Source organism: Streptomyces sp. M-16 (assembly GCF_052114405.1).
Classification (GTDB): domain Bacteria; phylum Actinomycetota; class Actinomycetes; order Streptomycetales; family Streptomycetaceae; genus Streptomyces.
Genome location: NZ_JBFRER010000011.1, coordinates 1 through 57,671, shown reverse-complemented (window position 1 = coordinate 57,671; position 57,671 = coordinate 1). Strand labels below are relative to the sequence as shown.

Below are 57,671 nucleotides of genomic sequence, written 5' to 3'. Positions count from 1 at the left end.
GACAAGTCACCGAAGCCCTGGCCAAAGAGGGCCAGTTGCTGTCCCCCGGCGCGCCCCTGGTCCGGGTCGCGACCGACCGCGGCGAGCAGGTCGTACGCCTGGTGGCCGGCGGGCGGGTGACGACGCTGGTCGCCAAGACCGGTTCGGTCCTGACGACCGGCGCGGACGTCGCGACCGTGGAACGTGTGAAGAACCCCGCCGAGCCGCTGACCGCGCTGCTCTACGTATCCGGCCCGAGCGGCGCGGCCATCCCCGTGGGTGCCCCGGTCGACCTCACCGTCCAGTCCGTTCCCCAGCCCCGGTACGGGGTGCTGCGCGGCCGCGTCCAGGCGGTAGGCCGGGCGCCCCAGACCGCGGCGCAGATCGGCGGCTTCCTCGGTGACGGCCGGCTCGCCGCACAGTTCACCCGGCAGGGCAATCCCGTCGCCGTGGTCGTGCGGCTCGAACGTTCGTCCGCGGCCGCGTCCGGCTACCGGTGGTCCTCCCAGGACGGCCCCCCGTACCCGGTCGACTCCGCGACGCCGGTCACCGGAGCCGTCCACCTCGCCGCGCAGCGGCCCATCGACTGGCTGCTGCCGTGACCGCCCCGCAGCGGCGGGGGAACGCCGGTCGCCGCTCCTCGCGCCGCCGCCCCGTCTCCGCACCGCGAGGCCGTACGCCCCGGCCCGTACGCACCCCCACCGTGCTCCAGATGGAGGCGGTGGAATGCGGCGCGGCCGCGCTGGCCATGGTGCTCGGCCACTACGGCCGCTTCGTCCCCCTGGAAGAGCTGCGGGTCTCCTGCGGGGTCTCCCGAGACGGCTCCCGCGCGAGCAACCTCCTCAAGGCGGCCCGGGGTTACGGGCTCGCGGCCAAGGGCATGCAGATGGACCTGGCCGCGCTCGCCGGGGTGCGGCCCCCGGCCGTCCTCTTCTGGGAGTTCAACCACTACGTCGTCTACGAGGGCACGGGCCGCCGCTTCGGCCGCCGGGGCGTCCACGTCAACGACCCGGCCAAGGGCCGGCGTTTCGTTCCCATGGAGGAGTTCGACACCGGCTTCACCGGCGTCGTCCTCACCTTCGAACCGGGCCCGGGCTTCCGCCGCACCGGCCGCAAGCCCGGCGTGCTGGCCGCCCTGCCGGGCCGCCTGCGCGGCACCTCGGGCACCCTGCTCGCGGCCGTGCTCTCCAGCCTCCTCCTGGTGGCCGTCGGCGCGGCGGTGCCCGCGCTGAGCCGTACGTACATCGACATGTTCCTGATCGGTGAGCAGACCTCGCTCCTGGGCGTGCTCTTCGCGTCGATGGCGGCCACCCTGCTCCTGACGGCCGTGCTCACCGCCCTCCAGCAGGCCAACCTGCTACGCGGGCGCATCATCTCCTCCACGCTGGGCAGCGCCCGCTTCCTACGGCACCTCCTCAGGCTTCCGGTCGCCTTCTTCTCCCAGCGCGGCCCGGCAGACCTGGTCCGGCGCCTTCAGTCCAACGACGCGGTCGCCGAGACCCTGGCCAGGGACCTCGCCGCCGCAGGTGTGGACGCGGTGGTCGTCGTCCTCTACGCGGTGCTGCTGTGGACTTACGATCCGCAGCTCACCGTCGTCGGCATCGGCGTCGCACTGCTCAATCTCGTGGCCATGCGCATAGTGATCCGCGTACGGGCCACCGGCACCCAGAAGCTGCGCGCCGAGAACGCCCGGCTCACCAACACCTCCTACAGCGGTCTCCAGCTCATCGAGACGATGAAGGCCACCGGCGGCGAGGACGGCTTCTTCCGCCGCTGGGCCGGCCGGCACGCCGTCACCCTCGACGTGCAGCAGCGCCTCGGCATGCCCAGCGCGTGGCTGGCGGTCGTCGCGCCCACGCTGGCGGCGCTCAACAGCGCGCTGATCCTGATGATCGGCGGTCTGCGGGCGGTGGAGGGACACCTCTCGGTCGGCCTGCTCGTCGCCTTCCAGGCACTCGTCACGAGTTTCACCGCGCCGATCACCCGGCTGAACGGCGTGGCCGGACGGATCCAGGACTTCGCGGCCGACCTCGCCCGCCTCAAGGACGTCGAGAACTTCCCCGTAGACCCGCTCTACACCCGACGTGAGCCCCCCGCCGCGACGCGCCGCCTCCACGGCCGTGTGGAGCTGGAGGGCATCACCTTCGGATACAGCCCGCTGGACGCCCCGCTCCTGAAGGGGTTCTCCCTCTCGGTCGGCCCCGGCCGGCAGGTCGCGCTCGTCGGCGGCTCCGGCAGCGGCAAGTCCACCGTCTCCCGGCTGATATCCGGCCTGTACACCCCTTGGGAGGGCACGATCCGCATCGACGGCATGCGCCTGGCGGACATCCCGCGCGGCGCGCTTGCGGCGTCGGTCTCCTTCGTCGACCAGGACGTCTTCCTCTTCGAGGGCACGGTCCGCGACAACGTCGCCCTCTGGGACCCCTCCATCCCGGACGAGGCCGTGATCGCCGCTCTGGAGGACGCGGCCGTGTACGACGTCGTCGCGCGGCGCCCCGGCGGCATCCACAGCCGGGTGGAGCAGGACGGCCGGAACTTCTCCGGCGGCCAGCGCCAGCGACTGGAGATCGCCCGGGCCCTGGTGCGCCGCCCCAGCGTCATGGTCCTGGACGAGGTGACCAGCGCCCTGGACGCGGCGACCGAGCAGACCGTCATGGACAACCTGCGGCGACGCGGCTGCGCGTGCGTGGTCATCGCCCACCGGCTGAGCACGGTGCGCGACAGCGACGAGATCCTCGTCCTCGACCGGGGGAGGGTCGTCGAACGCGGGCGGCACGAACAGCTGCTGGCCGCGCGCGGCCCGTACGCCGAACTGGTCAAGGAGCACTGAGGTGGCATACCCGTACCCGGCCCACGCCCAACCGGTGCCCGTCGTCGCCCCGGACCCGGTCGTGGCGGCCCTGGGCGGACTCGGCGCGGCCGTCGACTGCGCGGGTGTGCGCAGTCTGTCCCTGGAGGGGCCGCTCGTCCTGTGGCTCGTCGTCGAGGGGGACCTGGACCTGTTCGCCGTCGACGCCGCGCAGGCCGGACACTGGCACTTCCTGGGCCGGCTGGAGGCGGGCACCCTTCTGCTGGGCCCGCCCGACGGCCTCGGGCACACGCTGGTGGGCCGCCCCCTGCACGGCTGTCGGCTGCACCGCATCGAGCTCCACGAGCTGCGGAGCACGCCGTACGCCGACCCGTGGTCGTACGACCAGGGCCAGTACGGCGCACCCTACGACGCCGCGCCGGCGAGCCCCCTTGAGTACGCCTTCGCGCTCGGCGTCGGCCGGGGCCTGCGGGTGCTCTACCAGGCACCCCTGGAAAACCGGGCCGGCACCTCCCGGGGCGGGACCGACGACGACGTCCTGTGGATCCCGGTCAGCCCGGGCAGCGTGGGGTACGGCGCCGCGTACGAGGGATACGACGCCACCGGCGTCCTCCTCCTCGATGCGACGCTGTGGCAGGGCATGGTCGAGCAGCAGCACCGGCTGCTGGACGCCCTCGGGGACTGGATCGAGCAGCTCGAACGCGCCCACGAGGACCGCGCGGCAGCCGGGATCCGGGCCGGCGAGGCCGCCCGTACCCGCGCCGACCGCACGCTGCTGGCGTCCATCGGCCGCTCGGGCCGGGGTCCGCGGCGCGGCGCGAGCGACGACGCGACGTTCGCCGTGTGCCGCCTGGTCGCCGCCGCGGCCGGCATCGCACTGTCCGAGGGGCGTGCGACGGGCTCCGCCGCCTCCGGTTCGGGACATGCCGATCCCGTCGAGCACCTCGCGCTCGCCTCGCGGATCCGTACCCGTACGGTCCGGCTGGGCGGCCGGTGGTGGCGGGAGGACAGCGGGCCCCTGGTCGGCCGGCGTGAGGCGGACGGGACCCCGGTGGCCCTGCTGTGGCGGCGCGGCGGCTACGAGGCCGTCGACCCGGCCCGCGGAACGCGGGAGCGCGTGGACAAGGACACCGCGTCCGCCTTCGAAGCACGCGCCGTCATGTTCTACCGTCCGCTGCCCGAGGGGAAACCGAGCCTGCCGCGGCTGCTGCGCTTCAGCCTGCGCGGCACCGGCAGGGAGCTGCGCGGGCTGCTCCTGGGCGGGCTGGTCGCGGTCGGCCTGGGAGCCCTCGTACCCCTCGCCACCGGAAAGGTGCTCGGCGAGTACGTACCCCGCGCCGAGGACGACCTCATCGTGCAGACCGCGCTGGCGCTCATCGCGACCAGCCTCGTCTCGGCCGCGTTCATCCTGCTGCAGAACGTCTCCGTCCTGCGTATGGAGGGCCGTATCGAGGCCAGCCTGCAGCCCGCCGTATGGGACCGCCTGCTGCGGCTGCCGGTGAGCTTCTTCGCCGGCCGCTCCACCGGCGAACTGGCCGGCGCCGCCCTGGGCATCGGCGCCATCCGCAGCGCCCTGTCCGGCATCGGCTCGGTGTGCGTCCAGGCCGGTGCCGTCGCCGCGATGAACCTCGTACTGCTCCTCGCCTTCAGCGTGCCGCTGGCGCTGGCGGCGATCGCCATGCTGCTCGTCATCGCGGCCGTGTTCCTGGGCCTGGGGTTGTGGCAGCTGCGCTACCAGCGACAGCTGATCGAGCTCGGTCACAGGCTCGACAACCAGGCGTTCCAGACCCTGCGCGGGCTGCCCAAGCTACGCGTGGCGATGGCCGAGAGCTTCGCCTACGCCGCCTGGGCGAAGGAGTTCGCGCGCACCCGCGAGCTCCAGCAGCGCATCGGCCGGATCAAGAACGCCGTCACCGTGCTCAACGCGGTCTGTCTGCCGCTGTGCACCCTCGTGATGTTCATGCTGCTGGCCGGGCCGGCACGGGGCAGCATGTCCGCCAGTGATTTCCTCACCTTCAGCACCGCCGTGACGATGATGCTGTCCTCGGTCACCCAGCTGACCGGCGCGCTCCTCTCTGCCGCCGCCGTACAACCGATGTTCGAACAGATCAGGCCGCTCCTCGCCGAGCCCCCCGAGGTCTGCGGATCTTCCACCATGCCCGGTGAGCTGAGCGGCGCCATCGAGGCGAAGAACCTCTCCTACCGCTACACCGCCGACGGCCCCCTGGTCCTCGACGACGTGTCGCTGCACATTCGGCAGGGTGAGTTCGTCGCGATCGTCGGAGCCAGCGGCTGTGGCAAATCCACCCTGCTGCGCCTGCTCATCGGCTTCGACCGGCCGGCCGCCGGCAGCGTCCTGTACGACGGCCAGGACCTGGCGGCCCTCGACCAGGCTGCCGTCCGCCGCCAGTGCGGGGTCGTCCTGCAGCACGCCCAGCCCTTTTCCGGCTCGATCCTCGACTGCATCAGCGGCGCCGAGACGTACTCGCTGGACGAAGCGTGGGAGGCCGCCGGGATGGCGGGCCTGGCGGCGGACATCAAGGCCATGCCGATGGGCATGCACACCATGCTCTCCGACGGCGGCGGCACCGTCTCGGGCGGCCAGCGCCAGCGCCTGATGATCGCCCAGGCCCTCATACGCAAGCCGCGCGTCATCTTCCTGGACGAAGCCACCAGTGCGCTGGACAACGAGGCCCAACGCGTGGTGACCGACTCCACCCGCGCGCTCCGCTGCACCCGCGTGGTCATAGCCCACCGGCTCTCCACGGTCATGGACGCGGACCGGGTGATCGTCATGTCATCCGGCCGCATCGCCCAGCAGGGCCCACCGGCCGAACTCCTCGCGGACCCGGCGGGCCCCTTCCGTGAACTGGTCCGCCGCCAGATGAACTGACCGGGCGGGCGACCCCTGTCGGAGCCGGCCGACTCGGACAACTACTGCGTAGGAATGAACACCGCCGCGTGTGGTTCAGGCCGTGTCCTATGGGGTGAGGCGGACGAGGCGTTTGCAGCACTTGCGGGCGATCCGGACGCCGATCCGCTTGCCGCGAAGCCATTTCCGCAGGCGGGGAACGCCGTAAGCCTTGTCGGCGCAGACGCTGGGGCTTGAAGTGGCGGCCGCGGTCGGGGGCGTGTCCCGTGTGCTGACCGAGCACCATGGGCTTCGGCGCGAGGCTGTCGTGGGTGTTGGCGGCCGAAAGGCCGACGAGGAGGGGCAGTCCTGCCGCGTCCGACAGGACGTGCATGTTGGAGCCCGGTTTGCCCCGGTCCACGGGACTCGGACCTGTGAGTTCGCCCCCTATCTGGCCCGGATCTGGGCGGAGTCAAGGACGGCCCGGGAGAGGTCGAGGAGGCCAGCGTCGCCAAGCCGGTGAAGGATCTCCTCATGGAGCCGGCCCCGCACTCCGGCCCGCGACCAGATCAGGAAGCGGCGGTGGGCCGTCGACTTCGATATCCCGAAGCACGGCGGCAGAGCCGGCCAGGCACGCCCGCCGACCAGAACGTAGATGATCGCCGCGATAGGACACGGTCCAAGTCGGGCCCCGCCGGGTTCGCCGTCGCCGCGTGGCGCTTCAGGCCCCGGACGGCGCGGCGGCCGGCTCCGGTGCCCGGACGCTGCGGACGGCGAGCAGGCCCAGGGAGGAACCCGCGACCAGGAAGGCGGCGACACCGAGCGTCGTGCCGGGGCCGACGGCTGCGGCGACGGCTCCGGCCAGGGCCATGCCCGCCGGATTCATGGCGGTGGACAGCAGCCGGCCGAGGGAGTCGACCCGGGAGATCAACTCCGGAGGGATGCGCCGCTGCACGGTGACGTCCCACAGGGTCGAGCTCAGCCCGAGGGCGCTGTTCATCAGGGCTGTCGCCACGGCTATCACGACGGGGTGCGCGTGGAGCGCGATGAGGGCCAGGGCCAGGCACCCGAGCGCCATGCACATGTTGGCCACGACCAGCGGACGGGAGGTTCTGATCCGCAGCGCGACCAGGGCTCCTGTCAGAGCCCCCACCGCCCCGGCCTGGGCGATCATGCCCCAGGCGCACTCCCCGCCGAGTGAGCGGACGACCACGAGGGCGCCGACCGTGAAGAAGACGCAGCGGCCCAGGTTCCACAGGGCGTGCCCGATGAGGTTCGTCCAGTACCAGCGGTGCCGCCGTACCTCGCGCCAGCCCTCTGCCAGTTCGGTGGTGAAGGGTTCCCTTGCCGCGGTGCCGCCACCGCACTGGGCGTCCTCACCACCGCGCGCCGGCGCTGCACCGTGGCGGTTCAACGAACGGTCACGCCAAAAGAAGCGATGTCTAAGGGCATCCTGGCGCGCACCGATACCGAAGCCTGACCACTGCACCGCGCTGCACCGCTGACCGAATTCGTCAGAAGCGACGGACCGGGTCCGTGATTCCGCTGGGGCACGCAAGCGCCGCGATGTCCCATCCGGCGCGTCCGGCCCCGGCCTGGTAGGCGCTTTCGTAGAAGGAGAGCACGGCGGCACGTGGATCGGCCTCGGCGCGGGCCGCGTCGTAGCGCAGTACGGCCAGGTGGCTGTCGCCGCGCGCGACCCACTGCGCGGATGCCGGGCTGAGCGGCGCTTCGGCCAGGCCGGCGGGCTCGGGGGCGGTGTACGAGTAGAACGCGGGCTCGGCAAAGGTGTCGTCGCCGAACCAGAAGCCGAAGCTGATCACTTCCGAGGAGTACGCCTCCCGGGTGACGGGGTCGGCCTGCCTGGGCTGGTCGACCCGGCGCCCGGAGAACCGGCTGTGGGCGATGTCGAAGGTGTGCCAGAAGTGGTGCACCGGGCTGGCCTTTCCCGAGAAGCCCGCCGCGAACTCCTCCAGCACGGACGCCACCTGGCTCAGCACCCGCCAGTAGCGGTTTGCGGCCACCGGGTCGTAGGACGCGTGCTCGGTGTCCTCGGCGAACGGCCGGTCGGCGTCGGATAGGTCGAAGGGCCTGGGAATAGCGATGTCCACCCGGACGCCCAGCGCGGCCAGAGCGGCCAGGGTCTGGTCGTAGAAGGACGCGACGGACTGGCCCTGAAGCGGAAAGGACCGCTCTTCGCCGTCCAGCGTCATGACGGCGAGCCGGTGGTCGACGAAGTCGAAGTCGACCGTGAAGATCGGATTCCCGTCGACCTGACCCATCGGACGGGTGGTGATGCCGCGCCCAGTGACATGGAACGGGACATTCCACCAGTGGTTGCGCCGGGAGCTTGCGGCCAAGCGGATCTTGCCGACAATCTGCGCGAAGCGGTGCAGCGTCTCCTTCGTGTCCCGCCACTCCGGCAGCGGCGCCGGCGGGAACAGCTCCATTGCCTGCCCCTTCCCGCCCGGCGCTCCTGCGGCGGCCGGGCTGTCTCATCATGACCCCGCAGGGGACATCCCGCACGCCGCCGAGGGAGCCCTGCGTCCGTAACGCTTGCCCCGTTCGGGCTCGATCAGTGCAAGGAGCCAGTTCCCGTCCACCTCGGCCAGATCCTCCAGCGCCGCCCGCAACCTCTCCCCGACCAGTCCAGGCGGCTGACTTAGGGAGGCGCCCGAGCACCGCCGTGGGCCGGCCGACGGCCGTGCTCATCGACCCTCAGGAGCTTGCCGACCTTGGGGGCGCACTGGCTGGTGCTGTGACCGGATAGGTCTGCCGGGTTGGTCAGGATGAGGCTGGGAGAGGGCGCCCGCCCTGGCGGGCGTTGGCATTGTGCCGGCGCAGGCAGCGGCGCAGGGCGGGCGTTGCCTGATGCGGCACCAGCGTGATCATCAACTTGCTCCGGCGCCTTTCTGGAGGGCTGGAGTCCGCACCACGAGAGGGATCTTCGTGAGGATTCGTTCGGTAGTTGCACCACGCATCGCCCGTGCAGCGGGAGCTTTGGGCCTGGGGGGCAACGGTACGCATGGCCGGGGGCAACGCCCACGCCTCATACGACGCCTCCTATGTCCACTCCGGCATGCACGGTAAGGCGGTGTACTGCGTTCAGTACGGCATGCGCCAGGTCGGCCTCGGCACTGCAAGTGACGTTGTGGCCACGAGTGGAATCTGCGGCCCCCGGACCGACAACGCCGTCAGGGAGCTGCAACGCCGCGCGGGCTTGCAGGGTGATGGCGTCCTACGCCGCGACACGGGCGAAATCACCTTTCAGGCGATCGCCCGCGACCAGCCGGCAAACGCGTACGACTGCTGGAAGTACATACCGACAAGAGGCCGATATCTCAGTGGGTACGGCGTCTAGGGTGCTGTGACCGCATGGGTTCGCCGGATCGGTCAGGCTGAGGCCGGCCGCGAGAGGGCGTCCGCCCCGGCGGATGCCGCGGCCACCCTCGGCGCTGCCGTCCGGTCGGTGCTCACGCAGACCCACCCCGACCTGGAGCTGCTGGCTACTGACGACCAGTCCTCCGATGGCTCCACGGACCTGCTCCGCGAGTTCGCCGAGCAGGACGAGCGCGTCCTGCCGGAATCGGCACCCGAGCAGGGCGGTGCGGGCAGGGCCCGCAACCGCGCGATCCAGCGGGCCCGCGGGGACTACATCGCCTTCCTCGACAGCGACGACATGTGGCTTCCGGAGAAGACCGAGAAGCAGCTCGCCTTCGCTGCGCGGGCCACCGCGCCCTTTGACGTTCACCTCGTACTTCAAGATGGACGCCGACTACGACGGCGAGAGCACCGACTGGGTCCCGAACGGGCGGGTGGTCCGTGCGCGGGAGCACGTGGACTCCCGGGCGGTGCTGGTCCGCGACCACATCGGTGCGCTCACTGCCATGTACGACCGCAATGTCCTGGGAACGAGGCTGATGCCCAGTACAACTGGGCCCTGTACCGCGAGCACGAGCACCTGTCGGTCCCGCGGGCGACGCGGGCGCTGGCCGGTGCTGTGTGGCAGTCGCTGCGCAACTCGCGCATCTAGATCCATGTACGGGCCCGGTGAGCCCGGTGCGCGACCGTGTCCGGGGGGCCCGACCGGGACCCGCCCCAGGGCCGTGCCTCGTACTTGGAGGCTGGACCCGGGGCCGGCCCCGGCGGGTCCGCGGTGCACTCCGGACCTGGCCGTGCCGGTTCAGGGAGTGTCGCCCTCCCAAYGGAAGGGGCCGTCCGGGTCGGCTTCGGAAGGGCTGTACAGGGATCGGCCGCCGGGCCCGTACAGCCCGCGGTCGGTGATCAGGAGTACGCCCTCCGCCCACTCCCGCAGGGACAGGCTGGTCACGTCGAGGAGCTGACCGTCCAGGGGGCCACCCGCCAGCCTCACGTACACCCGGCCCGGGGCGGGCCGGACCACGTGGCCCTCGTCGCCGCAGTACACCTGGTCATCAGTCGTGCTCATCCCGCTGCCTGCCCTTTCCCGTCCCGGGTCCACTGCCCGAGCATGAATCCCCGTACTCCACTTCCGGTGGACGGCCGACAGGGGAACGCCAGACCACTTCGGGCCATCATCGCGTACCCGGGCGGGCTGGTGTGTTCGGGCCGCGTACCGGGGAGGTGCAGGGCGCGTCCGGCGCGTGGGGGAGCCTGGACGTGGAGACAGGTCATGGGCGGGCCGAGTGGCCGGCCGCACCGCGCCGACAGCGGCCTGGGGCACCGCCGTCGGGCCCGGAGCTGGGCGGATGGCCGCCGCCCGAGCCGGCACGTGCGGAGGCACGGCAACCGGCAGGACGTCTGCAGCCGCTTGCGGAGATGGGCCCTCGACGGCACCTGGCAGCGGATGCTCGCCGCGCTGATGGCACGGGCCGGGGTGGGTGAAGACCTGGAGCCGGTCGTTCCGGTGGACTTCGACACCACCGATCCGGCCTTCGCGGCCCCTGGAGCCACGGCCGTGTTCACCGGGGCGGTCGTGGAAGACCTCGGCCGCCGGACCGTGGAGGGTCTGGCCTGCGACGCCTACCGTGTCCGCGTCGACCGCGTCCTCAAGGGCAGCGCCTCGGGAGATGCTGGTCCGCCGGAGCGACCCCGCTCTGGTACATCCACACGGGCCGGGTTCGGACTGCACGGCACCGTGCAGGAGTGCCCAAACTGCCACGAACACGCGCTGCTGGTCGAGGGGGCAGGCACCGCGGCGGCCCCCGCGGCCTGCTGATCAGCAACGAACCCAGCCGCAGGGCCGGGGTCGGGCCCGCGCTCCGTCACGTCCTGGACCAGGTGCATCCCCACATCGCCCAACTGCCGCCACCGGGACGGGCAGCCCCGCGGCTCGGGAGGTGCAGTGGGCGCACCGCGCCCGGACGTGTTCCTCGTGAGCGCCGAGGAGGCGTTCGGCACATCACGAAGTCGCGTCACAGGGCCGCTGAGGGCTTGAGGGAGGAAGAACCCCACCACGGGGCCGGGGCTGGGGGAACCGGAGTGGGGCTGCCCCCCTGCGAAACCGCGGAAGATCGCCTCGACTTGCTTTCGCGGCGGCCACGTCCCTCCTCGTTCCGGGAGGTGCATCGGCACGGTGCACCTGATCGGCCGCCCCGCCTTCCCGAAGATGCCGGGCCCGGCCATGGTCAACGGCATGAACATGCGTGCGGATTTGATACGGATGCACGAAGAAAGCCGGCGAACAGCCGTTACGGAATGTATTACTCCGCTTGGGTGGTGGGTTCTGCACGGGTAGCCCTGCGGCAATCCGTCGTGAGCCGCGCCGATGTGGGCGCCCCACGGGTCGAGTGACGCAGCCTCGCGTGCCCCGCTGCGTTCGGCCCGCTCTGCGCCGAAGCGCCGCTCGTGAAGAGGCTCGCGGGACGCGAGGCCCACCGGCTCTGCTCCGACAGGGTGCCCACCGCAATGGACCGTCCGGACGACGGCCGACCGAACCGTCCCTCACGGATGGGCCGTAGCCACGCCAGCCCCGACGTTGCACCCCCTCAACGGGCTCCGGCTGCACGGGTCGGGGCCGCAGGCTCCCTCATCGGAAGGGGCCGCGGTGTTGCGGGTGGTCAGGATGTTGCAGAGGACGCCGCGGCGTAGTGGGAGCGGGCCGACGCCGTGGTGTGGCTCCACTTCCCGCGGCCCGTGGTGATGCTGCGGGTCCTGCGGCGCTCACTGCGCCGGAGCCTGCTCCGGGAGCGCCTGTTCGGAGGGAACCGCGAGCGGTGGCGCGAGTGGCTGCGCGGCCCGTCCGGTGTGGTGGTCCTGGTCCCGGCACGCCGAGCGACGGGCCGAGATCGGCCGGCGCGCCACCGACCCGCGGTTCGCCCCGGTACGCGTCGTCCGCCCGTGCAGCCCGCGCGCGGCAGAGGCCTGGCTGCACGGCCTGACCGGTCCCCGCCCCGATCCCCGTTCCGATCCCGCTCAGGGCAGGACCGAGTCGACGTAGCCGCCGTCGACCCGTACGGCCCCGCCCGTGGCGGCCGAGGCCACAGGCCTGCCCGCCGCAGCCGGGCGACCACGAGCGGGGAGAGCGTGAAGACCAGCTGGTCTCGGTGGCGGCCGGGCCGCCCAGCCGCCCGGAACCCGGGCAGGTCCGGAGCCAGAGTGGGGGGGCCGGTCAGCCCACGAGGTCCGGCGCCCGGAGTACGGCGGACGGAATGCCCCAGGCGTCGACGAGGTCGACGGCGAGCGGACGCACCTTGCGGCAGAGGTCGTTCACCTCGCGGCTGATCGCCTTGGAACGCTGGACGGTCAGCCGCCCGTGCTCCATGAACCAAGCCCGGTCAGCCTCGATCGCCGACAGGGCGAACAGGTCGCACAGCAGGCCCAGGGCGGCTTTCCCGCCCCCCTCGGGCAGGGCGCGCACCTGGTCCACGAAGGCCTCCGCGACCAGCCGCTCGACATGCGCGCGGGCGAGTGCGATGACGTGGTCCTGGACCTGCGAGAACACGGCGCCCGCCGCGCGCTCCTGGTCGATTCCGCGCTTGATCCGCCGGGCCAGCCCGGCGAGCAGGTGCTCCTCACGGAAGCGGAACATCGCCAACTGGTACTCCGGGTCGAGCAGGCCGGCTTCTCGGTCCCAGTCGTCGCCGCCGGGCAGCAGATCGCGTACCCGTTCGAGCAGTTTGTGCGCAGAGGTCCGCTCGATGACCGTTTCGACGGCGAGGCCGGTGACGTAGCGGACCATGCCGAGCTGGTCGAGCCCCTCGAACTCGCCCGCGTGATCGGTGAGCAGCCCCTTGGCCACGAGTTGCAGCAGGACGTGGTTGTCGCCTTCGAAGGTGGTGAAGACGTCGCTGTCGCCCTTCAGTGCGGCGAACCGGTTCACGGCGAGATAGCCGGCGCCGCCGCACGCCTCGCGGCACTCCTGGACGACGCGGGTGGCGTGCCAGGTACTGAGTGCCTTCATGCCCGCCGCCCGTGCCTCCAGCCGGCGTCGCGCCCGCGCGTCGTCCTCGATGCCGGAGAAGACCTCGTGCAGCTGGGTGCGCACGATGTCCTGCGCCGCGTGCAGGGCGTAGGTCCGGGCGATCAGCGGCAGCAAGCGGCGCTGGTGCAGCCCGTAGTCGAGGAGAACCTGCTCCTCGGAGCCCTGACCCACCCCGAACTGCCGGCGCCGCGCCGCGTACTTCGTGGCGACCGTCAGCGCCACTTTGGCGACGCTGGTCCCGGCACCGGCGACACTGACCCGGCCCTGCACCAGGGTGCCGAGCATGGTGAAGAAGCGCCGGTTGGGATCGTCGATCGCGCTCTCGTAGCCGCCCTCCGGCGTGACGTCGGCGAACCTGTTGAGCAGCGCCTCGCGCGGTACCCGTACGCCGTCGAACCAGATGCGGCCGTTGTCCACGCCGTTGAGCCCCATCTTGCGGCCGTCGTCCTCGATCCGGACGCCGGGCGCCGTCCTGCCACCGGTCCGCAGCGGTACGACGAAGGCGTGCACGCCCTGGGACCTGCCGTCCACCTCCAGCTGGGCGAAGACGACCGCCAGTTCGGCATGGCGGGCCGCGTTGCCGATGTAGTCCTTGCGGGCGTCGTCGTCGGGGGTGGTGATGACGAACTCCCCGGTCGCGCTGTCGTACGTCGCGACCGTGCCGAGCGCCTGGACGTTGGAGCCGTGGCCGGTCTCGGTCATCGCGAAGCAGCCCATGAGCTCGCCGGTGATCAGGTCCGGGAGGTGGGCCTCGTGGTGGCGCCGGGTCCCCAGGTGCAGGATCGCGCCGCCGAAGAGGCCGAATTGGACGCCCACCTTCACCAGGACGGAGAGATCGCCGAAGGCCAGGGTCTCGAACGCGGCGATCGATGCCCCGACGTCCCCGCCCCCGCCGTACTCGGCGGGGAAGCCCATGCCGGTCTGGCCGGTCGCGGCCATCTTGACGACGATCTCCCGCACCCGCTCGCGATACGCGTCGATGCCGAGTTCGTCGGCTTCGTCGAGGATGGAGGAGTACGTCGTCAGGTTGCCGCGGACCAGGTCGCGGATCCCGGCGTACTCCCCGTCGAGGACGGCCGTCAGCGAAGGGACATCGATCTCGGGCTGTACGTACGCGGTCGCGGGTGCGGAAGAGTTCTCGAGTGCCATGCCGATTCGCTACCCCGCCGAAGGGTGCTCAACCGGGGGACGAGCGGCGGCCCCGGGAGGGGGCAACGCCGCCGCTCAGGCCGTGGGCGGGGTGAGGTCCACGAGGAGGGACCTCGGGCCGCGGGTGAAGACGCCCTGTTCGGCCGGGTCGTAGCCGCAGGCCGGCCGCAGGTCCGCCATGGCGTCCAGGAGCTGGTTCGTGGCGATCTCGACCTCGGCCCTGGCCAGCAGGGCGCCGCCGCAGAAGTGCCGTCCGAGCGCGAACGCCAGATGGTCCGCGGCCGCGGGGAAGGCTGTGGTCGCCGTCAGGTCGTCCCGGAAGACGTCGAAGCAGTCCGGATCCTTGTAGCGCCCGGGGTCGCGGTTGGCCGCGCCGATCAGGCAGGTGACGGTGGCACCGGCCGGGATGGTGCCACCGCTCAGCGTGACGTCGACGGCGGCCTGACGCATGATCATGTGTGCGGGGCGGGCTGTGGCGCAGCGTCTCCGCGAAGGCCCGGTCGATCAGCGTCCGGTCCTGCCGGACGGCCGAGAGCTGCCGCGGATCGGCGAGCAGGTTCGAGAAGAGTCCTGCGATGGCCTTGTCGGTGGTCTCGGCGCCCGCCGTCAGCATCAGGCTGCAGAACGCCTTGATGTCCCCGTCGCTCGTGCGCACCTCGTCGACCTCGGCGGTGCAGAGCGCCGAGAGCAGGTCGTCACCGAGGCCCGGTACCAGCCGCTGATGCGTTCCTGGCCGGAGCGGTCCGGTCCGAACATGTCGGCGATGACGGTGATGGGGAAGTGGGAGGCGAAGCCGCCCACCAGGTCCACCGAGCCGGCGTCGCGGAAGACGTCGATCTGAACCAGCCCCTGTTGCTCCCCGGGCACCCGGTCCGGAAGTGATCCCGACCGGGCGGAGACCATTGCCACCGGCCTCCGCCCCGGAGATCGTTGCACGGGCTTTCGCCCTCGGCCGCCCGCTCCGTGCTCCGGGTCTCGCGCCCCCGGCACAGCGCCCTCGGCTCAGCCCTGCGCCAGGTCGGCCACGGGCTGCCACTTCTCCCACACCGCGAGACGCTGCTCGTAGTCGGCCTTGGCGATGCCGAGCGGCGCCGAACCGAAGAAGCAGCGCAGCGGCGGCTCGTCGGCATCGACGATCTTCAGCACGGCCGCGGCGGACGCGGTCGGATCGCCCGGCGTACCGACGCGCTTGCGGCGCTGCTCCTGCACCTCCTGGTGGAGGCCGGCGTACGCGGGCAGCGGCTCGGACGTGCTGGACGAGGAACCCGCCCAGTCGGTGGCGAACCCGCCGGGCTCGATCAGCGTGACCTTGATGCCGAACGGCGCCACCTCCTGGGCCAGTGCCTGGCTCATGCCTTCGAGTGCCCACTTCGACGCGTGGTAGATCCCGACCAGCGGGAAGGCGCTGATGCCCCCGATGGAGGAGACCTGGAGGATGTGGCCGCTGCCCTGCTCGCGCAGGAACGGCAGCGCCGCCTGCGTGACCCACAGGGCACCGAACAGGTTGGTCTCCAGTTGCGCGCGCGCCTCGGCCTCGGTGAGTTCCTCGATCATGCCGAAGTGGCCGTAACCGGCGTTGTTGACCACCACGTCGAGGCGCCCGAACCGCTCGTGCGCCTGCCGCACGGCGGCGAAGTCCGCGTCACGGTCCGTCACGTCGAGGCGCAGGGGCAGCAGTCGCTCCCCGTACTTTTCGCGAAGGTCGCCCAGCGTGGAGAGGTCGCGCGCGGTCGCGGCCACCGAATCGCCGCGTTCGAGGGCGGCGATGGCCCACTCCCTGCCGAAGCCGCGTGAGGCACCGGTGATGAACCAGATCTTCTGCGTCATGGTGTGCTCCTCGAGGAAACTCGTCATCCGTATGGTCAGCACGTCGCGGTGTTTCCCCACCAGCCAACACCATCGAGTGGACTCGAAGGCAACTCCGGCACCGGGGGCGAGCCCGTCGTACGGGGCCCCGGCCCCGTCGGCGCAACACCCCGGCGGCGCCTGCTCGGTGGCGGCTCGGCCGGCGCACGGATCCGGTGGGCGCGTACGGGATCCGCGCGGGGCGGGGTTCAGCGGCGCAGGGCCGGCGGGGCTGCTCGGCGACCGCACGGGTACCGGAGGCCGGTGCCGTTCGGCCTTCCGGCGCAATCCTGGGCGCTCCCCCCGCCTCCTCCCGGGAGGCGGGGGTTCCGGCGCCTAGGTTGGTCGGCCGAAGCAGCGTTCGTCGACCATCGGAGTCCTTGCATGAATGCGACCGGCACGCCGAACGCCATGCCCCGGCGTCAGTTCGTGGCGCTTTCCGGTGCCCTGGGTGCGGGCGCCCTGCTGGCCGGGGCGGCCGGCGGCGCGTCCGCTGCGGCGTGTCCGCCGCCCGGCCCCGGCGGTACGCCGGGCTGTCCCTGCCCGACGGAACCACCACTTCCCGGCGGCCCGAGCCCGTGCCCGCCGGCCCAGATGCAGCTCCTCTGCGGCAGTCCCGCGGACACCGACCCGCTGTGGCAGGACGTGCAGTACTGCACGCAGGGGATCGTCCCGCCCAGCGGGCACAAGGCGGACTGCCTCAAGACCGCCCCCCACTACGTGGTGCTGCACGGCGAGCCCGCGTCGACGCACAACTACCTGACCGTCCCGGCCTGCCGGATCACGGGCATCGAGTGCCCGTTCCTGCTGAACCCCAACGTCGCGAACTACTGGCACGAGGCCTGGGAGAACGCCCGCGGGGGCGGTGACGTTCCCGTGCAGTACCGCTACATCGGGCTGGGGATCAACTCGCAGTCCGCCCGGCAGCTCAACCAGCTGCACATCCACATGGCCGGGGTCCGGGACAGCACGCAGCTGCGGCTGCAGGCCCTGGACGCTGCGGGACGGGTCGCGACGCACCCGTCGCAGTGGGGGGACACCCAGTACCAGGCGCCGGTGACGGGAACGGGCGGGGACCGTACCTACCGGCTCCTGCGGCTCCCTGCGTTGACGACGAACCTGTTCGCCCTGCTGAACACGAACGTGGTGCGACCATTCGGACTCCAGATGGCGGGCCAGACGCTGATCGTCGTGCCGAGGATGACCCCGACCGCCTTCGACGGCGCCTTCTACGTCCTCAACAGCGACGCCTCGCTCCCCAGCGGCACCATCACCTGCGACCGCCTCCTCGTGTACTGACGCCGGTCCGCGGGCGCCCGGCGGCCGGGCCGTCACCTGCCTACGACGGCCCGCACGTCGTCCGCCGCCCCGAGGCCCCTCAGGGGCGGCGTCCGGCCCAGGCCACCAGCCGGTCGATGGCCGGGGCCCCGGCGTCCACGGCGACCACCTCGCCGAAGGGGATCCGCCCGCCACGGGTCTCGGCCGGCAGTGCGCGACGTACGACGTCGATCACCCGCTCGATCAGGCCCTGGTCCCACTCCGGTTCCTGTCCGGTCGCCCTGGCCAGGTCCCAGGTGTGCACCGTGAGCTCGTGGGCGTAGACGGCCGCGGCGGCCGCACCCGGCAGGACGCCCATCGGCAGGCGCAGCTGCCGCCCCAGGACGCCCGGATCCGCCCACACCTCCGCGACCTCGCGGGCACCCGGCTCCCAGGCCGCCGCCCATCCGCCGTCGGGGATCTCGTCGGCGAAGGACGGCACGCCGAACGGGTCCTCGCCGCGCCCGATCACCGAGATCCGGCGGACGACGGCGACGAGGTGGCTGGACAGCCGCCGCACGTCGAACTCCTCGCAAGGTGTCGGGTCGTCGTACTGCCCGGGCCGGACGGCGGCCAGCGTACGGCCCGCCAGCTCGACGGCCGCGGCGAGGTCGGCCCGCGGATCGAAGGAAGAAGGGGAGGCGGCGGAGGCGGGCTCGGAGGGGGCTGCGGCGGTACCGGTGGAGTCGGACGGGGTCTCGATGAGCTGCTCGGTGTTGTTCATACGTCCATCCTGGAAGCAAAAGTGGCCATCCTCCGGCCAGTTTTCCGTGGAAAATGCGAAGGCGACGACGAGCCCGACCACGCAGGAGGAAAGAACGCATGAGAGCCGACCGGCTGGTGGCGACCCTGCTCTTCCTCCAGGAGCGCGGCCGCGTCACCGTCCCCGAAGTGGCCGCCGAACTGGAGGTGTCCCAGCGCACCGCGCGCCGCGACCTGGAGGCCCTGGCCACGTCCGGCATCCCCGTCTACTCGCAACGCGGCCGCGGCGGCGGCTGGTCCCTCGTCGGCGGCGCCCGTACCAACCTCACCGGGCTGACGGCCGAGGAGATCCGGGCGCTCTTCCTGATCACCGGCCCCCTGTCGGCCACCCCCGAACTGCGCACCGCCCTGCGCAAGCTGGTCCGGGCCCTGCCGCCGACCCTGAGGCCGCAGGCCGAGGCCGCGACCCGCGCGGGGGTCGTCGACGCCACGGACTGGTCCCGCAACGCCGTCACCGCCGATGCCGCCCACCGTTCCGCGCTCCAGGCCGCCGTCGTGGACGGGATCCGGGTCCGCCTCGGGTACGCGGGCCTCGGCAAACCCGCCGGCGAACGTACCGTCGACCCGCTCGGGCTCGTGGCCAAGGCGGGGGTGGACTACCTGGTCGCCGGTACGGAGAGCGGCCTGCGCACCTTTCGGCTCAGCCGGGTCACCTCCGTCGAGCCGACCGGTGAACCGGTGGTCCGGCCGCCCGGCTTCGACCTCGGCACGGCGTGGCGGGCGCTGGCCGGGGCCTTCCAGGACGGCATGTACGCGGTGACCGCCAGGGCCCGCGTCCGCCCCGACACGCTGCCCCTGCTGCAACGGTTCCTCGGTGGCCGTGTGCGCGTCGGCGGGCCGCTGCCCGACGGCTGGACCGAGGTCTGGGTGGCCGGCCCGGCCGCCAAGGCCCTGGCGGGCCACCTGGCCGGGCTGGGGGCGGGGGTCGAGGTCCTGGAGCCGCCCGAGGTACGGCAGTGGCTGGCCCGGATCGGCGCCGAACTCACGGACACCTACCCGGGGGAGGAACCGCCCGCTCCACCCGGCCCGTAGGGTATATTCGATCTTGTGCTCGCAGCCGGGACTCCCGGTCGCGGGGCTCGCGTTGGTGGTCCAAGGAAAGACACCCCACTTCCCGTGGGGGAATGCAGGTGCAAGGCCTGCCCAGCGCTCGATCAAGGCCCCGGCCTCCTCACAGAGGCCGGGGCTCTTTGCCGTGTCACCGCCTCACAGGACGGTCACCACGCCGCTCGCCGGGGTGGGGCGGACCGCCGGTGGGCCCCCGGCGTCGTAGAGCACCTTCCCGGTGGCGGAGTTCACCGTCGCCGAGAACAGCCGCTCGCGACCGCCGACCGCCGCTCTGACGAAGTGCCGTCCGTCGCAGTCGCGCTCCAGCGCGATGAACCTGATGTCGGCCCCTCCGGACACCTCGATCACATCGTCCGCGCCGAAGGTGCCTTCGGAGTCGGAGTCGGAGTCGGAGTCGGACGCGGGGGACGGCGCGTCCACCTCGTACACGGCCACGACCCGGCCGGACGGATCGACGACGTCGAGCCTCGCGGGGATCGAGGTCCCGCCCAGTGCCACGAGTACGGGCCCCTCGTCGCGGTAGTACAGAGCCAACGTCGCCACGCTCATGTCGGACACAGCCCCACCCCTCGATCGACGAACACCCACCGGACTCTGCCCGCGGCCTGCGCGTTCAACCGGACTTCGAGGATTCCAGGTGGCTCCGGCCCGGCCGTCGGACGGGATGGTACGTCCCGGTCTCGGGCCTGTGGCAGCGCGTTTCGCCGCTCTCCAGGTCGTGGCAGCAGCCGTGGACAGGCAGGCGGTCATGTCCGAGGGGTCCCTCCCGTCGGGGACGGAACCATCCGGGGTGCGGAGTTCGAAGACCTCGCCGGGGAGGGAGCCCACGATGGACGCCGCGTGCAGACGCGGGTCCGTGCAGGCGATGAGCAGGACGTCGGGGCCGGGGGCGCCGGCTCCACCAGCTGCGAACCTGGGCGTCTACCGGAACGCCCCGCGGCCGGCCTCCGTCGATCGCCCCGCCCCCCGGGGGGATCCCCGGGGACCCGGTTGCCCGATGGCTCCTCGACGCCATCCTCAGCGCCCTCACTCTGCAGCAGATCTGCGACCGCGGCCGGCAGGACGAGATCGACTTCCCCACGGCCAAGGGCGGAGGCGCCCGTCACGTCCTCGCCCTGGGGCACGTGCTGGGAAAAGCCACGGGAACCCCCGCCACCATGAAGCGCACGCCCGCGGGCCGGCGGCACACGCCCGGCCGGCCCGGCCGCGCCCACCCGCCCGCAGCCGGCGCCCCGGCCGAACTCCTGGCCCGGTTGGGCGAGGATCGCGCAGGACCCCGGCCCTGTTGGGCACGGCCAGGTTCAGCGCGAAGAAATCCAGCCGGATGCAGAACATCGCCAGGGACACCGCCCACAGGGCGGAACGGGTGCGGAGGACTGCGCGCATGGCGGAAACCTCTCCTTGCACCAGGGACCGCCGCCGCGGCGGCGTACGGGCGGACCCGTACCAGGCCGCCTTCTGCGGACGTCCACGGGCACGCACGTCCCGACCCCCGTAGGAGGGCCCCGGACACCCCGGCTCCTCTGATCGGCTGATGCCCGAGGTGAGCGCTGCGCGTGAGCGCGTGTCCGAGGTCCGTGGGCGTAGGGGTCCGTGGGCCGGGATGCACGCCTGCCCACGCACAGCGGTCACACGGCGCGGCGAGGAAGAGCTGTGTCCGCCGGTCTGCCGGGCGTACGCGCGGGCCCCTCGGCGGAGGTGACCGCCGCGCCCGTGCGTACCTCGCCGTTCAKCGCACCCCGCGTTCCAGCCGCCCTGCCGACCGGCGGTTCGGCCGTGGAGATACGCCGGGCGATCCTGAGGCCGTCCACCATGGGCCGGCTGTCGTAGTCGTCCTCCTCCTCGTCCTCGTCGGCGGAGTGCCGGAGGCCCAGCACGTGGCTCGACCTCCGGGTCGAGCTCGTCAGGCCGACGCGGCCGCCCCCCTCACCGGCGGTCCACACCGCGCCGGTCAGGCCCCGGACGGCGCCGCCGCGACGCGGCAGGACCGCCGCGAGGGCGTACGCACAACGCGGCAGGACCGCGAGACGGCCGCACGGGGAACACCGGCACGATCGATGACGGTGCCCCACCCGGCCCGGGGCGCTGCTCCGCTCGGCCCATGCCGGGCTGCGAACCCCCTTGAGCCTCCCTACCGTGGCCGGATGGCCCTCAGTCCGTCAGCACGCAGGCTCCTCGCCCGGGCGACCGCCCTGGCAGCCGGCGCGAGCGTCGTCCTCATGCCCCCGCTCACCGGCGCCGCGGCGCGGGCCGAGCCCGCTCCGCCGCGCGCCGAGGCCCCGCCGGACCCCGCCCTGCTGCACCGCCCAGGGGTCCAGGTCCGGCCCCGCCCGGGCGCCCCTGCCCTGCCCGACGACCTGTCCGCACTGTCCTGGCTGGTGGCCGACTCCGGAAGCGGGGAGGTGCTCGCCGCCCACAACGCCCACCTGGGACTGCCGCCCGCCAGCACCATGAAGACCCTCTTCGCGCTCACGGCCCTGCCCCGCCTGCCGCGCGGCGGCACCCACACCGTCACCGACGCCGAACTCGCCGACGTGGGCGAGGGCAGCAGCCTCGTCGGGCTCGACGCCGGCCTGACCTACCGGATCTCCGACCTGTGGCGGGGCGTCTTCCTCAGCTCCGGCAACGACGCCGTCCACGTCCTGGCCTCCATGAACGGCGGCTGGACGCAGACGGCCGCCCAGATGCAAGCCCGGGCCCGCGCCTTGGGCGCGACCGACACCCACGTCGTTTCCCCGGACGGCTACGACGCCGAAGGCCAGGTGTCCTCCGCCTACGACCTCGCCGTGTTCGGCCGGGCCGGGCTCGCCGACCCCGACTTCGCCCGCTACGCGGCCCTCACCGACGCGCAGTTCCCCGGGGACACGGACGCCGAGGGGCGGCCGGCCTGGACGTACGGCATCGAGAACACCAACCGGCTGCTGACCGGCGAGGACGGCGTCGGCGTCTACCCGGGCATCGTCGGCGTCAAGAACGGCTACACCTCCGAAGCCGGATACACCCTGGTCACGGCCGCACGACGGGACGGCCGCACCCTCCTCGTCACCGTCATGAACCCCCAGCAGGGCGGCGCCTTCGCGGTGTACGAGGAGACGCGGGCCCTGCTGGACTGGGGCTTCGCCGCCGCCGGCCGGGTGGAGCCGGTCGGCTCGCTCCTACCGCCGCCCCGGCCCCAACGAGCCGGAACGGCCGCCCCGCCCGCCGCCCCGCCGCCCCCGGCGTCCGCCGTCGGCACAGGGACCGCCTACGCCTGGCCGGCCGGCCTCCTCGCCGGCACCGGCGCAGCCGCGGCGGCCTGGCACCACCTCCGGCGCCGACGGTCGCGCCCCGCTCCGCCGTCGCAGACCGCCGGCCCCGGGCCGACGCCCTGACGCTTCCGGGCACACGCCCCACCCGGCCCGCCTGTGGCGGGGATGCTGCTCTTCACCCACGAGCTCCAGAGGCGGCTGACGCAGGCCGGATCCCGCGTGCCGGCGCACGCGGTCCACCCCGGTTACGCCGCCACCAGCCTGCGCGGCCACCCGGCCCCCGTCCGCCGCAGCGCGCACGCCCGGGACGACGCGCGGGCCGATGGCTCTGGGACCTCTCCGAGGAACTCACCAGCGTCCGCTTCACCGCACCGCAGGCGGGCCCCGCACAGGGCTGAGGGCTGTTGCCGGGCGGCAATCCTCTGGAGTGCCCACCTGTGGTTCGGGGCCTGGGGGCACGTCCGGCGTGCACGGACACAAGCCCCGCCCACCCGCGGGGCCTTCGCGCGTCACAGGACGGTCACACAGTAGACGTGGACGGCGACCGCTGGCCACCATGGCACGATGCGCACACTCCACCTCGCCGCCGTCTTCGCCGTGGCCACCCTGCTCACTCTCACCGGGTGCAGCTCCAGCAGCCCCAAAGCCGCCACTGACGTCCAGGTCTCACCCGCGCCCGGCCAGCAAGCCACCTACCTCGCCGCCCTCAACGCCATCGACCCCGAGATAGTCAACGGCAAGGGCGACAAGGCCATCAGCCGCGGCCTCGACCAGTGCACCGCGATGAAGACCGAGAAGAACCCCAACAGGCGCGTCACTCAGATCGAGGAGCGGTTCATCAGCCCGCACCACCCGGGCGGCTTCGGCCCCGCCAAGAGCTCCCTCATCCTCGGCGCCGTACAGAAGAACCTCTGCCCCACCCTCTGACCAACCCCCACGAGCCACTCGGTGCGAGTGGGTGCGGGTGCAGCCGCCCGGGACCAACGGGTGTTGCAGAAGGCTCAGTGCCGGGCATTTCTCCTGTATGGGTGGGTGTTGCGGGCCGAGCCAGTGTGGGTCGAGACGTTCACGGGCTTGCGAATCGACCGGTTCGCGAAGCTTGCGGCAGGCCGTGGTGCCTGCCGCCGGCCGACCGGGTCCTGCTGGTTGCCGTCCACTACCGCACCAACCTCACCATGCGGCAGCTCGCCCCGCTCTTCGGGATCTCCCCGGCCACCGTCTGCCGGGTCATCCCACGCCTGCGTCCGTTGCCGGCCCTGGAGCCCGCCCCGCGGCCGGTCGCCGACGTGGACCGGCTGTGGATCGTGGACGGAACCTTGATCCCGGTCCGCGACCGCACCGTCGGAGCCTCCTCCCGCAATTACCGGTTCTCGGCGAACGTGCGCCGCCAGGTGCGGACCGTGTCCGGCGCGATCCGCAGCCGTAGCGACACCTCCATGATCGAGTGGCCTTCGGCGCACTCCAGCACGATCCGCGACCGCTGAGCCAAAGCCTGAGCCGTCGGACGGCGACGTAACCAGCCCTCCAGCACTGGTCGCTGGGCATCAGTGACCGACAACGGCGGAATCGTCGGACCCGGACGACGCATGCTCGACTGACAACGAGTCTCTGGCTCAGGTCACTGGGCCGCTCCCTTCGGATCCGCACAAGCGGCCCCCGTTCCTTTCTCACACACGACTCCCTGCCTCCCCAGCGCCCCTGTCACCGATCGTGCGCCCGCCTGGCTAGGCGAAGGAGAACCAGTTGACGTTGACGAAGTCGGAGGGCTGGCCGCTGTCGAAGGTCAGGTAGACGTCGTGGGTTCCGGTGGTGCGGCGGATGTCGGCGGGGACGGTGCGCCAGGCCTGCCAGCCGCCGGTGTTGGCGACGGCGAAGCCGCCGACCGGGGTGGCCGTGGGGCTGTCGAGGCGGACCTGGACCAGGCCGCTGACTCCGCCGGCGGCCCCGGAAGCGACGCGGGCGTCGAAGCGGGTGGCGCCGGTGGGGCCGAAGGCGACGGCAGAGAACTTGAGCCAGTCGCCGTTGGACAGATGACCGACGCCGGATCCGCCGCCGCCGTCGGAGCAGGCCTCGACCTGTGCTCCGGACTGGGCGATGAACGTCTCGGCCTGGATGGTGGTGAAGGCGCTGACCCCGCCGCCCGGGGCGGTGGCGGTCGGCGTCGGGGCCGGTGTGCCGCCGCCGGCCAGACCGCCGACCGTGATGGTCCAGCGGCCGGGGGTGCCGGACTGCACCTTGCCCTCGAAGTCGACTCCGGCCGGGTGCACGTCGTCGTACGGGAAGGCGTACCCGAGATGGTCGGGGGTGGTGTCGTGCAGGATGCGGGCGTAATGGTTGGTGCGCGGTCGGGTGTAGAACGCGGCGGGATTCTCGGCGGTCGGCTGGTGGGGGTTGTCCAGCAGGGTGGTGCGGTTGAAGGCGGCGGCGAGCCGTGCGCTGAGATTGCCCATCAGGTCGTTGCCCGTGGTGAAAGGCGTGTCGCTGCAGGAGAAGATCGAAAGGGTGGACGGCTTGGCGAAGCTGCCGACTCCGGGGAAGGCGAGGACGTCGCCGTTCACCCGGCCGGTGACGGTTCCCCAGGTGAACTGGGTGTCGATGCGCAGGTCGGCGGAGCGGTACTTGCTCCACACCTCGTCTACGTAGCCGTCGAAGTAGCCGCGGAACAGGGCGCTGTTGCCGCGGATCGCCAGGTTGGGGCTGAGCACGCGCACGTCGCGGCCGCCCGCGGTGACGATCAGTCGGCTCCAGTCGCTGCCGTCGGCGGCGGACTGGGCCCGCAGGGCGGCGGCGACCCGGGACAGTCCGTCGGCGGGCAGCCCGCGCACGGTCTGGATGCCCTGCCCGGTCTCCAGTTCGAAGGCGATCGGCAGGGAGACCATGTCGACGAATGTGATGTTGGCGTACAACTGGTCGCTGTTGAAGGTGAATTCGCAGAAGTCGTGAGCGACGTTCGCGTTGGGGTCGGTAGGTTGCTCACCGACGGCAGGGCCAGACCGCCGCCGCGGTTCACCAGGAAGGTGAGCTTCGTGCCGACGGAGAAGTAGATGCGGCCGCTGTCCAGGCGCGGCAGAGTCACCCTCCGCGCTCCGGCGCCGGACGCGTTGAGCGGGATGGCACAGTCGACCCCGAGGGGGGTCTGATCGTTGGCCGGAGCCGGCGGGTGGTACAGGCTGGAGCCGTTGGCCTGGATGAAGGCCCAGGTGCCACCGGCCGCGGGGTCACGGCCGAGCACATAAGCGAACACCGTGTTGTTGCCGGTGGTGTTCACCAGGTCCAGGGGGAGCGTGGCAGTGGTGGACGCGTTGGCGCTCGTCTCGAGCCAGGCTGCCGCGGCGGGCACGGCCAGGGCCAGGCCCGCCGTCACGGCGAGGAGTTTTCTACGGGGCATGGTTCGTTGGTGGCGAGCCGTCACGGGTGGGGGTCCGTTCTTCGTGAGGTCGGGCGGGGGAGCGGTCGGACGCAGGGACGGGGGAGAAGGGAGGGCGGCGGGGCTGGTGGGTCAGCCGACCGTCCACTTCTGGTTGGCTGCGCCGGTGCAGGTCCAGGTCTGCAACCGGGTGCCGTCGGCGGAGGAGTTGCCCTTGGCATCCAGGCACTTGCCCGCACCGGTGTTGGTGAGGTCACGGGCGGCGGTGTACGTCCACTTCTGGGCGTTGGTGCCGTTGCAGGTGTAGAGCTGGACGACGGCGCCGTCGGCGGTGGAGCCACCCGCGACGTCCAGGCACTTGCCGAGGGCGCGGACGGTGCCGTCGCCCCCGATGGTCCACTGCTGGGCCGCGCTGCCGGTGCAGTCGTGCAGCTGGATGGGGGTGCGGTCGGCGTCGGAGCCGCCGGCGACGTCGACGCACATGCCGCCGATGCCACGGATCGGGCGTGCGGCGGGTGCGCCGGCGGAGGAGGCGCGGACGTAGTCGACGGTCATCGTCTGCGGGAAGGAGGTGGAGGTGTCCGGGCTGCCGGGCCAGTCCCCACCGACCGCCAGGTTGAGGATGACGAAGAACGGGTGGTCGAAGACCCACTTGTTGCCGCCGGTGTCGGCCGGCGTGAGGGTCTTGTACGTGGTGCCGTCCACCGACCAGGCGACGGAGTTCGGGCTCCAGTCGACGGCGAACACGTGGAAGTCGTCGGCGAAGGCGCGGCCGCCGGGCAGGTTGTACGCGGCGCCGAGACCGCCCGCTCCGGAATAGCCGGGGCCGTGCACCGTACCGTGCACGGTGCTGGGTTCGCGGCCGATGTTCTCCATGATGTCGATCTCGCCGCTGTTGGGCCAGCCCACGCTGCCGAGGTCGTTGCCGAGCATCCAGAAGGCGGGCCAGATGCCCTGGCCGCGCGGGATTTTGATGCGGGCCTCGAAGCGGCCGTACGCCTGGGTGAAGGTTTTGGCGGTGTTCAGCCGGGCCGAGGTGTACTGGCACTGCCCGTACCAGCAGCCGAGGCCGGCGTCGGTGTTCTTCCGCGCGGTGATGACGAGGTTGCCCTGGCCGTCGAGCGCGGCGTTCGAGGTGCTGTTGGTGTAGTACTGCAGCTCGTGGTTGCCGAAGCCCGAACCGCCGCTCTCAAGCGTCCACTTGGCGGCGTCAGGAGCGCGGCCGGCCGCGCCGTCGAACTCGTCGGACCAGGTCTGCGCGACAACTGCGGCACCGGCGGGCGGGGCGACCGGACGGGTGAAGGACATGAGCACCGCCGCGATCAGGGCGGTGGTCACGAAGAGCACCACTCCGCCGAGGGAGCGACGGCGTGCGCGATGAGCAGCAGCCATGGGCATGGTTCCTTGTCTGGGTGGGGGAGGAGGAGGGGGCCAGGCCGGGCGAGCCGTGAAGAGTGACAAGAGGGGTACGAGAGCGCTCTCAAGCGTGACGCAATGTCACCCGAGGCAGTGAGTATTACGGAGGGGTAACCGTCATGGCAACGTCAGACCTCACTCCTCGCACGCCTCTGAACTGCGGTTTTCTCTTGTGGCTTTCGGTTTAACGATCTCTTAAGGCTGGCTTGAGGCAGAGAGGTGTGAATCGGAGCGGCACGTGATCGTCGGGTGGACGGCCGCCGCGGGTGCTCCGTGCCGGTGTCCGGACCGTGTGCTCCCGGCCACGAACCCAGCCCTGGTCGACGGTTCCCCGTTCATGCGTAAGTGGCCGGCGCCGTGCAGCCCCTCGATGGGTGCAGCGGCGTTGGTCCGCGACCCTGGACACCTCGGCGAGCAGCGCCGCCGGCCCCGTACGGGAAGCCGGGCGACAGGTCCTTCCGGGTGTGCGCGCCCGGAAGGACCTGGTGCCGCGCCGACCTCAGGCGTGTGCAGGGTCAGGTGGTGTCCGGCGTCAGGCGGTGTGCAGCGTCAGGCCGTAGCGGCTGAGGATTTCGTTGACCGGCTGGAACCACGTCTGGCCGCCGGACGAGCAGTTGCCCCAGCCGCCCGAGGTGACGCCTTGGGCCTGATCCCCGCTGAGGAACGAGCCGCCGGAGTCGCCTCCCTCGGCGCAGACGCTGGTCTTCGTCATCTGGTAGACCGCGCCCTGGCTGTAGTTGACGGTCTCGTTCTTGGCGAGCACGGTGCCGCAGTGCCAGTGCGTCGTGGACCCCGACCGGCAGACCGAGGCGCCCACGGGTGCCTCGGCGGAGCCGCGTACCAGCTGGTCCGGGATGGTGCCCCAGCCGAGCACCACCGGTACGGTCCACCAGCCGCTGTGGATGCCGACGTACGCGTAGTCGTTGCCGGGGAACGAGGATCCCTGGAAGGTGCCCATCGCGGACCCGTCCCAGCCGCGCACAGCGGCCCCCGCCTGCCCGCAGTGCCCAGCCGTTACGAAGCCGCCGTACACGGAGAAGCCGATCGAACAGCGGACGTTGCCGGTGTAGTACGGGTCGCCGCCGACGGTGCCCGCGGCGTAGGTACGGGGCGGCTGCGCCGTCTCGGCGACGGTGACGGGGCCGGCGGCTCGGGCCTGGTCAACGAACGCCCGTACGGCGGGGGCTTTCCGCTCGGCACGTACGACCGTGACGACGACGCTGTTGGTCCGCGGGTCGACGTGCCAGCCGGCCACCCCGGTGGGGGCGTGCAGCGTGTCCAGGCGCGCTTTGGCGCGGTCCAGCGCGGCGGCGCTGTGCCTGACGAGGCGGGTGTCGGCGCCCAGTGCCCGCACCTCGGATTCCGCCGCGCGGTCGGTCACCGCGACGACGAGCCGGCCGGTGGACGGCTCGTACCACGAGCCGCCGTAGGAGCCACCCGCGGCCTGCCGTGCGGTCTTCTCCACGACCGCGGCGGCCTTTTCTGCGCTCAGCCGTTCCTCGGCCTGGGAAGCGGTGAGCCCGAGGTCCCGGCGCATCGCGTCGACCAGTCCGGCCGAGGCGGACGGCGCTGCGGCGGACGATGCCGCGGTGGGCTCCGGAAGCGGGACGGCGGTCGCCACGCCGGCATGGGCGGCGCCTAGGCCGACGGTCAGGAGCAGGGTGGCGAGGGCGGCGCGTAAGGGGGTGGCGTGTTTCACGAGACCTCCTGGCGTGGGGGATTGAACGCTTGAGAGCGCTCTCACGGAGTGTCGGGCGTTACGCTAGCCCATCCCACTTGTCAGGTCCATACCAAGGTCCGCTTCCGCCGCGGCGGGACCCGCGCGACCATCCGGTCACCGAGGACTGCCCCCGGCGCCGAGGGCCGACTTCGTCTCCGGCCTGACCGCCGTCGCGGTCGTGGTCGTGGACTGGTGAATTACACGGCCGATCTCAACGCCCAGGTCCGCGCGTTCGCTGCAGAGGGCGTTGTCGGCGCCGCACCTGGCCCGGGGCCTGGCCTCCGGCCCCTCGAACCTCCGTGCTGCTCATCCCCTATGGCCGGTTCCGCGGCTTCAACCAGTGGTTTTCGACCACATCGACCGGTACCGCGAGCCCTCGTCCCAGCGCCTGTTCACGCGGGCGTTCGTCGCCCAGGTGCAGCGCCCGGCCGACCTCGGGCACCTGCTCGGCTACACCACCCGGGGGCAGGCATGAACAGCGGCGAGACGTCCGGCGTCGATCTGGCCCGGGTCGCGCTGCGGGCCGCGATGGAGGCGGCCCGGAAGGGCGGCAACGGCCAGAAGGCGAAGAGGAAGCCGCGGGCCGTCACGACGGTGCGACGCGACGGACGCGAGCCGGTGGGGGTCGGGGCGGCGATCGGCGCGCTGGTCACCGAGCGGGCCTGGGAACTCTCTGCCGCCGGCTTGACGCTGCGGGAGCGGTGGGCAGCCATCCCCCCCGAGCTCGTCGGACACGTCACCGTCGTGTCGTACGACGCCGACCCCGGCCGGCTCACCGTGTTCGTGCCAGAGGCGAGGCTGACCGGCCTGCTGGATCGAGGACCTCGGCGGCACCACCACGGCCCGCGCCACCGAGGCCATGATCCTGGTCGTTCCCCACATCCTGCGCCGACACGTTTCAAGCCCTTCGCCGTCTCGATCGCCCGCTGACGTCCTGTTCCGGCACCCCGCCGCCCCGGAGCCCGGCCCTTCCGCGGCGCTCACGCCCTAAAACCGACCGACCGCCGGTCTGACGGCACCAGCCGTCGCCATATGCATACGGTGCTCAGCCACGGGCGCTCCCCGGCAGGAGCTCGTAGCCTTGGTCCATTGCGGAAGCTACATCCGACAGCGGGCCGGACAACAGCCGCAAAGGGGGCGACGTCTCCGGGCGGACCCCTTCCGGCGGCGGCTCGGCGGTCACGGCCCCCGCCACCGAGAGCGACGCCGGAGCCATCCAGCTCCCCGTATGGACCAAAGCCCTCGGCTGGTCCGGTGTCGCCGGGCTGATCTACCTGCTGACCTGTGCCGTGAGCATCATCAGTCGCGGCTTCGCAGGGCTGGGCGGCGAGGCGGCGCACACCATGTTCGCCTTCGCCGCGAACCCGTGGGTCGGCTGAGCGTCGGCGTTCTCGGTACGGTCCTGATCCAGTCGTCCGCCACGACGACGGCCATCGCTGTCACCGCCGTAGGGGCGGGCGTGTTGCCCATCGAGGGCGCGATCCCCATCGTTCTGGGCGCGAACGTCGGCACCACCGTGACGACGAGCCTGGTTGCACTGACCTTCATCGGCGACCGCACGAAGTTCCGCAGGGCGCTCGGCGCCTCGACCGTCCATGACTTCTACAACTGGCTCGCGCTGCTGATCTTCTTCCCGTTCGAGCTGGTCTGGCATCCGCTGCAACGCATCAGCGGGACGTTGACCAATGCGCTCTACGGCACGGACTGGTTGCCGAACCCGGCCCACTTCAACTTCATCCGGGCGGCCACCAGGCCAGTGGAACACGGCGTGATCCACGCGACCTCGCACGTCAGCAGCACACTCGGTCCACTGTTCACCATCGTGATCGGCGCCGCTCTGATCCTGGTCGCCGTCCACTACCTGGGAAAGCTCCTCAAACTGCTCATGGTCGGCAGGGCTCGCGACATCCTGATCAAGGCCGTCGGCCGCAACCCCTACCTCGCCATGGCGTCGGGCATGGGCGTAACCGTCGTCACCCAGTCCTCGACCAACACCACGTTCGTGCTGGTCCCCTTCGCCGGACCGGCCCGGAGGGCGGGGCCACGGTCGCCGGAGGCCCTCCTGGGCCCCGTGGGCCGCTGAGCTTGCACGAGGCCCTGCTCCCCCCCCCCGTTCACTCCTGGACGGAGCAGGGCCTTCGTGTTCTTTTCCGCATAGCGCCCTTGTGATGTGCCCCGAGCGTGCGTCTCGGCGTCTATGCGGCGGGGGTGATTTCTGCTTGGCCGAACAGCAGAGCCCAGTCGGTGGGGAGCTGGTGGAGGATGCGGCTGATCAGGTCGGGGCCGGCGTGGGCTCGGACTGCGGCGAAAACGGAGCCGGTGTCCCAGCGGGTGGTGGCCAGGGACGCGCCGGAGCGGGTGGCGAGGTCCTTGATGAAGTCCCAGCCGGTCAGTGGCTGGGTGTCGGGGATCTGCGCGGTCAGCACGCGTGCCGCCTCCAGGGGCAGGCAGCGGGCCAGGTCGACGCGTTCGTCACCGGTCAGTTGACGTCCGAGTCCGGCGAGCACCGCGCGGACCGCTTCTTCGGCCCGTTCACGGGTGGGGTAGGCGCCTTCGTAGCGGACCTTCTCCAGCATCTGCTCGTAAGCCGTCGAGCACGGCTGCTGGTGCGCAAGCGGTACGCGCGCATCGGTGATCACTGCGGGACATGCCTTTCAGGAGCCATGGGAGCGCCGGGCACGGCACTACCGGTCTTGGTCAGATGGGCTGGGGGCGGCCGAAGAGAAGGTCGTAGCCGACGGGGAGCTGAAGCAGGACCTGCCCGGTCAGGTCCTCGCCTGCCGTGTCGGCGACGGTGGACAGCACGGCGCTGACGTCCCACGTCGCGGTCTGCTCGGTGGCGCCCTCGATCCAGGCGGCTGTCGCGCGGACGAATCGCTCGGGGGGAAGTGGCTCGGTGCTCTGCAGCGGGTTGAGCAGGATCAGGGCGAAGCCCTCCGGAAGGCGTGCCGCGAGCTGGGCGCGCACTTCACCGATCAGGTGTGCGCCGAGCAGGGCGAGTACCACGCGCGCCGCGCGCTCGGCTTCCTCCGCGGTGTCGTATTCGCCGCGTTCCTTCACACGGTCGAGGAACGGTTCGTGTCTCAAGGTCATCAGCCGCCGCCCCTTCGTGTCGTCGGTTCCACAGGGGTGCGGAGGGCGGGGAGGGGGAGACCAGGTGGGCGTCCTCCGCACCGGTTCCGGACGGGCTCAGCCGGAGATCTCCTTGCGGCCGGAGCCGACACCGATGGAGACCTTGCGGGGCTTGGCGCGCTCCGCGATCGGGATGCGCAGGGTGAGAACGCCGGCGTCGTAGTCGGCCTGGATGCGTTCGGTGTCGAGGGTGTCGGCGAGCACGATCTGGCGGGAGTAGACGCCCAGCGGCCGCTCGGACAGTTCCATCTTTACGTCGTCGAGCTTCGCCGTCGGCCGTCGCTCGGCCTTGACGGTCAGCATGTTCCGCTCGACGTCGATGTCGATCGCGTCCGCGGTCACGCCGGGGACGTCGAAGGCCACCACGTACTCGTCACCCTCGCGGTAGGCGTCCATCGGCATCACCGACGGCTTCGACCAGGTACCCGGGCCCATCAGCTGCTGCGCCATCCGGTCCAGCTCACGGAAGGGGTCAGTGCGCATCAACATCGTGAAACACCTCCAGCAGGTTCGAGCGGTTGCTGCCAATGCGCTGCACAGACCCTGTTGTAACATGTCGTCCAGTGGATGACAATCATGACGTCATCAACTGGATGACATTCCGAGGGAGGTGCCCGTGACCGCAGCCGACCAGCCGTCCGCGGCCAGTACCGAGGCCCCCAGTCCGACGTCCTTCATGGCCGCCGCGGCAGCCCTGGCCGCCATAGACGACGCGTTGCGCGGTGCCCAGAACGAGACCTCCGACGCCGCCGGGCCCGGCCCCGAGCAGGCCCTGGCCTCCCTGATGCTGCTGCGGCAGGTGCGAGAGCAGCTCGCCGGCTGGGAAACCGGCCTGATCGAAACCGCCCGCGACGCAGGCGCCAGCTGGGCCGACCTCGCCCACCCCCTCGGTGTCGCCAGCCGCCAAGCCGCTGAACGCCGCTACCTGCGGGGCCGGCCCGGCCCCGCCGGCACCACCGGAGAGCAACGCGTGCAGGCCACCCGGGAACGCCGCGCCGCCGACCGCACCGCTGCCACCTGGGCCCGCGCCCACGCAGCCGACCTGCGCCGCCTCGCCGGACAGATCACCGCGCTCGCCCACCTCACGCCCGAAGCGCGCTCGGCTCAGGCCGCCCTGCACACCGCTCTCGGCGCCGCGGACGCCGCCGAGCTCATCGCGCCCCTGGCCGGCATGCGTCCCTACCTCGACGCCCGCCACACCGATCTCGCCGACTCCCTGGACGCCCTCGAAGCCCGCCACACAACGACAGCCTCTGACGAAGACTGACTCGCACACGCAGAGTCATCATCCGCACGGTGCGCCCCGCCTGCGCGTCACGCCGACGACGGCGCCCCGTGCCCGAGTCCCATCCGCTCATGACCTTCCGTTGAAAGGACCCAGCATGGCCAGCAGCGTCGAGACGCTGGAATTCCAGGCCGAAACCCGCCAGTTGCTCCGGCTGGTGATTCACTCGATCTACTCGAACAAGGACATCTTCCTGCGCGAGCTGATCTCGAATGCCTCCGATGCCCTGGACAAGCTGAGGCTGGCATCACTGACCGACGCCAGCCTCACCGAGAACGGCACCGCTGACCTGCACATCTCGCTGGAGGTCGACAAGGACGCCCGCACCTTGACCGTCCGCGACAACGGCATCGGCATGACCCGGGACGATCTCGTGGAGCTGATCGGCACGATCGCCAAGTCCGGCACTGCCAGCCTGCTGGAAAAGATCAAGGAGTCCAAGGACGTAGCCACTGCGGAGAGTCTGATCGGACAGTTCGGCGTCGGCTTCTACTCGGCGTTCATGGTCGCCGACAAAGTCACCGTGCGCACCCGGCGGGCCGGCACCGACTCCGGCACCCAGTGGGAGTCCGACGGCGAGGGCTCCTACACCATCCAGGCCGCCGACGACCTCCCCGTCGGCACCTCGGTCACCCTGCACCTAAAGCCCGCCGACAGCGAGGACGGACTCGCCGACTACCTCTCCGAACCGAAGATCCGGCAGATCGTCAAGCGCTACTCGGACTTCATCCGCTGGCCGATCCGCATGGCCGCCGACCGGCCCGACGCCGACGGCGATACCACCACCGACCTCGACACGCTCAACTCGATGAAGGCGCTGTGGGCCCGGCCTCGCAGCGAGGTGACCGAGGACGAGTACAACGAGTTCTATCAGCAGATCAGCCACGACTGGCTGCCCCCGGCCGAGACGATCCACATGCGCGCCGAAGGCACCTTCGAATACGAGGCGCTGCTGTTCATCCCCTCGCAGGCCCCCTTCGACCTGTACTCCCGCGAGTCCAAATCCGGCGTGCAGCTGTACGTCAAGCGGGTGTTCATCATGGACGACTGCGAAGCGCTCATGCCCCACTACCTGCGCTTCGTCAAGGGTGTGGTGGACGCCCACGACCTGTCGCTGAACGTCTCCCGCGAGCTCCTCCAGCACGACCGCCAGATCCAAGGAGTACGCCGACGCCTGGTAAAGAAGGTCCTCGGCGCGATCAAGGACATGCAGTCCAAGGACGCAGAGCGCTACAGCAAGGTCTGGGCCCAGTTCGGCCGGGCACTGAAGGAGGGCCTGCTCGAGGACACGGACAACACCGAGGCCCTGCTGGAGCTGGTGTCGGCCGCCTCCACCCACGACCCGGAGAAGACCACCACGCTGCGCGAGTACGTCGAGCGCATGAAGGACGGCCAGGACACCATCTACTACCTGACCGGCGAGACCCGCGCCATGGTGGAGAACTCCCCGCACATGGAAGCCTTCGCCGCCAAGGGCTACGAGGTGCTCATCCTTACCGACCCCATCGACGAAGTGTGGGTCGACCAGGTCCCCGCCTTCGACGGCCATCGTCTGCAGTCCATCGCCAAGGGCCAGGTCGACCTCGACCAGACCGCCGACGGCGAGAACGAGACCGACGCCGACAAGGCCCAGCGCGAGCAGGACTTCGCCGCCCTACTGCCCTGGCTGACCACCACCCTGTCCGACCACGTCAAGCAGGTACGCCTGTCATCACGCCTGACCACCTCGGCAGCCTGCATCGTCGGCGACGCCCACGACGTGACACCCACCCTGGAAAAGATGTACCGGGCCATGGGCCAGCAGATGCCCACCGTCAAACGAATCCTGGAACTCAACCCCACGCACCCCCTGATCACCACCCTGCGCACCGCACACCACGCAGGCACCGACGACTCAGCGTTGACAGAGATCGCCGAGCTGATCTACGGCAGCGCACTGCTCGCCGAAGGGGGCGACCTGCCCGACCCGGCCCGCTTCACCCGGCTGCTCACCGACCACCTGACCCGCACGCTGTAACCACGGAAGCAGCCCGGCACAGAGGAACCCGTCTGCTCCGGCCCCCGTTCGGGGCGCCGGAGCAGACGGACGCGCGACAGGCGCGGGGAGGACACGATCCGCGTCAACCCACCGTCCGCACCTTGAAGCCTTCGTGAAACCCCGAGGTCCTGGCGGCGGTGGGGCAGAGCCGGACGATGCCCCGGCGTGCGATGCGGTGGCGGATGCCGCGTTTGCGGAGCCGGCGGCGCAGGTGGTCGTAGTCGTAGCCCTTGTCTGCGTGGAGCTTGCCGGGCCGCCGTCGACGAGGTCCTCGTCGGGACCGGATCGGCGGGATGCCCCGCACGAGCGGTTCAAGACCGAGTCTCTCGTGCATGTTGGCGCCGGAGATGCCCAGGGACAGCGGCAGTCCGCTCCTTTCGGTGATCAGGTGGATTTTCGATCCAGGCTTGCCACGGTCGGTCGGATTCGGTCCCGTCAAAGGCCCCCTCACCCGCCCTTCGCGTCGACGCCCCAGGCCCGGGCCCAGGCCGATGAGAAGGCCGGTCCGCCCGGCTCGACCCCGGCGGCACCGGAGTCGGCCGCGCCACCGTCCTCGGCGCCGCCCGGCAGCCCGTCGGGTACGCCGTCCCCCGGGGCTCCCCCCGCCCAGGGCGCGGCGCAAGGTGGCGCCGCCGGCACGGGGCAGGGTGCGGCGGGCGGCACCCAGACCGGCGTGGCGGGAGGCACCGCTCCCGCAACGGGCACCGCTGCCGGCCCCGGCCCGGGTACGAGCGCCGGCAGCGGCCCGCAGAACGGCTCGAGAACCCCGGGCGGTGGCGGGGGCAACCCGGGCGGCGGAGCCGGTGGCGCGACCTCCCCGGCCGCCCCACCTCCCGCCTCCGGCACCCACCGCTACCGCAACGGCGACTACGGCGGCGGTTGCCTCGACCTGGGCATGGCCAGCGGCCTGGTCACCTCCTCGTGCGCCGGGGAGGCGTCGCAACGCCGGACGCAAAGCTAGGCCCTGTCGTCGAAGTCCCTTCCCCGCGCGCTGCCGAAGCCGAATCCCCCGGAGTGGAAAAGTGTTTGACGCCCGTCGGCGGCCGGTGGTCGGATGACTGCCATGAGCGCAGGTCAGACGCATCCCGGCCGCTACCCCGTCGACGACGGCCTCGTCCGGCGGTTGATCGCCGGACGGTTCCCCCGGTGGGCGGGGCTGCCGGTGGAACGATGGCCCTCCGGTGGCACGGTCAACACCGTGTACCGGCTGGGCGATGACATGGTCGTGCGGCTGCCGCTGGTACGGGGCGGGGTCGAGGACCTGCTGAGGGAACGGGAGTTGCTGCCCCGCCTCGCGCCGCACCTGCCCACGCGCATCCCGGAGGTGCTCGGGGGCGGGGAGCCGTCGCAGGGGTACCCGTGGCCGTGGTCGGTGTACCGGTGGCTGGCCGGGCGGCATCCCGAAGAGGGCGCGTTGGACGAGCCCGTGTCGCTCGCCGAGGACCTGGCCGCGTTCGTGACGGCGATGCGGGGCGTCAGGCTGCCGGGCGGGCCGAACGCACACCGCGGCGGCCCCCTCGCCACGCTCGACGAGGAAACCATGGCCGCGATCGGGGAACTGCGCGGGATCGCGGAGGAGGGTGTCGACTGCGATGCCGTCACCGCCGTATGGCAGGAGGCGCTGCGCGCCCCGTCCTGGGACGGCCCGCCGGTATGGCTGCACGCCGATCTCATGCCGGGCAACCTTCTGGTCGAGGGCGGCAGACTGGCCGCGGTGATCGACTTCGGGTGCGCGGGGACGGGAGATCCCGCCTGCGACCTGTTTCCCGCGTGGAACCTGCTGCCGCCCGAGGGCCGAAAGACCTTCCGCGAGGCGCTGGCCGTGGACGACGCGACCTGGACGCGGGGCCGGGGGCGGACACTCTCCCAGGCGCTCGTCGCGCTGCCCCACTACCGCAAGACCAACCCCGCCATGGCCCACAACGCCCGGCACGTGATCCGGGCGGTCCTGGACGACGTCTGAGGCGACCGGGCCCCGCGTGCCGGGCCGGGTCGCCCGGTCAGCCCACCGGTACCCGGGCCAGGGACGCGGGCGCGGGCGCGGTCAGCCGGTCGGCGCCCGGCGGGACGGGGACCGACGCGAAGATCGCGTCCTGCTGCTCCTGGAGCTCCCGCTTCCGCTCGGGGGCCGTACCCGGAAGGCGCTGCTCCTCGTAGAGCTCGTGGGTGGCTTCCTGGGCCCACTTGGAGGCCGGGGTGTGGAACTGGACCTCGAAGAGCTGCCCGGAACCCGAGGCCCGCCAACCGGTGTTGAGCCCCTTGTACCCCGAGGCGCGGTCCCAGGTGTTGGACCATTTCGTGCTGTCGTCGCCCCACGCGGACAGCGCCTTCGAGGCTTCGGTGACTCCGTGGGTGTAACGGTCGTCTCCCCACTGGAGCGTGTAGCGCACCGCGTCGCCGAGCGTGGCGAGCACGGAGTCGGCGCTCTGCCCGGGGTGTTCCCTCAGTGAGGTGGCGACCTTGCGCTTGAGGGAGTCGGGGGATTTGAGCCGGTTCTCGAAGCCGATCACCTGCGCCCCCGCCATCCAGGCCACCGCCCGTACCCGGGGGCTGATGGCGCGTTCCGCCCGCCGGGCGTTCTGCGTGTACGCGTCGACGCGTCGGTTGTCGGCCGGGCTCAGCGAGAGCCCGTCCTCGCCGCTCCAACCCCCGTCTTCCGCGTGCCGTGCCGAGGCCGTGGGGGAGGTGTGCCCGGTGATCGGGCCGGCGCCGACGGCCGTGGTGACACCGCTCCCGAGCGCGGTCGCCAACGCGGCCGCGATCGCGGCGCGGGTGAGGGTACGGGTGATGTTCATCCGCCTGGGTCCTGCCTTCGCGTGGGCCATCGGTACGCAGGACACAACCGACGGGACGGGGCCGAAGTGTCTCCTCCGCGCGATCCCGATGATCTTTGGCCGGTTTCGGTTCGGCCGTTCGCGGCACGGCCGGCCGAACCGCCGACGGCCGGGAACCGAACGGGGGACCCGGGTCGTCGTACCGTTCATGATCGAAAGCACCGACCTCCCCTTCGACCGGCTCGCCGACGCCTGTCGACAGATCCACGACAGGTCCCCGGCGGCCGAAGCGGACCCCCTCGTCCTGGAGTGCTCGCGCAGGCTCCTCGCCGACCCGGGCGGGGAACAGGCCCACGTGGGGGTGGGCGCTCTCGTGGCGATGTCGGGCTACCTCGCGTGGCGCCCCGGGCCGACCGCCGAGCGCGCCGCCCTCGACGCGTTGCGCGCCGCGGCGAAGGCCCTGGGGGAGCGGCCCTGTTCGCACGACCGTCATCCGTACGAGAGCGAGATGGACGCGCTGGAGGACGAGATATGGGCCGGCGATACCGGGCTGCTCGATGAACTGCCCTCGGGCGCAGCGGACTTCGACGCCGAGCGGGTGCTGTGTCCGGGCAACGTGGCGGGCTGGGCCCGCCTCGCGCAGGACGTGATCGCCCCGTTCACCGTCCGGCGCATACCCGCAGGAGCGCCCAGGTACCACCGCAGTAACATCAACATCCTTTCGGGCATCGTGAACGACTACCCCTACGACGATCCCCACGAGGTGCTGACGGACGAGGCCGGCTGCCTTCCGTCCCGGCCGACCCGCGGGGTGGCGGCCGGCTTCCTCGTGACGATGAACGCGACCTGCTGGTACGCGGCATCGGAGAGGATCACCGACCGTTCGGTACCGGAGGCCATGGTCAAGGGCGTGGAGGAAGCCGTCGCGTCGCTGCCCGACGGCCCGTGCGCCCATGGCCCGGACGAACACCCCGACACCGATGATCCGGATCACGCCTCCCGTGTCGGCTACTTGCTGCGCAGCCCCGGCGGACGCGCCGAGATGGCCGAGGACCACGGGTGGGACGAGGAGGACGAGGAGGATGAGGCAGCCGGGGCGGCCGACGAGGACGAGCCCCTGGACGCCTGGGTGTGCCCCGCCTTCCTGCGCGATCTGGCGGAGGAGACCCTCGCCACGCTGAAGGACGCGCTGAAGGGGTTCGAGACGGCGGAGGACGGCGAGGGGAGCGAGGGCCCCCCGTCGAGCTGATCCCCCGTCGGCCGACCGGGCCGGCGCCGGCGGTGGGACGTCGGCCCCGGCATCCGCCGCCCGCATGAGCCGGCCCGCGCTTCCTGCCCAGCGACTTCGAAATGAAGACCCGCTACGGCGTGGCCGTCGACTGGCCGCTCACCTACAACGACCTGGAGCCCTACTACGCGCAGGCCGAGAACGAGCTCGGCGTCTCCGGCAACCGCGCCGAATGGGACACGGCCACCCCGCGCAGCACCGACTTCCCCATGGCCGGCATCGCACCCAGCTTGGCGACGGCCTCGTCCGCGCCGCCCTGGCCGGCATCGACCCGATCGACGGCGTGCCCATCACCGTGGTCACCACCCCACAGGCCCGCAACTCCCGCGACTACCAGGGGCGCAGTGCCTGCCAGGGCAACTCCAGCTGCATCCCGATCTGCCCCTCGGGCGCCAAGTACGACGCCGGCGTCCACGTCCGCAAAGTGCAGGTGCGCACCGGCTGTACCGTCACCCGCCTCGTCCCGCGCCCCGGCACGGCGTCCCCCACCGTCGTCTTCCGGGACTGGACCACCACCGACCGCGCCGAGGAGCAGGTCAACGGGACCCACGTCGTCGTGGCGCTGAACGCGATCGAGACGCCAAAGCTGTGGCTGGCCTCCAACCTGGACAACCGCAGCGATCAGGTGGGCCGCAACCTGATGGACCACCTCGCCGAGGAAGTCGTCGGCCTGTTCGGTCAGCCCGTCTTCCCCTTCCGCGGCCCCCAGTCGACCCTGAGCGTCGAGACCTTCCGCGACGGCGACTGGCGGCGCACCACCGGCGCCTTCCGCATCACCCTCGGCAACGACGGCTGGGGCCGCACCGAAGCGCCCGCCGCCGCCCTCGACAAGATCATGTGGTACCCCGCCGCCAAGCAGCTCAAGCACTACGGGCAGGATCTGCAGGACCGCCTCGCCCACCGGGTGACGCGCATGATGCGCATCGGCTACTCCACCGAACAACTCCCCGACCCCGCCAACCGGGTCACCCTCTCCGACCAGCGCGACGGACTCGACATCCCCCGCCCCAAGATCACCTACAAGATCGACGACTACTCCAAGCGCGCCCTGGCCTACGGGCACTCCGTCGCCCGCCGCCTCTGGCAGCACCTCCAGGACACCGCCGGCGCCGAGAACATCGACCCCCTGCAGCCCACCCTCAAGTACAACGGCGCAGGCCACCCCATGGGCACCACCCGGATGGGCACCGACCGCGCCACCGCGGTCGTCAACGCCGACGGCCTCTCCCACGCACACACCAACCTCTGGGTCGTCGGCTCCTCCGTCTTCCCCACCGCCGGCACCGCCAACCCCACCCTGACCCTGGCCGCCCTCACCCTGCGCACCGCGGACAAACTCGCCGCCACACTCTGAGAGCCGAGCACATGACCGTCACGGCGCGGCTGGTCATCGCCCGCCACGGACAAGCCCGCAGCAACGTCGAAGGCCGCGTCGGCGGCCCCAAAACCTGCACCGGGCTCACCGACACCGGCCGCCGCCAGGCCCAGCTGCTCGCCGCCCGCCTCGCCACGGAGGCACAGGGCGGCGGGAAGGTCTTCGACGCCGTGTATGCCGGGACCCGGCCACGCGTCCACGAGACCGGTGCCATCCTCGCCGAAGCTCTGGGCCTGCCGCTGATCACCGACCCCGGACTCGACGGACCCCGGCACGGGAACGCCGACGGCCGGCCCTGGCGCGAAGTCGAAGACGCCTTCCAGGGTCCCCCCGACGCCCACCCCGACCTGCCCTACGCCCCAGGCTCAGAAACCTGGACCGCTTACCTGGCCTGGGCCGCGACCCACCTCGCCGGACTCCTCGAAGAGCACCAGGGCCAGAACGTCCTGCTGGCCGGCCACGGGGAGACCGTCCACGCCGCCTGCCACCTCCTGCTGAGAATCCCCGCGACGGCCAGCTCCACCATTGGCTTTGCCGCTGACCACACGGCCCTCACCCGCTTCGAGCACCGACGCGACCGCTACGGAAACGAACGCTGGGTCCTGACCGCACTCAACGACACCACCCACCTCACGCCACCCGACCCCACAGCGCCATGAGCAGCGTCACCCAGAGCTACGACACTCGGCAGGCTTGGTTCAGAGAACTGGCCGTGAGGTCGTCCGCAGGTGACCGATGCTGCTGGTGGGGCAACGGCCTTGAGACGACCGCGCTGCGTCCGCCCTGCGCTCCGCGACGGAACTCATCGCGTGGGTGGCCACCCCCTGGGCCCCTGGCCAGCCACTCATGGCTGCTTGCCGCCCTGTCCGCGATGCCTGTATCGGACTTCCGGCGCACGGAGCGGCAACGCCGGCGGTGGCCGGTCTCCGCGAACCGAGTGTGATTTTTCGAGCTACATGACACCGTCGTCGCTGGATGACCTGGGTAAATGCGTGCGAGTTTTCGCGCTACCTGACATCAGAAGGTCAAGGTTGGTTGACCCCTGCTCCGGTTTCTCAGCCGTACTGCCTGCGGACGGTCGCGACATGTTCCCGAGGTAAACCTCCAAGATCCCCCTTGGGGATCTTGGAGGCCGCTGCGGCGGTGTTTCAGTAGCCGATAGTGAAGCGGCGCTGGACGAAGCGGGGCAGTTCCGCCTCGTCAACCAGGGCGACGGCGGCGTCCTCCGCGGAGATACGGCTGCGGCCGTCGGCGTCCCGGACAGCCTGATCGCCGCCGACCCGGAAACGGCCGGTTCGCTCGCCAGGGGCGATCTCCTCGGCGGGGCTGAAGTAGGTCCAGAGTCGGTTCGACGTGCGCAGGACGTTCAGGCCGTCCCGGGCGCCGCGCGCCGCGGCCGCGTACTCGCGGGGCAGCCCCAGCTGATCGAGGGTCTCGTGCATCCGGTCGACGTCGTCAGCAAGAACCACGCCGGGCGCTGTCTCCAGGCTGCCGGCCCCGCCGATCACGATGAGCCGGGTCCTGGGGTGACTCTCCAGGGCCTTGAGCAGCGCCCGGGCTGCGGTGGAATGGACCGTGGGGTCGGCTATGGACCGACGCACGGTGTCTGCGATGTCCTTGGCTGCGTTGCCCGGTTGGAACCCGCTGATCAGCACATCCAGGCCGGGCAGGATCGCGGCGATGCTCGCGGGGTCGAGGACGTCCACGCTGGCCCAGGTGACGTTCGATCGGCTCTCGTTGATCTGCGAGGCGTCGCGGCTCAGTGCCGTGACGCGATGCCCGCGGCCGAGGGCCTCCGTGACGACCCGGCTGCCGATGGTGCCGGTGGCACCGATCACTCCAATGTGCATGGTTCTCCCCTTGTTCATGCCCGGACGTACGGGCTACCGACATATGTTTGGACGCCGTGCGGAAACTATACGCCGTGCAGTTTAGGTACGGCGCTCAATGCTGTGACGCTGTAGACTGAGCGCATGGCGAGCACCGGGACCAGGGGGCGGCGTGAGCGGCTGCGGGCCGAGACGACTGCCGAAATCAAGAGCGTGGCGCTGGAGTTGATGGCCTCGGGAGGCCCCGGAGCGATCACGCTGCGCGCCATCGCCCGCGAGATGGGTATGACCCCCAATGCCATCTACGGCTACTTCGCAACCCGCGACGACCTGGTCACCACGCTCATCAACGACGTGTACACCTCGCTCGCCGACGCAGTCGACGCCGCCTGGGACATCACCCCCGCCACGCACCCGGCCGACCGGGTCCGGGCATGGGCGCATGCCTTTCGTGGCTGGGCTCTGGTCAACCCCGAAGGTTTCCGCCTCATCTACGGCGACCCGGTGCCCGGATACATCGCGCCCGAGGGCGGCGCCGCCCCGGATGCCGCGCAGCGGGTCTGTACGGCCCTGACCGGCCTCGCGGCCGCAGCCTGGCCGCATGCCGAACGTCTCTACGCGGACAGCGACTTCCAGTGGTCCGACTTCGACGCCGGCCTCCTCGACAAGGTCCGCCCCGCCTTCCCCCACCTTCCCCCGGCCGGCGTGGCCCTGGCACTGCGCATCTGGGGCCACCTCCACGGCCTGGTATCACTGGAGATCTACGGCCATCTGCACCACCAGACCGCGAGCCCGGAGAAGCTCTTCCACGAGGAACTGACCCACATCGTCGCTTCCTTGGGTATCGCCCCAAAGGGCTGACGGCCTTCGGGACCGCTGGGCCCGCCAGGCGGGCAACGTTTCGGCCACCTGCTCCTTCCGCAGGCAGTCGACCAGTATCAAAGCCCCCGCCGCATGGCACCGCGCCTCTCGGACAGTTCGGTGCCGGCGCCCGCGCCCTGCACAACCCACGCCCCGGCGAGCGGAACCGCTGGCACTGGTCCGGCGACACTCCCTGACTCCCGCTCGTACGACAAACGGCTCGTTCCCGGGGGCCTCGCTGCCCTACCGCTACGGCATGAAGCAGAAGAAGGCGGTGCAGTCGGCGCCGGACGAACTCCGTGCGGAGGCCGCGGTCAATGAGGTTCCAGGGACGTGCCGGTTCGAGTATGACGACCAGTCCGAGCCCGGCAAGGCGGAATTTCTCCTCGACCCGACGGACGGAGCCGGGCCGAAGCCGCTAGGGGTTGTCTGACAAATGATCACGGATTGGTTCGCGGAGCCAGAGGGTCAGCGAGGCCAGGATGGCTCCGGCGCGGTAGCGGTCGGTGAGCTTGTCGAACTGGTCGCGATCGCGCGGAACTGCTTGAGGCGTGCGAAGCATCGTTCGACCACGTTGCGTTCGCGGTAGATGACCTGGTCGAAGGCGGCCGGCCGGCCGCCGAGGCGCCCTCGGCGCCGGCGGTTGGCCGGCTTGGTCGCGGCGCTCGGGGATCGTGACGGCGATACCCCGACGCCGCAGCAGGTGCCGGATCGCCCGGCTGGAGTAGGCCTTGTCGCCCAGCACCCGCACCGGTGTCGTGCGCGGGCGGCCCGTGGCGATGCGCGGGATGCGGATCCCGTCGAGGACCTGGGCGAACGCGGTGGCGTCGTTGACATTGCCGGGCGTGAGCGCGATGGACGGGGGCAGGCCCCGGCCGTCGACGGCGAGGTGGACCTTGGTGGTCAGCCCGCCTCGGGACCGGCCGAGGGCCTGGCGCGTCTGCGAGCGGCCCGGATCTCCCAGTTCGTCCCCGTCAACGGCCCCCTTTTACGTGCGCCGGCGGCGTGCTGGTGGGCACGGTTGACCGTGGAGTCGACGGCGACGGTCCACTCCACCTGGCCCATCGCGTCGTCGCGGACCTGCGCATGCTCCACCAGCCTTGCCGACGTGCCATCCGCCTCCCAGCGGGCGAACCGCTCGTAGACCGTCTGCCACGGCCCATACCGCTCGGGCAGGTCACGTCACGGAGCCCCGGTCCGCAACCGCCACAGCACACCGTTGACCACCTGCCGGTGACCACGCCACGGCCGACCGCGTCCATCCACCTGCGGGAACAAGGGCTCCATCCGCTCCCACGCCGCGTCCGTCGACCCACCTCGACCTGCCACAAGATCAATTATCAGAGAACCAGGTCAGGACACCGCACTCGACTAACTTCATTGGCAACGGACAACGACGCCGGGCGGCCTGGCCCCGCGTCAGAGCGGTGTTCCCACACAGCACGTGCGGTCACCCGGTATGGAGCGGCCCAGCGCTGCTTGGGACTACCGCGCATCGGTAGTCCCCCGAGCCGGTCCCCGCCCCGCCTCCCGCCCCCTTCCGCCGCGTTGGGGAGGTCCTGCTTGCTTTGTGGGTTCACCCCAGTCTAATCTCGTCATTATGACGATAATTGCTCAGCGGCCCCCGCTCCCTGCGGGCATTGACTCCAGGGGCCTCGATCCGCCGCCGCGCGCACGGCCGTGACGTCGAGCACGAGCCCGGAGTCATGCCTGCGCGCGCACCAGCCGCCCGGCGGTCGCCCGCCGCCGGACCACCAGCAGAGATGGACGCAAGGCGGTCCCCATTTCAACGCTGCGGCACCCCAGCGCCTGATCCCTGATGCGCGATCCCTGCTCTCCGATCGACCGCTCGTGCACTTCATACCCTCGAAGACTCCGGCGCTCGTGGCGCCGCGTGCCGACGCGAAGAAGACGCGTCGATCGAAGTGTGAACTCGGATGGCGCAACCCCTCTCCTCCCGGAGAAATCCACCCGCTAGGAGCGTTTCGTGCGCCACCCCAGTCCCCCTCCTCCCTACGCCACGCTGCACCCTGTTCTCCTCCACGGCCACGGTGGCATCGACAATGACCTCAGGACGGAAAAGTGAGCATGTTCGGAATTCCGGTAAATCCCTTCGACCTCTCCGAAGAAACGCTGAGCCGAATATCCGCCGATGACTCATGGGCCCCGACCGAGTCGGAGATCCCACACGTCGATGCCAGGGTGATTCGCCACTTCCTCACTCCGGCTGAAGTGGAGGTATTCGCGGCCGAACTCGCTGCCCAGCGCTTTGTGCCGGTGGGTCTGGACGGCATTGCCGCCAACTACGCAGAGGGAGATCCGGTCGGCTCTCTCCGTGCCACGGCTGACTCCGAAGTCTTGGCGGCAGAGTTCTACCGCCGGCTGCGGACGTTTCTGTCGTTTGAAGTAGGACCGGACGATCCGACGGATTCAGACGGAAGGGCCTGGAAGCCGGCGTCCGTCAATCCGCGTATGCGCTTCATCACGTACGAACACGGCGGATTGCTTGTCCCGCACTACGATTCGCCCTATTTCGCCCCCGACGGAACGCGAACTCACCTGACGGTCGTCGTCTACCTGTCGTATGAGGCAGTGGGCGGAGAAACGCGGTTCATCGCCGACAAGCAGAACGACCTTCCCTTTGCGCAACGCGACTTCTCGGACTGGCCGCGGCTCGCAGAGCCTGAGGAAATATTGAGCGCCCACCGCCCCGAACCGGGTGATGCGCTCCTCTTCTGGCATCGGACGCTTCACGACTCGGCCCCGCTTCTTGAGGGTACGAAAACAATTCTCAGAACCGACGTGCTCTACGAGCCCATAGACGTGCCTTGAGCAACCGCAAGGCAACCGTCGCACAGGAGGGCCCACGTGGTACCCGCCCGGGCTGGTGACACCGGGTGGGCGCGCAGGGCGGGCTTCGGAATCGACGACGCGGTGTCGGTCTTGGACGGAGCGGTCTGGAGCAACGGAACGATCTCGCCGGTGGACGGGAGTCCGGGTGCGGATTTCGACTCCCGCGGCACCGTCTGCACCAGCCCCCTGCCCACTGCCGGAGCGGGCTCACCGACAGGGCGCTAGGGAGCGTCGCTTCGGTCGGGGTCGGGTCCGGGGCCGGTGTCGGGGCGCCGGGGGGTGATCCGTCGGCGGCGGCGCAGCAGCAGGGTGGTGGCACCGCCCGCCGCGACGAGCAAGGCGGCGAGGACCAGGGGCGTTGCCGCCCGGTCGCCCGTCGGGGAGGTTCCGACGGTGCCGTTGACGACCATCTCGATCGGGACCGAGTTGTCGGCGGGCTCGGTGTCGCCCGGCGGGACCGGTACCCAGACCCTTCCCYGGGCGCCGGGGACCTCGCGGTCGATGCGCACGGCGAGCATGGTCCGGTCCCCCGCCCGTGCACAGGCGAACTTCCGCGAGGTCACGTCGGCAGGATGGCACCAGCCTTCCTCCGAAGGGAAGGAGCCCGGTTTCGGCGCGGGGGCGACGGAGGTCCCCTGGGGCAGTTCGACCTGCACCTCCTTCACCGTGGCGGGCATGGGGATCTCGATCCGGGCGACACCACCGAGCGCGCCGTCGATCCTCACCGGCTGTTTCCCGAAGTGCGGGCCGGCGGGGGCGTCCTGCGAGCGGAACCCCATCACCGCCGAGGTGCCCTCGGCGACCGCGGTCGCCCGCGTCTCCTGGAGCTCGAGCGGGGGGCCCGAGCCCTTCGGCATCGCCCGGTAGCCCGCGATCTCGGAGTCGGGCAACATCTCGACCGGGGAGACGACGTACTGGTACATGCCCTGGGTCCGGCAGCACTTCTCGTTCGCGGCCCGGAGTTCGGCGTCCGTGGCGTACCACTGTCCCGGGCGGACCGGCCCCGTGAACTCGCAGTAGACGTCGGTGCCGGATTCCGAGTAGTGGCAGTTGCCGAAGTCGCGGGAGAAGCGCAACGCGGGCCTGTCGCGCTGCGGGAGCGTGTCGGCCACCCACATCCGCAGCACCACGGCGCCGGGCGTCGGCCCGCCCGTGTTCACGAACGCCGGCCTGATCGGGGGAGCCGGGTCGAGGGCCGATGTCGCCGGCAACGTAACGTCCGGGAACGAGCGCGCGACGAACTTCGGCACACCTATGTGAATCTTCGTCGAGGCGGCGGGCGGCAGGCCCGGGCGGCCCGTGTGGCGGACCGTGACGACACCGGCGTACCCGAGCGGCGCGGACGGCCGGGCCACCAGCGAGAACGGCGCGTCCGACAGGTGCCCGCCGCTTCCCGGACGACAAGTGACCTGGTCGCCCGAGAGGGCGCATCCGTCGTCCACCCGGACGATCCCGACCTTGTCCGCGACCGCGGAGAGGTCGTACGCGGCGACGAGACCCTCCTCGCTCGCGCCGCCCGGCACAGGGCCGGCGGCCCTGAAGAGACCGTCCGCCTGGGCGGTGGGCGACCCCTCGGCCGGTACGAAGAAGTCGGACGCCTGCCGCGGTAGCGGTGCGGGAGGCGGACCCGGCGCTGCCCACACGGCCGGACCGGAGCCCAGCACCAGGACCACCGCCGCCAGCACCCCTCGTACCGTAGGACGCGTGCGCCCCTTACGACCGCCGGTCACGACTCTGTGCGTGACGGGTGTGCGAGCGGCGCGGCCGCCCCGCGATGCCTGATGTTGACGACCGAAGCCTTGGCCAGCGCCACGGGGTTCAGGAATCGCATCGGGCCGATCAGGCGGGACGCGAACAGGTGCATGTGCCGCGCCAGCGACACATCGCGCGCCGCCGCCGAGAACATCAGCCGTTCCACGGGATTGAACGGGCGGCCCGTGGCGAAGTCGACGGCCAGGAACTGGTGACCGCGCAGCCGGCGCCGGTGTCTGCGCGCGTACGCCACGAGCGACCTGTCGAGGTCGCCCCCGCCGGTCGCGGCCGGGGCGACCGCCTCCGCCAGCCATCGCGCGGACTGCAGCGCCCACCCGCATCCCACCCCCCACAGGGGGTCGCCGGTCAGGGCGGCGTCGCCGATGAACGCGAGGCCCGGTGCGGTCGGCTTGCGGCTGTGCAGCGGGTAGTTGACCGTCCCGGTGATCTTCGTGATGCGCTCGGCGGAGTCGATGGGCGGCGCCTCGGGCAGGTTGCGGACGAATTCGAGGAAGCTGCCCTCCAGGTCTTCCCGGAAGGCCGGCAGCCGCTTCTTGTGCGGGAGCACCGCGACGACCGTCACCCCGTCGTCGTTGGCGAACGCGTACGCCATGTCGGGGTCGAGGAACCACGCCTGACTGATCCCGTCGCGCAGCGGAAGGTTGCGGAAGTGCGMGAGATAGCCGAACCGCGCGTTCTCGTACAGCCGGGCGGGCACCCCGGCGAACCTCGCGACGGCCGAGTCCTTGCCGTCGGCGCCGACCACCAGGCGGGCCCGTATCTCGCGCTCGCCCTGTGGAGTCGACGCGCGCACCCCCAGGGTCCGCCCGACTTCCCGCACCAGCCCGGTCACCTGGTGACCGAGGAGGAGGTCGACGCCAGGGGTCTGCGCCGCGCGGGACCGGATCAACGGGTCGAGGGTGCTGCGCCGAACGTTGTACCCGTACGGCATTTCGGGGCCGACCGCCCCGGCCCACGGTTCGATCCAGCCCCAGCGGGTGTACCAGCGGGCCTTGTTGCGGACGGCCCCCGCCTTCTCGAGGGCGGGGAGAAGACCGAGTTCCTCCAGCACCGGGGAGGCGCTGGCCGTGAGGGAGTGGGTGCAGAGCGCCTTGTACGCTTCGGGGTCCGAGCGGCGTTCCAGCAGTGCGACGCGGACACCGCGTCGAGCGAGCAGGATCGCCGCGGCGCTGCCGGCGAGGCTGGCTCCGCTGATGACGACGTCGTAGTCGTCTCCGGCGCTCTCAGGCTTGGTCATGTGCCGATCGCTCCCTTCGTGGTGCGTTCCCGTTCGTGGAGTGTCGCAGTGCCGGTGCTGTCAGGCACATGACCAAGCGTAGAACTGTGGACCGGATGCTCCTCAGAGTTGTTGTCGGTACTTGTGCAGGGCCGCGCCGGAGCGGAACCGGAGCCGCCCACAGCGTTCCCTGTCCTCGTCCGTGGCCTCCTCGGTGCAGCAGCAGTGCCGCGTCAGCCACTGAAGGTCTTCAGGCTCGAGCCACAGGGCTATACGGCCTCGCGCGGCCTCGGCGCGCGGATCCGTGGGTGGGGTCGTGGATGGAGTCGTGGTCATGTCCTCGACCCTATGGTCAGGAACCGTTGGGCCCTGTCGTCGAAGTGCGCCCGGCCCTCGCACGTCCCCGGGCCGCCGGCTCGGACGGTGGGGGCCATGGGAGGAGCAATTGTGCTGCCGCGCTGCGTGCCTTCCCCGAGCCGTCCGCCCCGCGCGCCATGCTCGACGGCACGAGCCGGTCTTCGGCTACCTGCGGCGGAAGGCGTGAAGGGTGCTGCTGGCGAAGAGGAGGGCGCGCATCGCCCTCAGGGCGCGGCGCTCGGCCGGGCGGTCGTTCTCGGCGCTCGACGCCCGGCTGCCGCTGGCCGACCTGGTGAAAGGGGGCCTGCGGAAGGCCTTCCCCGACCACTGGTCCTTCCTCCTCGGCGAGATCGCGCTCTACGGCTTCGTCGTGCTCCTGCTGACCGGCACGTACCTGGCGCTGTTCTTCCAGCCGTCCATGGGCGACGTCACCTACGCCGGCCCCTACGGTCCCCTCCGCGGCCTGCGCGTCTCCGAGGCCTACGCCTCCACCCTGCGCATCAGCTTCGAGGTGCGCGGCGGCCTGCTGATCCGCCAGATGCACCACTGGGCGGCTCTCGTCTTCGTCGCCGCCATCGGCGTGCACCTGCTGCGCGTCTTCCTCACGGGTGCCTTCCGCAGGCCACGTGAGCTCAACTGGGTGGTCGGCCTCACGATGTTCCTGCTGGCCCTGGTCGAGGGCTTCGCCGGCTACTCGCTCCCCGACGACCTGCTGTCCGGCACCGGCCTGCGCACGGCCCAGGGCATCATGCTGTCCGTGCCCGTCATCGGCACGTACCTGAGCTTCTTCGCCTTCGGCGGCGAGTACCCGGGCGAGGACATCGTGTCCCGGCTGTACCCCGTGCACATCCTCCTCGTCCCCGGCCTGCTGCTCGCCCTGGTCACGCTCCACCTCCTGCTGATCGTCCACCTCAAGCACACCCAGTGGGGCGGACCCGGCAGGACCGGCCGCAACGTCGTCGGCAAACCGTTCTTCGCCCACTACATGGCGAAGTCGGCCGGACTCTTCTTCATGGTCGCGGGCGTGCTCGGGGTGGTCTCGGCGGTGGCGCAGATCAATCCGGTCTGGGCGTACGGCCCGTACCGGACCGACATCGTCTCCACGGGCTCCCAGCCCGACTGGTACGTGGGCTTCCTGGAGGGCGCGCTGAGACTGATGCCCGGGGCCGAGACCAGGCTGTGGGGCCACACCCTCAGCTGGAACCCCTTCGTGGCCGGAGTCCTGCTCCCCGGCGCCCTGTTCACCGGGCTGTACGCGTACCCCTTCGTCGAACGCTGGATCAGCCCGGACAAGGGCGAGCACCACCTGTGCGACCGGCCGCGGCACCGGCCGGCCCGCACCGCCCTGTGCGCGTCCGTGCTCTCGGCCTACACGGTGCTGCTCCTCGCGGGCGCGCAGGACTTGTTCGCATTCATCTTCGACCTCCCCCTGCCGGGACTCACCTGGGCCCTGCGGGTCGCCCTGCTGGTCCTGCCGGTCGGGACCTTCTGGCTGACCCGGCGCATCTGCCTGGCCCTGCAGCGGCGGGACATCGGCCTGCTGAGGCGGGGTGCGCAGACCGACCAGGTGCACCAGACGGTCGAGGGCGGATACCGCCCCGTGCACCGGGCCCTGAGCGCCGAGGAGCGCTATCCGCTGCTGGTGCTCCGGCTCCCCGGGCCCGTCCGCCCCCCTCCCGCACCCACCACCGGCGAGCGGCGGCCGCGGCGTGTCGTGCGGCGGCTGCGGACGGCTCTGAGCCACTGGTACCACGAGGACGGGCTGCGCCCCTCCCTGTCGGAGGAGGACCGGCGCACGGTCGACGCGATCCTCGCCGGGCCGGGCGACCGGGAACCGGGACCCGGGGACTGACCCGCGCGGCCGGTCACGAACTCCCCTCCCCGGACCGGAAGACGAAGCCGAAGATGCCGGGGACGAGGACGCCGAAGCCGATGAGGGCCAGCCACAGGCCCTGTACGACGCCCAGGCCCACCAGGGCCGTGCCCGCGGCCGAGACCGCGGGGGCGTAACTGCGCGCGGGAAAGGAGAACCGCCGGTCCGCCGCCTCCCGGACCTGTGCGCCCTTACGGTCCTCCGGCCGGTAGCCGCCCCGGCCGAACTGCCGCCACAGGAAGGCCGCGATGAGCGCGGACATCAGGAAGGACACGGCGAGGGCGGCGACCCCGGCCGGGTCGTTCGAGAACCAGGTGTAGATGCCGCCGGTCACCGCGAAGAACACCGCGACGCCGCTGAAGAGCCATGCCTCGGCCTTCATCCCGCCCTCACCTCCGGGTGGTGCAGGTCGAAGGCCGGTGAGTCGGAGCGGATGCGCGGCAGGGCGTGGAAGTTGTGCCGGGGCGGCGGGCAGCTCGTGGCCCATTCGAGTGAACGGCCCCAGCCCCAGGGGTCGTCGGAGTCCACCCTGCGCCCGTACCGGGCGGTCCTGGCCACGTTGTACAGGAACGGCAGCGTGGACAGGCCCAGCAGGAAGGAGCCGAGGGTGGACAGAGTGTTGAGGAGGGTGAATCCGTCCGCGGCCAGATAGTCGGCGTACCTGCGCGGCATGCCCCGTTCGCCGAGCCAGTGCTGGACCAGGAAGGTCAGCTGGAAGCCGGTGAACAGGAGCCAGAAGTGCACCTTCCCGAGGCGTTCGTCGAGCATCTTGCCGGTGAGTTTGGGCCACCAGAAGTAGAAGCCCGCGAACGTGGCGAAGACGATCGTGCCGAAGAGCACGTAGTGCAGGTGGGCCACGACGAAGTAGCTGTCCGTGAGGTGGAAGTCCATCGGGGGCGAGGCGATCAGCACGCCCGTGAGCCCGCCGAGGAGGAAGGTGACGAGGAAGCCGACGGACCACAGCATCGGTGTCTCGAAGGACACGGAGCCGTTCCACATCGTCCCGATCCAGTTGAAGAACTTCACGCCGGTCGGGACGGCGATGAGGAAGGAGAGGAGGGAGAAGAACGGCAGCAGCACCGCGCCGGTGGCGAACATGTGGTGGGCCCATACGGTCGCGGACAGCCCGGTGATGGCGATCGTCGCGCCGACCAGGGCGGCGTAGCCGAAGATGGGCTTACGGCTGAACACCGGCAGGATCTCGCTGACGATCCCGAAGAAGGGGAGCGCCACGATGTACACCTCGGGATGGCCGAAGAACCAGAACAGGTGCTGCCACAGCAGCGCCCCGCCGTTCGCCGCGTCGAAGACGTGGGACCCGAACTTCCGGTCGGCCTCCAGTACGAGCAGGGCCGCGGTCAGGACGGGGAAGGCCAGCAGCGCCAGGATCGAGGTGAACAGCACGTTCCAGGTGAAGATCGGCATCCTGAAGAGGGTCATGCCGGGCGCGCGCAGGCAGACGATCGTGGTGATGAAGTTGACCGAACCCAGAATGGTGCTCAGCCCCGAGACGGCCAGCCCCATCACCCACAGGTCCGCGCCCACCCCCGGGGAGTAGACGGCCCCGTTGAGCGGCGCGTAGGCGAACCAGCCGAAGGACGCCGACCCGCCCGCCGTCAGGAACCCGCTGACCACCGTCAGTCCGCCGAAGAGGTAGACCCAGTAGGTGAAGGCGTTGAGCCGGGGGAACGCCACGTCCGGGGCGCCGATCTGAAGGGGCATCACCGCGTTGGCGAAGCCGGTGAAGGTCGGGGTGGCGAACAGCAGCATCATGATCGTGCCGTGGACGGTGAAGAGCTGGTTGTACTGCTCGTGGGAGACGATCTGCATGCCCGGGCGGGCCAGCTCGGCCCGCATGAGGAGGGCCAGCACGCCGGCGAAGAGGAAGAACGCGAACGCGGTGACCAGGTACATGTTGCCGATCACCTTGTGATCGGTGGTCGACAGCAGCCGCAGAACGGTGTGGCCCGAGGCCGCCCGCCGGTCGGTACCCGCGTCCTGCGCCGCCGGATCCGGCGCTCTGTCGACCGAGACCATGGGGGCTCCAGGGGTACGTGCGAGGTGGGCGCGCTACGCCGCCCGGCCCACCCTGGCAGCCTCCGTCGGCTCGCGCCGGTATCCGGGCGGCGCGCCGTCCACGGTTAGCCGCATCGGGCCCGGGCGGAGCCCCGCTCGAAGCGTGCCGGCCCGGAGCCGGGGCTCCGCTCAGGCCCTCTTCCTGCCCAGGAACCGTCGCAGCCTCCCCAGCGGCCACGTATTGATGACGTCGTCCGTCGTCAGCCAGCCGCGCTGTGCCGTCGCCACTCCATAGCGCATGTACGCCAGATGGGTCGTGGCGTGTGCGTCGGAGCTCACCGCGAACTTCACGCCGTGCCGTTTCGCGCGCAGGATGTCCTCGTCGCACAGATCGAGCCGCTCGGGATGGGCATTGATCTCCAGCGCCGTGCCGGTCCGCGCACAGGCCTCGAAGACCGCGTCGAAATCGGCGTCGATGGGCGGGCGTTTGCCGATCCGGCGGGTCGTGGGGTGACCGATGACGGCGACGTACGGGTTCTCGCAAGCGCGTACGAGACGGCCGGTGAGTTCCCGTCTGTTCTGGTTGAAGTGGGAGTGGACCGAGGCCACACAGAGGTCGAACTCCGCGAGGAACTCGTCGGGCCAGTCCAGGTCGCCGTCCGGGCCTATGTTGAGTTCCGTGCCGTGCAGCAGCCGCATCTTGTGGTGCGCGCCGTCCAGATCGCGCAGCCGCTCGCGCTGGGCGAGGATCTTCTCGCTGGTCATGCGCTGCATGTACAGGTTCGGGGCGTGGTCGGTGACCGCGTAGTACGCGTAGCCGCGGGCGGCAGCGGCGGCGATCATGTCCTCCAGCGGGGCCAGCCCGTCCGTGAGGTCGGTGTGGGTGTGCAGATCGCCGCGGACGTCCTGCTCCGTCACGAGGCCGGGGAGTTCGCCGCGCAGCCCCGCCGCGATCTCGCCGCGGTCCTCGCGCAGCGTCGGYGGTATCCAAGGCAGTCCGAGCCTGGCGTAGATCGCCTCCTCGGTCTCGGAGGCGACGCTCTCGCCGCTCTCGGCGTCGAAGAGCCCGTACTCGGAGAGCTTGAGCCCTTGGCGTACCGCGAGCGCACGGGTGCGGATGTTGTGGGCCTTGGAGCCGGTGAAGTACTGCAGGCCCGCTCCCCAGGAGGCCGGCGGAAGCACCCGTAGATCCACCTGGAGACCGGTGGCGGTCCGTACGGAGGTCTTCTTCTCCCCGTGTGCGATGACCTCGGCCGTGTGAGGGAGGGCGACGAGGGCCTCCATGAACGGGGCCGACCGGCGCGCTGCCACCAGGATGTCGACATCGCCGATGGTCTCCTTCATCCGGCGCAGGGACCCCGCGTACGCGCACCGGACGCAGCCACGGATGTCCGACATCTCGGCGACGAGCTGCTCGGCGATGTCCATGGCCGCACTGATGAGGATCCGGCCCTCGCCGGCCTTCTGGAGTACGGAGATGCCCTGCAGGATGCTTTCCTCGGTCCGCTCGCCGAAGCCCTTCAGATCGCGCAGCCGTTCCTGGCGGATGGCGTCCTGCAGCTGGCCGACGGAGGTGATGCCCAGCTCCTCGTAGAGGGCCATGGCCTTGCGGGGACCGAGACCCGGGATGGCGATCAGCTCGCGCACGCCGGCCGGAACGGACGCCCTGGCTTCGTCGACCGCGGACATGCGGCCGGTCCGCAGGTACTCCAGGACCTTGTCGGCGACCGACCTGCCGACGTGGGGAATGTCGCGCAGGCCCTTGGCATCGAGTGCCGAGACGTCCTGCGGATAGCCCCCGACGGCGCGGGCGGCCTTCTCGTAGGCGCGCGCCTTGAACGCGTCGCCGCCCCGGAGCGCGATCAGGTCGGCGTACTCCTGGAGCATCGCCTCGACCTGGTCATTGGCCCGGACCATGCTTCCAGGGTGCCCCCGCGCACCCCGGGCGAGCACCCCGGGCACCCGTGCTGCGGTCCCGGCCCGTCCCGCACTCCGTCCCCGACTTGCGCGGGAGCCGCAAATGGGCTTGCTTCGGAGTAGGTGGGTGCGAGGTTTCCGGTACCCCTGCGCAGGGAGTGAACCACCGTGATGTTCACCGATCGCACGGACGCAGGACAACAGCTCGCCGAAGCGCTCCGTCACCTGGTGAGGGAGGATCCGGTCGTCCTGGGCCTGCCCCGTGGCGGGGTCCCGGTGGCCTTCCAGGTGGCGCGTGCGCTGGGTGCCCCGCTCGACGTGATCGTCGTGCGCAAGCTGGGGGTCCCCTCCCACCGTGAACTGGGATTCGGTGCGATCGGCGAGGGGGGCGTGCGGGTCATCAACGACGACATCGTCCGTCTCGGCCGGGTCGGGCATGAGGAGCTCGCAGCGGTCGAGCGCGCCGAGACGGCGGCGCTCGCCAGTCAAGCGCGGCGGTTCCGCGGCGACCGGCCGCGCGTACCGCTCGACGGACGGTCGGTGATCGTGGTGGACGACGGGATCGCGACCGGCGCCACGGCCGCGGCCGCGTGCGAGGTCGTACGGGCGCACGGCTCGGCCCGTGTGGTGCTGGCCGTTCCGGTGGCGCCGCCGGACGCGGTCGCCCGGCTGCGCACCCAGGCCGACGAAGTGGTCTGCCTGTCCACACCGAGCGCCTTCCGCGCTGTCGGCGAGTGGTACCAGGACTTCTCCCAGACCCCCGACGAAGAGGTCCTCACCCTGCTGACGCAGGCCGCCGACCGCGCCGCAGCGCGCCCGCCCGCCGGGGCCCGCGAGGTGGTGGTGGACGCGGGCGGCGTCAGCCTGGCCGGGGACCTCACTCTGCCGGAGGGCGCGGATGCCGTCGTCATGTTCGCCCATGGCTCCGGCAGCAGCCGCCACAGCCCGCGCAACCGGTCGGTGGCGGCGGCCCTGAACCGGGCGGGCCTGGGCACCCTGCTCTTCGACCTGCTCACACCGGCGGAGGAAACCGAACGCCAGAACGTCTTCGACATCGAGACCMTCGGCCGGCGGCTGGCGGACGCCACCCGCTGGCTGCGGCACCTCCGGTCCGTCCCGATCGGCTATTTCGGAGCGAGCACCGGCGCCGCGGCGGCGTTGTGGGCCGCCGGTTCCGCCGACGCGGACATCGGCGCCCTGGTCTCCCGTGGCGGCCGCCCCGACCTCGCCGGGCCACGGCTCGCCGGCGTACGGGCACCCACCCTCCTCATCGTGGGCGGCCGCGACACGACGGTGCTCGGCCTCAACCAGCAGGCCCAGCGGGAATTGCGCTGCGAGAACCGGCTCGAGGTCGTCCCCGGCGCCACGCACCTCTTCGAGGAGCCGGGAGCACTGGACGAAGTGGCCGCCCTCGCCGGGGACTGGTTCACGAAGCACCTGGTGGCACGGGCCCGGTAGCGGGGGGCGTTGCCCCGGCCTGGAGTGCGGCGTCGACATCCCGGCGGCAGGGTTCTAGCCTGGACGGATGCAGGGTGATCTGATCACGCTGTGCCTCGCCGGCGACGTCATGCTCGGGCGGGGCGTCGACCAGATACTTCCGCACCCCGGTGATCCGGCGCTGGCGGAGACCTACGTCCGGGACGCCCGGTCCTATGTCGAGCTGGCAGAGGCCGCGAACGGCCCGATTCCCCGCCCGGTCGGCTTCTCCTGGCCCTGGGGCGAGACGCCGCGGATCCTCGACCTGGCCGCTCCCGATGCCGTGGTGATCAATCTGGAGACCAGTGTCACGCGCAGCGAAGACTTCGCGCCCGGCAAGGCGGTCCACTACCGCATGCATCCCGCCAATCTGCCCTGCCTGGCCGCCGCCCGTCCCGACGTTTGCGTCCTCGCGAACAACCACGTCCTCGACTTCGGCCGCCGGGGGCTCGCGGAGACGCTCGACGCGCTGGCGGACGCCGGGTTCGCCGTGGCGGGGGCGGGACACGAAGCGGACGAGGCCCGTCGGCCGGCGATCGTCCCCGCCGGGGCCGGCCGGCGGATCCTGGTCCACTCCTTCGGCATGCCGTCCAGCGGAATCCCGCCCAGCTGGGCCGCCGCCGCGGACCGGAGCGGGGTCGACTACGTGGCCGAGGCCTCGGAGAGCGCGGCGGC

General features: G+C 71.3%; 46 protein-coding genes and 7 pseudogenes (1 of these 53 running past the window's edge). 27 read left to right on the top strand and 26 right to left on the bottom strand.

Annotated elements, in window-relative coordinates:
• The 3 genes in view from AB4039_RS08070 to AB4039_RS08060 are tightly spaced (at most 1 nt apart) and all read left to right on the top strand, a layout consistent with a single transcriptional unit that may run on beyond the window.
• A protein-coding gene (locus AB4039_RS08070; RefSeq protein ID WP_442270377.1) for a hypothetical protein crosses the window boundary here: on the top strand, positions 1-581 show its 3' portion. The gene continues 226 nt to the left of window position 1, outside the view; only the last 581 of its 807 coding nucleotides appear in the window; its start codon lies off the left edge, out of view; its stop codon occupies positions 579-581.
• Positions 578-2,809 carry an NHLP family bacteriocin export ABC transporter peptidase/permease/ATPase subunit gene (locus tag AB4039_RS08065; RefSeq protein WP_442270376.1) on the top strand — a complete coding sequence of 744 codons (2,232 nt, stop codon included), beginning with the start codon at positions 578-580 and terminating at the stop codon, positions 2,807-2,809. The genes AB4039_RS08070 and AB4039_RS08065 overlap by 4 nt, the downstream gene beginning before the upstream one ends.
• 1 nt (position 2,810) lies before the next feature.
• Positions 2,811-5,681 carry an NHLP bacteriocin export ABC transporter permease/ATPase subunit gene (locus AB4039_RS08060; RefSeq protein WP_442270375.1) on the top strand — a complete coding sequence of 957 codons (2,871 nt, stop codon included), beginning with the start codon at positions 2,811-2,813 and terminating at the stop codon, positions 5,679-5,681.
• Between the two features lie 96 nt (positions 5,682-5,777).
• Here AB4039_RS08060 and AB4039_RS08055 read toward each other — a convergent pair.
• From AB4039_RS08055 to AB4039_RS08045, 3 genes and pseudogenes are all read right to left on the bottom strand, one after another.
• Positions 5,778-6,389: pseudogene (locus AB4039_RS08055) on the bottom strand (transposase); the annotation flags it as partial.
• Entirely contained in the window at positions 6,361-7,128 is a 768-nt protein-coding gene (locus AB4039_RS08050; RefSeq protein ID WP_442270374.1) for an MFS transporter, read from the bottom strand. The pseudogene AB4039_RS08055 and the gene AB4039_RS08050, both read right to left, overlap by 29 nt.
• Positions 7,129-7,153: 25 nt before the next feature.
• A complete protein-coding gene (locus AB4039_RS08045) occupies positions 7,154-8,089 on the bottom strand; it encodes a DUF5996 family protein (RefSeq protein ID WP_442270373.1) in 936 nt (311 codons plus the stop codon).
• Positions 8,090-8,664: 575 nt separating this feature from the next.
• Between AB4039_RS08045 and AB4039_RS08040 the strand changes: the two genes are divergently transcribed.
• Together AB4039_RS08040 and AB4039_RS08035 are read left to right on the top strand one after the other, a co-directional pair.
• Entirely contained in the window at positions 8,665-9,000 is a 336-nt protein-coding gene (locus AB4039_RS08040; RefSeq protein ID WP_442270372.1) for a peptidoglycan-binding domain-containing protein, read from the top strand.
• A gap of 6 nt (positions 9,001-9,006) precedes the next feature.
• Entirely contained in the window at positions 9,007-9,672 is a 666-nt protein-coding gene (locus tag AB4039_RS08035) for a glycosyltransferase family 2 protein (RefSeq protein ID WP_442270371.1), read from the top strand.
• A gap of 150 nt (positions 9,673-9,822) precedes the next feature.
• Here AB4039_RS08035 and AB4039_RS08030 read toward each other — a convergent pair whose 3' ends face one another.
• On the bottom strand, positions 9,823-10,086 hold the full coding sequence (locus AB4039_RS08030) for a hypothetical protein (protein ID WP_442270370.1): 264 nt from the start codon (positions 10,084-10,086) through the stop codon (positions 9,823-9,825).
• A 342-nt stretch (positions 10,087-10,428) separates the two neighbouring features.
• Between AB4039_RS08030 and AB4039_RS08025 the strand changes: the two genes are divergently transcribed.
• A complete protein-coding gene (locus AB4039_RS08025) occupies positions 10,429-10,836 on the top strand; it encodes a hypothetical protein (RefSeq protein WP_442270369.1) in 408 nt (135 codons plus the stop codon).
• A 1,392-nt stretch (positions 10,837-12,228) separates the two neighbouring features.
• Here the strand turns inward: AB4039_RS08025 and AB4039_RS08020 are convergent.
• From AB4039_RS08020 to AB4039_RS08010, 3 genes and pseudogenes are all read right to left on the bottom strand, one after another.
• Positions 12,229-14,190, bottom strand: a complete 1,962-nt coding sequence (locus AB4039_RS08020; protein ID WP_442270368.1) for an acyl-CoA dehydrogenase family protein — start codon at positions 14,188-14,190, stop codon at positions 12,229-12,231.
• A gap of 75 nt (positions 14,191-14,265) precedes the next feature.
• Positions 14,266-15,027: pseudogene (locus tag AB4039_RS08015) on the bottom strand (cytochrome P450); the annotation flags it as partial.
• 165 nt (positions 15,028-15,192) lie between these two features.
• The gene (locus AB4039_RS08010) at positions 15,193-16,017 is read right to left on the bottom strand and encodes an SDR family oxidoreductase (protein WP_266846328.1); all 825 of its coding nucleotides are present in this window, start codon (positions 16,015-16,017) and stop codon (positions 15,193-15,195) included.
• A 612-nt stretch (positions 16,018-16,629) separates the two neighbouring features.
• Between AB4039_RS08010 and AB4039_RS08005 the strand changes: the two genes are divergently transcribed.
• Entirely contained in the window at positions 16,630-17,334 is a 705-nt protein-coding gene (locus AB4039_RS08005) for a CDP-diacylglycerol diphosphatase (RefSeq protein ID WP_266846327.1), read from the top strand.
• A gap of 79 nt (positions 17,335-17,413) precedes the next feature.
• On the opposite strand, the gene AB4039_RS08000 is transcribed toward AB4039_RS08005, so the two are convergent.
• Positions 17,414-18,076, bottom strand: a complete 663-nt coding sequence (locus AB4039_RS08000; RefSeq protein WP_266846326.1) for a TIGR03086 family metal-binding protein — start codon at positions 18,074-18,076, stop codon at positions 17,414-17,416.
• A gap of 98 nt (positions 18,077-18,174) precedes the next feature.
• Here AB4039_RS08000 and AB4039_RS07995 point away from each other — a divergent pair, with 98 nt between their 5' ends.
• Entirely contained in the window at positions 18,175-19,146 is a 972-nt protein-coding gene (locus AB4039_RS07995; protein WP_266846325.1) for a WYL domain-containing protein, read from the top strand.
• A gap of 174 nt (positions 19,147-19,320) precedes the next feature.
• Here the strand turns inward: AB4039_RS07995 and AB4039_RS07990 are convergent, their stop codons facing one another.
• Positions 19,321-19,740 (bottom strand): hypothetical protein, encoded by a 420-nt coding sequence (locus AB4039_RS07990; RefSeq protein WP_442270367.1) that lies wholly within the window; start codon positions 19,738-19,740, stop codon positions 19,321-19,323.
• A gap of 1,095 nt (positions 19,741-20,835) precedes the next feature.
• On the opposite strand from AB4039_RS07990, the gene AB4039_RS07985 reads away from it, so the two are divergent.
• The 4 genes and pseudogenes from AB4039_RS07985 to AB4039_RS07970 all read left to right on the top strand — a co-directional run.
• Positions 20,836-21,012, top strand: a complete 177-nt coding sequence (locus tag AB4039_RS07985; protein ID WP_442270366.1) for a hypothetical protein — start codon at positions 20,836-20,838, stop codon at positions 21,010-21,012.
• A gap of 314 nt (positions 21,013-21,326) precedes the next feature.
• On the top strand, positions 21,327-22,553 hold the full coding sequence (locus tag AB4039_RS07980) for a D-alanyl-D-alanine carboxypeptidase family protein (protein ID WP_442270365.1): 1,227 nt from the start codon (positions 21,327-21,329) through the stop codon (positions 22,551-22,553).
• 441 nt (positions 22,554-22,994) lie between these two features.
• On the top strand, positions 22,995-23,357 hold the full coding sequence (locus AB4039_RS07975) for a hypothetical protein (RefSeq protein ID WP_266846321.1): 363 nt from the start codon (positions 22,995-22,997) through the stop codon (positions 23,355-23,357).
• A 93-nt stretch (positions 23,358-23,450) separates the two neighbouring features.
• A pseudogene (locus AB4039_RS07970) lies at positions 23,451-23,815 on the top strand (helix-turn-helix domain-containing protein); the annotation flags it as partial.
• Here the strand turns inward: AB4039_RS07970 and AB4039_RS07965 are convergent.
• The 5 genes and pseudogenes from AB4039_RS07965 to AB4039_RS07945 form a co-directional block, all read right to left on the bottom strand.
• Positions 23,791-23,868 (bottom strand): hypothetical protein, encoded by a 78-nt coding sequence (locus AB4039_RS07965; protein WP_266846364.1) that lies wholly within the window; start codon positions 23,866-23,868, stop codon positions 23,791-23,793. The pseudogene AB4039_RS07970 and the gene AB4039_RS07965 sit on opposite strands and share 25 nt — an antisense overlap.
• Positions 23,869-24,154: 286 nt before the next feature.
• Positions 24,155-24,664, bottom strand: a complete 510-nt coding sequence (locus AB4039_RS07960) for a carbohydrate-binding protein (RefSeq protein WP_442270398.1) — start codon at positions 24,662-24,664, stop codon at positions 24,155-24,157.
• A gap of 21 nt (positions 24,665-24,685) precedes the next feature.
• A pseudogene (locus AB4039_RS07955) lies at positions 24,686-25,818 on the bottom strand (glycoside hydrolase family 64 protein); the annotation flags it as partial.
• 111 nt (positions 25,819-25,929) lie between these two features.
• Positions 25,930-27,189, bottom strand: coding sequence for a family 16 glycosylhydrolase (locus AB4039_RS07950; RefSeq protein WP_442270364.1), 1,260 nt, complete (start codon positions 27,187-27,189; stop codon positions 25,930-25,932).
• 556 nt (positions 27,190-27,745) lie between these two features.
• Positions 27,746-28,912: a S1 family peptidase gene (locus AB4039_RS07945; RefSeq protein WP_442270363.1), complete on the bottom strand. Its 1,167-nt coding sequence runs from the start codon at positions 28,910-28,912 to the stop codon at positions 27,746-27,748.
• 361 nt (positions 28,913-29,273) lie between these two features.
• Here AB4039_RS07945 and AB4039_RS07940 point away from each other — a divergent pair, with 361 nt between their 5' ends.
• The 3 genes and pseudogenes from AB4039_RS07940 to AB4039_RS07930 all read left to right on the top strand — a co-directional run bounded on the left by AB4039_RS07940 (position 29,274) and on the right by AB4039_RS07930 (position 31,016).
• Positions 29,274-29,408 carry a hypothetical protein gene (locus tag AB4039_RS07940; protein WP_266846317.1) on the top strand — a complete coding sequence of 45 codons (135 nt, stop codon included), beginning with the start codon at positions 29,274-29,276 and terminating at the stop codon, positions 29,406-29,408.
• A gap of 336 nt (positions 29,409-29,744) precedes the next feature.
• Positions 29,745-29,863: pseudogene (locus AB4039_RS07935) on the top strand (NADPH-dependent F420 reductase); the annotation flags it as partial.
• Positions 29,864-30,299: 436 nt separating this feature from the next.
• Positions 30,300-31,016, top strand: a complete 717-nt coding sequence (locus tag AB4039_RS07930) for a hypothetical protein (RefSeq protein WP_442270362.1) — start codon at positions 30,300-30,302, stop codon at positions 31,014-31,016.
• Positions 31,017-31,128: 112 nt separating this feature from the next.
• On the opposite strand, the gene AB4039_RS07925 is transcribed toward AB4039_RS07930, so the two are convergent.
• From AB4039_RS07925 to AB4039_RS07915, 3 genes are all read right to left on the bottom strand, one after another.
• Positions 31,129-31,572: a DUF2267 domain-containing protein gene (locus AB4039_RS07925; RefSeq protein WP_266846315.1), complete on the bottom strand. Its 444-nt coding sequence runs from the start codon at positions 31,570-31,572 to the stop codon at positions 31,129-31,131.
• Between the two features lie 58 nt (positions 31,573-31,630).
• On the bottom strand, positions 31,631-32,026 hold the full coding sequence (locus AB4039_RS07920) for a DUF2267 domain-containing protein (protein ID WP_266846314.1): 396 nt from the start codon (positions 32,024-32,026) through the stop codon (positions 31,631-31,633).
• Positions 32,027-32,122: 96 nt separating this feature from the next.
• Positions 32,123-32,554, bottom strand: coding sequence for an Hsp20/alpha crystallin family protein (locus AB4039_RS07915; RefSeq protein ID WP_442270361.1), 432 nt, complete (start codon positions 32,552-32,554; stop codon positions 32,123-32,125).
• Between the two features lie 127 nt (positions 32,555-32,681).
• Here AB4039_RS07915 and AB4039_RS07910 point away from each other — a divergent pair, with 127 nt between their 5' ends.
• Both AB4039_RS07910 and htpG read left to right on the top strand, forming a co-directional pair.
• Positions 32,682-33,332: a type III effector protein gene (locus AB4039_RS07910; RefSeq protein ID WP_442270360.1), complete on the top strand. Its 651-nt coding sequence runs from the start codon at positions 32,682-32,684 to the stop codon at positions 33,330-33,332.
• A 115-nt stretch (positions 33,333-33,447) separates the two neighbouring features.
• Entirely contained in the window at positions 33,448-35,367 is a 1,920-nt protein-coding gene (gene htpG, locus AB4039_RS07905) for a molecular chaperone HtpG (protein ID WP_266846311.1), read from the top strand.
• Positions 35,368-35,542: 175 nt separating this feature from the next.
• On the opposite strand, the pseudogene AB4039_RS07900 reads toward htpG, so the two are convergent.
• A pseudogene (locus tag AB4039_RS07900) lies at positions 35,543-35,833 on the bottom strand (transposase); the annotation flags it as partial.
• 618 nt (positions 35,834-36,451) lie between these two features.
• On the opposite strand from AB4039_RS07900, the gene AB4039_RS07895 reads away from it, so the two are divergent.
• Entirely contained in the window at positions 36,452-37,351 is a 900-nt protein-coding gene (locus AB4039_RS07895) for an aminoglycoside phosphotransferase family protein (RefSeq protein WP_266846310.1), read from the top strand.
• Between the two features lie 37 nt (positions 37,352-37,388).
• On the opposite strand, the gene AB4039_RS07890 is transcribed toward AB4039_RS07895, so the two are convergent.
• Positions 37,389-38,183 (bottom strand): ATP nucleotide 3'-pyrophosphokinase, encoded by a 795-nt coding sequence (locus tag AB4039_RS07890; RefSeq protein WP_442270359.1) that lies wholly within the window; start codon positions 38,181-38,183, stop codon positions 37,389-37,391.
• A gap of 187 nt (positions 38,184-38,370) precedes the next feature.
• Between AB4039_RS07890 and AB4039_RS07885 the strand changes: the two genes are divergently transcribed.
• From AB4039_RS07885 to AB4039_RS07875, 3 genes are all read left to right on the top strand, one after another.
• Positions 38,371-39,411, top strand: coding sequence for a hypothetical protein (locus tag AB4039_RS07885; RefSeq protein WP_266846308.1), 1,041 nt, complete (start codon positions 38,371-38,373; stop codon positions 39,409-39,411).
• A 211-nt stretch (positions 39,412-39,622) separates the two neighbouring features.
• The gene (locus AB4039_RS07880; RefSeq protein WP_442270358.1) at positions 39,623-40,804 is read left to right on the top strand and encodes a GMC oxidoreductase; all 1,182 of its coding nucleotides are present in this window, start codon (positions 39,623-39,625) and stop codon (positions 40,802-40,804) included.
• Positions 40,805-40,815: 11 nt separating this feature from the next.
• Entirely contained in the window at positions 40,816-41,484 is a 669-nt protein-coding gene (locus tag AB4039_RS07875; protein ID WP_442270357.1) for a histidine phosphatase family protein, read from the top strand.
• A gap of 489 nt (positions 41,485-41,973) precedes the next feature.
• On the opposite strand, the gene AB4039_RS07870 is transcribed toward AB4039_RS07875, so the two are convergent.
• Positions 41,974-42,675, bottom strand: a complete 702-nt coding sequence (locus AB4039_RS07870; protein ID WP_442270356.1) for an NAD(P)-dependent oxidoreductase — start codon at positions 42,673-42,675, stop codon at positions 41,974-41,976.
• Positions 42,676-42,798: 123 nt separating this feature from the next.
• Here AB4039_RS07870 and AB4039_RS07865 point away from each other — a divergent pair, with 123 nt between their 5' ends.
• Together AB4039_RS07865 and AB4039_RS07860 are read left to right on the top strand one after the other, a co-directional pair.
• Positions 42,799-43,515 (top strand): TetR/AcrR family transcriptional regulator, encoded by a 717-nt coding sequence (locus tag AB4039_RS07865; protein WP_442270355.1) that lies wholly within the window; start codon positions 42,799-42,801, stop codon positions 43,513-43,515.
• Positions 43,516-43,771: 256 nt separating this feature from the next.
• The gene (locus tag AB4039_RS07860) at positions 43,772-43,948 is read left to right on the top strand and encodes a hypothetical protein (protein WP_442270354.1); all 177 of its coding nucleotides are present in this window, start codon (positions 43,772-43,774) and stop codon (positions 43,946-43,948) included.
• Here the strand turns inward: AB4039_RS07860 and AB4039_RS07855 are convergent.
• Positions 43,934-44,844 (bottom strand): annotated as a pseudogene (locus AB4039_RS07855) (IS5 family transposase). The gene AB4039_RS07860 and the pseudogene AB4039_RS07855 overlap by 15 nt on opposite strands.
• Positions 44,845-45,603: 759 nt before the next feature.
• Here AB4039_RS07855 and AB4039_RS07850 point away from each other — a divergent pair.
• On the top strand, positions 45,604-46,347 hold the full coding sequence (locus AB4039_RS07850; RefSeq protein ID WP_266846363.1) for a 2OG-Fe(II) oxygenase: 744 nt from the start codon (positions 45,604-45,606) through the stop codon (positions 46,345-46,347).
• 242 nt (positions 46,348-46,589) lie between these two features.
• On the opposite strand, the gene AB4039_RS07845 is transcribed toward AB4039_RS07850, so the two are convergent.
• Both AB4039_RS07845 and AB4039_RS07840 read right to left on the bottom strand, forming a co-directional pair.
• A complete protein-coding gene (locus tag AB4039_RS07845; RefSeq protein ID WP_442270353.1) occupies positions 46,590-48,053 on the bottom strand; it encodes a hypothetical protein in 1,464 nt (487 codons plus the stop codon).
• Between the two features lie 41 nt (positions 48,054-48,094).
• On the bottom strand, positions 48,095-49,378 hold the full coding sequence (locus AB4039_RS07840) for an NAD(P)/FAD-dependent oxidoreductase (protein ID WP_442270352.1): 1,284 nt from the start codon (positions 49,376-49,378) through the stop codon (positions 48,095-48,097).
• 526 nt (positions 49,379-49,904) lie between these two features.
• On the opposite strand from AB4039_RS07840, the gene qcrB reads away from it, so the two are divergent.
• A complete protein-coding gene (qcrB, locus tag AB4039_RS07835) occupies positions 49,905-51,566 on the top strand; it encodes a cytochrome bc1 complex cytochrome b subunit (protein ID WP_266846298.1) in 1,662 nt (553 codons plus the stop codon).
• 13 nt (positions 51,567-51,579) lie between these two features.
• On the opposite strand, the gene ctaF is transcribed toward qcrB, so the two are convergent.
• From ctaF to polX, 3 genes are all read right to left on the bottom strand, one after another.
• Positions 51,580-51,969, bottom strand: coding sequence for an aa3-type cytochrome oxidase subunit IV (gene ctaF, locus AB4039_RS07830; protein ID WP_266846297.1), 390 nt, complete (start codon positions 51,967-51,969; stop codon positions 51,580-51,582).
• Positions 51,966-53,624, bottom strand: a complete 1,659-nt coding sequence (gene ctaD / locus AB4039_RS07825) for an aa3-type cytochrome oxidase subunit I (protein ID WP_442270351.1) — start codon at positions 53,622-53,624, stop codon at positions 51,966-51,968. Before ctaD ends, ctaF begins: the two co-directional genes overlap by 4 nt.
• Positions 53,625-53,792: 168 nt before the next feature.
• A complete protein-coding gene (gene polX / locus AB4039_RS07820) occupies positions 53,793-55,520 on the bottom strand; it encodes a DNA polymerase/3'-5' exonuclease PolX (RefSeq protein WP_266846295.1) in 1,728 nt (575 codons plus the stop codon).
• A gap of 168 nt (positions 55,521-55,688) precedes the next feature.
• On the opposite strand from polX, the gene AB4039_RS07815 reads away from it, so the two are divergent.
• A complete protein-coding gene (locus tag AB4039_RS07815) occupies positions 55,689-56,978 on the top strand; it encodes a phosphoribosyltransferase family protein (RefSeq protein ID WP_442270350.1) in 1,290 nt (429 codons plus the stop codon).
• Positions 56,979-57,045: 67 nt separating this feature from the next.
• Positions 57,046-57,671, top strand: a 626-nt coding sequence (locus tag AB4039_RS07810) for a CapA family protein (RefSeq protein WP_442270349.1), incomplete at its 3' end; no start/stop codon positions are given.

Coding starts and splice junctions, on each gene's coding strand:
- AB4039_RS08045 (WP_442270373.1), bottom strand. CDS start 8,089: ATGGAGCTGTTCCCGCCGGCGCCGCTGCCGGAGTGGCGGGACACGAAG.
- AB4039_RS08040 (WP_442270372.1), top strand. CDS start 8,665: ATGGCCGGGGGCAACGCCCACGCCTCATACGACGCCTCCTATGTCCAC.
- AB4039_RS08020 (WP_442270368.1), bottom strand. CDS start 14,190: ATGGCACTCGAGAACTCTTCCGCACCCGCGACCGCGTACGTACAGCCC.
- AB4039_RS08010 (WP_266846328.1), bottom strand. CDS start 16,017: ATGACGCAGAAGATCTGGTTCATCACCGGTGCCTCACGCGGCTTCGGC.
- AB4039_RS08005 (WP_266846327.1), top strand. CDS start 16,630: ATGCAGCTCCTCTGCGGCAGTCCCGCGGACACCGACCCGCTGTGGCAG.
- AB4039_RS08000 (WP_266846326.1), bottom strand. CDS start 18,076: ATGAACAACACCGAGCAGCTCATCGAGACCCCGTCCGACTCCACCGGT.
- AB4039_RS07995 (WP_266846325.1), top strand. CDS start 18,175: ATGAGAGCCGACCGGCTGGTGGCGACCCTGCTCTTCCTCCAGGAGCGC.
- AB4039_RS07980 (WP_442270365.1), top strand. CDS start 21,327: ATGGCCCTCAGTCCGTCAGCACGCAGGCTCCTCGCCCGGGCGACCGCC.
- AB4039_RS07975 (WP_266846321.1), top strand. CDS start 22,995: ATGCGCACACTCCACCTCGCCGCCGTCTTCGCCGTGGCCACCCTGCTC.
- AB4039_RS07965 (WP_266846364.1), bottom strand. CDS start 23,868: ATGGAGGTGTCGCTACGGCTGCGGATCGCGCCGGACACGGTCCGCACC.
- AB4039_RS07950 (WP_442270364.1), bottom strand. CDS start 27,189: ATGGCTGCTGCTCATCGCGCACGCCGTCGCTCCCTCGGCGGAGTGGTG.
- AB4039_RS07920 (WP_266846314.1), bottom strand. CDS start 32,026: ATGACCTTGAGACACGAACCGTTCCTCGACCGTGTGAAGGAACGCGGC.
- AB4039_RS07915 (WP_442270361.1), bottom strand. CDS start 32,554: ATGTTGATGCGCACTGACCCCTTCCGTGAGCTGGACCGGATGGCGCAG.
- htpG (WP_266846311.1), top strand. CDS start 33,448: ATGGCCAGCAGCGTCGAGACGCTGGAATTCCAGGCCGAAACCCGCCAG.
- AB4039_RS07895 (WP_266846310.1), top strand. CDS start 36,452: ATGAGCGCAGGTCAGACGCATCCCGGCCGCTACCCCGTCGACGACGGC.
- AB4039_RS07890 (WP_442270359.1), bottom strand. CDS start 38,183: ATGAACATCACCCGTACCCTCACCCGCGCCGCGATCGCGGCCGCGTTG.
- AB4039_RS07885 (WP_266846308.1), top strand. CDS start 38,371: ATGATCGAAAGCACCGACCTCCCCTTCGACCGGCTCGCCGACGCCTGT.
- AB4039_RS07880 (WP_442270358.1), top strand. CDS start 39,623: ATGGGACACGGCCACCCCGCGCAGCACCGACTTCCCCATGGCCGGCAT.
- AB4039_RS07875 (WP_442270357.1), top strand. CDS start 40,816: ATGACCGTCACGGCGCGGCTGGTCATCGCCCGCCACGGACAAGCCCGC.
- AB4039_RS07870 (WP_442270356.1), bottom strand. CDS start 42,675: ATGCACATTGGAGTGATCGGTGCCACCGGCACCATCGGCAGCCGGGTC.
- AB4039_RS07865 (WP_442270355.1), top strand. CDS start 42,799: ATGGCGAGCACCGGGACCAGGGGGCGGCGTGAGCGGCTGCGGGCCGAG.
- AB4039_RS07860 (WP_442270354.1), top strand. CDS start 43,772: ATGAAGCAGAAGAAGGCGGTGCAGTCGGCGCCGGACGAACTCCGTGCG.
- AB4039_RS07850 (WP_266846363.1), top strand. CDS start 45,604: ATGTTCGGAATTCCGGTAAATCCCTTCGACCTCTCCGAAGAAACGCTG.
- ctaF (WP_266846297.1), bottom strand. CDS start 51,969: ATGAAGGCCGAGGCATGGCTCTTCAGCGGCGTCGCGGTGTTCTTCGCG.
- ctaD (WP_442270351.1), bottom strand. CDS start 53,624: ATGGTCTCGGTCGACAGAGCGCCGGATCCGGCGGCGCAGGACGCGGGT.